Origin of the sequence: Rhodococcus sp. 14-1411-2a (genome assembly GCF_002259485.1) — a bacterium.
Classification (GTDB): Bacteria; Actinomycetota; Actinomycetes; order Mycobacteriales; family Mycobacteriaceae; genus Rhodococcoides.
In genome coordinates, this window is record NZ_NPGA01000011.1 from 1 (window position 1) to 57,671 (window position 57,671).

54 protein-coding genes and 1 tRNA gene (1 of these 55 running past the window's edge) are annotated in these 57,671 nt (G+C 65.3%); 27 read left to right on the forward strand and 28 right to left on the reverse strand.

Annotated features, from left to right (window positions below):
* Positions 1–26: 26 nt before the first annotated feature.
* On the reverse strand, positions 27–2,165 hold the full coding sequence (locus CH291_RS08345; protein WP_094687190.1) for an MFS transporter: 2,139 nt from the start codon (positions 2,163–2,165) through the stop codon (positions 27–29).
* 138 nt (positions 2,166–2,303) lie between these two features.
* Between CH291_RS08345 and CH291_RS08350 the strand changes: the two genes are divergently transcribed.
* Complete coding sequence (locus tag CH291_RS08350; RefSeq protein WP_179276481.1) at positions 2,304–2,966, forward strand: TetR/AcrR family transcriptional regulator; 663 nt, start codon at positions 2,304–2,306, stop codon at positions 2,964–2,966.
* 82 nt (positions 2,967–3,048) lie between these two features.
* Here the strand turns inward: CH291_RS08350 and CH291_RS08355 are convergent, their stop codons facing one another.
* Both CH291_RS08355 and CH291_RS08360 read right to left on the reverse strand, forming a co-directional pair.
* Entirely contained in the window at positions 3,049–3,705 is a 657-nt protein-coding gene (locus CH291_RS08355; RefSeq protein ID WP_037194795.1) for a hypothetical protein, read from the reverse strand.
* A 66-nt stretch (positions 3,706–3,771) separates the two neighbouring features.
* Positions 3,772–4,497: a DUF6319 family protein gene (locus CH291_RS08360; protein ID WP_068048706.1), complete on the reverse strand. Its 726-nt coding sequence runs from the start codon at positions 4,495–4,497 to the stop codon at positions 3,772–3,774.
* A gap of 397 nt (positions 4,498–4,894) precedes the next feature.
* On the opposite strand from CH291_RS08360, the gene CH291_RS08365 reads away from it, so the two are divergent.
* The 3 genes from CH291_RS08365 to CH291_RS08375 are packed head-to-tail and all read left to right on the forward strand — an operon-like array spanning position 4,895 to position 9,640.
* A complete protein-coding gene (locus CH291_RS08365; RefSeq protein WP_094640564.1) occupies positions 4,895–7,192 on the forward strand; it encodes a glycerol-3-phosphate 1-O-acyltransferase in 2,298 nt (765 codons plus the stop codon).
* Positions 7,189–8,616, forward strand: a complete 1,428-nt coding sequence (locus CH291_RS08370; RefSeq protein WP_094687192.1) for an HAD-IB family hydrolase — start codon at positions 7,189–7,191, stop codon at positions 8,614–8,616. Before CH291_RS08365 ends, CH291_RS08370 begins: the two co-directional genes overlap by 4 nt.
* Positions 8,609–9,640, forward strand: coding sequence for an adenylate/guanylate cyclase domain-containing protein (locus tag CH291_RS08375; RefSeq protein ID WP_068048696.1), 1,032 nt, complete (start codon positions 8,609–8,611; stop codon positions 9,638–9,640). The genes CH291_RS08370 and CH291_RS08375 overlap by 8 nt, the downstream gene beginning before the upstream one ends.
* Here CH291_RS08375 and CH291_RS08380 read toward each other — a convergent pair.
* From CH291_RS08380 to CH291_RS08415, 8 genes are read right to left on the reverse strand one after another with little or no spacing between them, the layout of a single operon-like run.
* The gene (locus CH291_RS08380; RefSeq protein WP_094687193.1) at positions 9,622–10,683 is read right to left on the reverse strand and encodes an MSMEG_0565 family glycosyltransferase; all 1,062 of its coding nucleotides are present in this window, start codon (positions 10,681–10,683) and stop codon (positions 9,622–9,624) included. The genes CH291_RS08375 and CH291_RS08380 overlap by 19 nt on opposite strands.
* Entirely contained in the window at positions 10,680–11,531 is an 852-nt protein-coding gene (locus CH291_RS08385; RefSeq protein ID WP_094687194.1) for a carbon-nitrogen hydrolase family protein, read from the reverse strand. The genes CH291_RS08380 and CH291_RS08385 overlap by 4 nt, the downstream gene beginning before the upstream one ends.
* A gap of 7 nt (positions 11,532–11,538) precedes the next feature.
* The gene (locus CH291_RS08390) at positions 11,539–12,849 is read right to left on the reverse strand and encodes an MSMEG_0569 family flavin-dependent oxidoreductase (RefSeq protein WP_094687195.1); all 1,311 of its coding nucleotides are present in this window, start codon (positions 12,847–12,849) and stop codon (positions 11,539–11,541) included.
* Positions 12,846–13,136 carry an MSMEG_0570 family nitrogen starvation response protein gene (locus CH291_RS08395; RefSeq protein WP_094687196.1) on the reverse strand — a complete coding sequence of 97 codons (291 nt, stop codon included), beginning with the start codon at positions 13,134–13,136 and terminating at the stop codon, positions 12,846–12,848. Before CH291_RS08395 ends, CH291_RS08390 begins: the two co-directional genes overlap by 4 nt.
* On the reverse strand, positions 13,129–14,022 hold the full coding sequence (locus CH291_RS08400) for a carbon-nitrogen hydrolase family protein (protein ID WP_094687197.1): 894 nt from the start codon (positions 14,020–14,022) through the stop codon (positions 13,129–13,131). The genes CH291_RS08395 and CH291_RS08400 overlap by 8 nt, the downstream gene beginning before the upstream one ends.
* Positions 14,019–15,434, reverse strand: coding sequence for an MSMEG_0567/sll0787 family protein (locus CH291_RS08405; RefSeq protein ID WP_094687299.1), 1,416 nt, complete (start codon positions 15,432–15,434; stop codon positions 14,019–14,021). Before CH291_RS08405 ends, CH291_RS08400 begins: the two co-directional genes overlap by 4 nt.
* Position 15,435: 1 nt before the next feature.
* A complete protein-coding gene (locus CH291_RS08410) occupies positions 15,436–16,491 on the reverse strand; it encodes an MSMEG_0568 family radical SAM protein (RefSeq protein ID WP_094669331.1) in 1,056 nt (351 codons plus the stop codon).
* Between the two features lie 8 nt (positions 16,492–16,499).
* A complete protein-coding gene (locus tag CH291_RS08415) occupies positions 16,500–17,024 on the reverse strand; it encodes an MSMEG_0572/Sll0783 family nitrogen starvation response protein (RefSeq protein WP_068048684.1) in 525 nt (174 codons plus the stop codon).
* A gap of 250 nt (positions 17,025–17,274) precedes the next feature.
* On the opposite strand from CH291_RS08415, the gene CH291_RS08420 reads away from it, so the two are divergent.
* Both CH291_RS08420 and CH291_RS08425 read left to right on the forward strand, forming a co-directional pair.
* Positions 17,275–17,655 carry a hypothetical protein gene (locus CH291_RS08420; protein WP_068048682.1) on the forward strand — a complete coding sequence of 127 codons (381 nt, stop codon included), beginning with the start codon at positions 17,275–17,277 and terminating at the stop codon, positions 17,653–17,655.
* Positions 17,648–18,052 (forward strand): hypothetical protein, encoded by a 405-nt coding sequence (locus CH291_RS08425; protein WP_094669329.1) that lies wholly within the window; start codon positions 17,648–17,650, stop codon positions 18,050–18,052. Before CH291_RS08420 ends, CH291_RS08425 begins: the two co-directional genes overlap by 8 nt.
* 159 nt (positions 18,053–18,211) lie before the next feature.
* On the opposite strand, the gene CH291_RS08430 is transcribed toward CH291_RS08425, so the two are convergent.
* Positions 18,212–18,640, reverse strand: coding sequence for a type II toxin-antitoxin system Rv0910 family toxin (locus CH291_RS08430; RefSeq protein ID WP_032396781.1), 429 nt, complete (start codon positions 18,638–18,640; stop codon positions 18,212–18,214).
* Between the two features lie 59 nt (positions 18,641–18,699).
* On the opposite strand from CH291_RS08430, the gene CH291_RS08435 reads away from it, so the two are divergent.
* From CH291_RS08435 to CH291_RS08445, 3 genes are all read left to right on the forward strand, one after another.
* Entirely contained in the window at positions 18,700–20,997 is a 2,298-nt protein-coding gene (locus CH291_RS08435) for an ATP-dependent DNA ligase (RefSeq protein ID WP_094687300.1), read from the forward strand.
* Positions 20,998–21,196: 199 nt separating this feature from the next.
* Positions 21,197–22,411, forward strand: coding sequence for a lipase family protein (locus tag CH291_RS08440; protein WP_068048673.1), 1,215 nt, complete (start codon positions 21,197–21,199; stop codon positions 22,409–22,411).
* Positions 22,412–22,496: 85 nt separating this feature from the next.
* Complete coding sequence (locus tag CH291_RS08445; protein ID WP_094640559.1) at positions 22,497–23,486, forward strand: iron-siderophore ABC transporter substrate-binding protein; 990 nt, start codon at positions 22,497–22,499, stop codon at positions 23,484–23,486.
* Here the strand turns inward: CH291_RS08445 and CH291_RS08450 are convergent.
* The 4 genes from CH291_RS08450 to CH291_RS08465 form a co-directional block, all read right to left on the reverse strand.
* Positions 23,483–25,348, reverse strand: coding sequence for an ABC transporter ATP-binding protein (locus CH291_RS08450; RefSeq protein ID WP_094669323.1), 1,866 nt, complete (start codon positions 25,346–25,348; stop codon positions 23,483–23,485). The genes CH291_RS08445 and CH291_RS08450 overlap by 4 nt on opposite strands.
* Positions 25,349–25,435: 87 nt before the next feature.
* Positions 25,436–27,751, reverse strand: a complete 2,316-nt coding sequence (gene lon, locus CH291_RS08455) for an endopeptidase La (RefSeq protein WP_094687198.1) — start codon at positions 27,749–27,751, stop codon at positions 25,436–25,438.
* Between the two features lie 108 nt (positions 27,752–27,859).
* Positions 27,860–28,561 carry a type 1 glutamine amidotransferase domain-containing protein gene (locus CH291_RS08460; RefSeq protein WP_094687199.1) on the reverse strand — a complete coding sequence of 234 codons (702 nt, stop codon included), beginning with the start codon at positions 28,559–28,561 and terminating at the stop codon, positions 27,860–27,862.
* Between the two features lie 46 nt (positions 28,562–28,607).
* Positions 28,608–29,390: a putative protein N(5)-glutamine methyltransferase gene (locus tag CH291_RS08465; protein ID WP_094687200.1), complete on the reverse strand. Its 783-nt coding sequence runs from the start codon at positions 29,388–29,390 to the stop codon at positions 28,608–28,610.
* A 63-nt stretch (positions 29,391–29,453) separates the two neighbouring features.
* Here CH291_RS08465 and CH291_RS08470 point away from each other — a divergent pair, with 63 nt between their 5' ends.
* Positions 29,454–29,855: an MmcQ/YjbR family DNA-binding protein gene (locus tag CH291_RS08470; protein ID WP_068048665.1), complete on the forward strand. Its 402-nt coding sequence runs from the start codon at positions 29,454–29,456 to the stop codon at positions 29,853–29,855.
* Between the two features lies 1 nt (position 29,856).
* Here the strand turns inward: CH291_RS08470 and CH291_RS27385 are convergent, their stop codons facing one another.
* Positions 29,857–29,985 carry an FCD domain-containing protein gene (locus tag CH291_RS27385; RefSeq protein WP_143536550.1) on the reverse strand — a complete coding sequence of 43 codons (129 nt, stop codon included), beginning with the start codon at positions 29,983–29,985 and terminating at the stop codon, positions 29,857–29,859.
* Between the two features lie 239 nt (positions 29,986–30,224).
* Between CH291_RS27385 and CH291_RS08480 the strand changes: the two genes are divergently transcribed.
* Entirely contained in the window at positions 30,225–30,551 is a 327-nt protein-coding gene (locus CH291_RS08480) for an alpha-isopropylmalate synthase regulatory domain-containing protein (protein WP_179276483.1), read from the forward strand.
* Between the two features lie 17 nt (positions 30,552–30,568).
* On the opposite strand, the gene CH291_RS08485 is transcribed toward CH291_RS08480, so the two are convergent.
* Positions 30,569–30,778 carry a DNA-binding protein gene (locus CH291_RS08485; protein ID WP_068048660.1) on the reverse strand — a complete coding sequence of 70 codons (210 nt, stop codon included), beginning with the start codon at positions 30,776–30,778 and terminating at the stop codon, positions 30,569–30,571.
* A gap of 35 nt (positions 30,779–30,813) precedes the next feature.
* Between CH291_RS08485 and CH291_RS08490 the strand changes: the two genes are divergently transcribed.
* Positions 30,814–31,701 carry an oxidoreductase gene (locus tag CH291_RS08490; protein WP_094687202.1) on the forward strand — a complete coding sequence of 296 codons (888 nt, stop codon included), beginning with the start codon at positions 30,814–30,816 and terminating at the stop codon, positions 31,699–31,701.
* Between the two features lie 10 nt (positions 31,702–31,711).
* Here the strand turns inward: CH291_RS08490 and CH291_RS08495 are convergent, their stop codons facing one another.
* Positions 31,712–32,755 carry a glycerophosphodiester phosphodiesterase family protein gene (locus CH291_RS08495; protein ID WP_094687203.1) on the reverse strand — a complete coding sequence of 348 codons (1,044 nt, stop codon included), beginning with the start codon at positions 32,753–32,755 and terminating at the stop codon, positions 31,712–31,714.
* 11 nt (positions 32,756–32,766) lie between these two features.
* The gene (locus CH291_RS08500) at positions 32,767–33,327 is read right to left on the reverse strand and encodes a TetR/AcrR family transcriptional regulator (protein ID WP_094687204.1); all 561 of its coding nucleotides are present in this window, start codon (positions 33,325–33,327) and stop codon (positions 32,767–32,769) included.
* Positions 33,328–33,386: 59 nt separating this feature from the next.
* On the opposite strand from CH291_RS08500, the gene zapE reads away from it, so the two are divergent.
* Positions 33,387–34,313: a cell division protein ZapE gene (gene zapE / locus CH291_RS08505; protein ID WP_094687301.1), complete on the forward strand. Its 927-nt coding sequence runs from the start codon at positions 33,387–33,389 to the stop codon at positions 34,311–34,313.
* Here zapE and CH291_RS08510 read toward each other — a convergent pair.
* The gene (locus CH291_RS08510; protein ID WP_176460336.1) at positions 34,258–35,232 is read right to left on the reverse strand and encodes a GGDEF domain-containing protein; all 975 of its coding nucleotides are present in this window, start codon (positions 35,230–35,232) and stop codon (positions 34,258–34,260) included. The genes zapE and CH291_RS08510 overlap by 56 nt on opposite strands.
* An 815-nt stretch (positions 35,233–36,047) precedes the next feature.
* Here CH291_RS08510 and CH291_RS08515 point away from each other — a divergent pair.
* Positions 36,048–36,935 (forward strand): pirin family protein, encoded by an 888-nt coding sequence (locus CH291_RS08515; RefSeq protein ID WP_094687205.1) that lies wholly within the window; start codon positions 36,048–36,050, stop codon positions 36,933–36,935.
* Here CH291_RS08515 and CH291_RS08520 read toward each other — a convergent pair.
* From CH291_RS08520 to CH291_RS08535, 4 genes are all read right to left on the reverse strand, one after another.
* Entirely contained in the window at positions 36,903–37,958 is a 1,056-nt protein-coding gene (locus CH291_RS08520; protein WP_094687206.1) for a CNNM domain-containing protein, read from the reverse strand. The genes CH291_RS08515 and CH291_RS08520 overlap by 33 nt on opposite strands.
* The gene (locus CH291_RS08525; protein WP_094687302.1) at positions 37,955–39,364 is read right to left on the reverse strand and encodes a hemolysin family protein; all 1,410 of its coding nucleotides are present in this window, start codon (positions 39,362–39,364) and stop codon (positions 37,955–37,957) included. The genes CH291_RS08520 and CH291_RS08525 overlap by 4 nt, the downstream gene beginning before the upstream one ends.
* Positions 39,365–39,538: 174 nt before the next feature.
* A complete protein-coding gene (locus tag CH291_RS08530; RefSeq protein WP_068048646.1) occupies positions 39,539–40,081 on the reverse strand; it encodes a ribonuclease H family protein in 543 nt (180 codons plus the stop codon).
* Positions 40,082–40,201: 120 nt separating this feature from the next.
* A complete protein-coding gene (locus CH291_RS08535) occupies positions 40,202–41,395 on the reverse strand; it encodes an MFS transporter (protein ID WP_094687303.1) in 1,194 nt (397 codons plus the stop codon).
* A 176-nt stretch (positions 41,396–41,571) separates the two neighbouring features.
* On the opposite strand from CH291_RS08535, the gene CH291_RS08540 reads away from it, so the two are divergent.
* From CH291_RS08540 to CH291_RS08560, 5 genes are all read left to right on the forward strand, one after another.
* A complete protein-coding gene (locus CH291_RS08540; protein WP_094687207.1) occupies positions 41,572–42,504 on the forward strand; it encodes a DNA-3-methyladenine glycosylase family protein in 933 nt (310 codons plus the stop codon).
* A 51-nt stretch (positions 42,505–42,555) separates the two neighbouring features.
* Positions 42,556–43,500, forward strand: a complete 945-nt coding sequence (locus CH291_RS08545; RefSeq protein WP_094687208.1) for an aldo/keto reductase — start codon at positions 42,556–42,558, stop codon at positions 43,498–43,500.
* A 60-nt stretch (positions 43,501–43,560) separates the two neighbouring features.
* On the forward strand, positions 43,561–44,826 hold the full coding sequence (locus CH291_RS08550) for a multidrug effflux MFS transporter (RefSeq protein ID WP_373455119.1): 1,266 nt from the start codon (positions 43,561–43,563) through the stop codon (positions 44,824–44,826).
* Between the two features lie 39 nt (positions 44,827–44,865).
* Positions 44,866–45,342, forward strand: a complete 477-nt coding sequence (locus CH291_RS08555) for a DUF309 domain-containing protein (RefSeq protein WP_094687209.1) — start codon at positions 44,866–44,868, stop codon at positions 45,340–45,342.
* Positions 45,343–45,448: 106 nt separating this feature from the next.
* The gene (locus CH291_RS08560; protein WP_143545903.1) at positions 45,449–46,144 is read left to right on the forward strand and encodes a hypothetical protein; all 696 of its coding nucleotides are present in this window, start codon (positions 45,449–45,451) and stop codon (positions 46,142–46,144) included.
* On the opposite strand, the gene CH291_RS08565 is transcribed toward CH291_RS08560, so the two are convergent.
* Positions 46,122–46,886 (reverse strand): deoxyribonuclease IV, encoded by a 765-nt coding sequence (locus CH291_RS08565; RefSeq protein WP_068048648.1) that lies wholly within the window; start codon positions 46,884–46,886, stop codon positions 46,122–46,124. The genes CH291_RS08560 and CH291_RS08565 overlap by 23 nt on opposite strands.
* A gap of 75 nt (positions 46,887–46,961) precedes the next feature.
* Here CH291_RS08565 and CH291_RS08570 point away from each other — a divergent pair, with 75 nt between their 5' ends.
* From CH291_RS08570 to CH291_RS08590, 5 genes are all read left to right on the forward strand, one after another.
* On the forward strand, positions 46,962–47,696 hold the full coding sequence (locus CH291_RS08570; RefSeq protein ID WP_068048639.1) for an ABC transporter ATP-binding protein: 735 nt from the start codon (positions 46,962–46,964) through the stop codon (positions 47,694–47,696).
* Between the two features lie 68 nt (positions 47,697–47,764).
* A complete protein-coding gene (locus tag CH291_RS08575) occupies positions 47,765–50,287 on the forward strand; it encodes an ABC transporter permease (protein WP_094687305.1) in 2,523 nt (840 codons plus the stop codon).
* A gap of 182 nt (positions 50,288–50,469) precedes the next feature.
* Complete coding sequence (locus CH291_RS08580; RefSeq protein WP_094687211.1) at positions 50,470–53,025, forward strand: alpha/beta fold hydrolase; 2,556 nt, start codon at positions 50,470–50,472, stop codon at positions 53,023–53,025.
* Positions 53,026–53,124: 99 nt separating this feature from the next.
* Entirely contained in the window at positions 53,125–54,039 is a 915-nt protein-coding gene (locus CH291_RS08585; RefSeq protein WP_068048623.1) for an alpha/beta fold hydrolase, read from the forward strand.
* Positions 54,036–54,674, forward strand: coding sequence for an LON peptidase substrate-binding domain-containing protein (locus CH291_RS08590; protein WP_068048615.1), 639 nt, complete (start codon positions 54,036–54,038; stop codon positions 54,672–54,674). The genes CH291_RS08585 and CH291_RS08590 overlap by 4 nt, the downstream gene beginning before the upstream one ends.
* A gap of 55 nt (positions 54,675–54,729) precedes the next feature.
* Here CH291_RS08590 and CH291_RS08595 read toward each other — a convergent pair.
* Positions 54,730–54,803, reverse strand: a tRNA-Met gene (locus tag CH291_RS08595).
* 77 nt (positions 54,804–54,880) lie between these two features.
* Between CH291_RS08595 and CH291_RS08600 the strand changes: the two genes are divergently transcribed.
* Complete coding sequence (locus CH291_RS08600; protein WP_179276485.1) at positions 54,881–55,660, forward strand: enoyl-CoA hydratase/isomerase family protein; 780 nt, start codon at positions 54,881–54,883, stop codon at positions 55,658–55,660.
* On the opposite strand, the gene CH291_RS08605 is transcribed toward CH291_RS08600, so the two are convergent.
* Positions 55,643–56,260, reverse strand: coding sequence for a DUF998 domain-containing protein (locus CH291_RS08605; protein ID WP_068048609.1), 618 nt, complete (start codon positions 56,258–56,260; stop codon positions 55,643–55,645). The genes CH291_RS08600 and CH291_RS08605 overlap by 18 nt on opposite strands.
* Before the next feature lie 101 nt (positions 56,261–56,361).
* On the opposite strand from CH291_RS08605, the gene CH291_RS08610 reads away from it, so the two are divergent.
* Both CH291_RS08610 and CH291_RS08615 read left to right on the forward strand, forming a co-directional pair.
* On the forward strand, positions 56,362–56,925 hold the full coding sequence (locus CH291_RS08610; protein WP_179276486.1) for a TetR/AcrR family transcriptional regulator: 564 nt from the start codon (positions 56,362–56,364) through the stop codon (positions 56,923–56,925).
* Positions 56,922–57,671 carry the 5' portion of an ABC1 kinase family protein gene (locus CH291_RS08615; RefSeq protein WP_094687213.1) on the forward strand. It continues 591 nt past the right edge of the window, so the window shows 750 of its 1,341 coding nt (coding positions 1–750); it begins with the start codon at positions 56,922–56,924; the stop codon falls past the right edge of the window. The genes CH291_RS08610 and CH291_RS08615 overlap by 4 nt, the downstream gene beginning before the upstream one ends.

Consider the following 57,671-nt stretch of genomic DNA (forward strand, 5'->3'; position numbering starts at 1 on the left):
GGCGGGGTTGGGCGGGCGGGGTGCGACTACAGCGGCATTGCCCACATGGAGCTCGAGCGTTCCTTGAATGCCGTGCAGTTGGCGTGTTGTTTACTGGCCCGCTGGTAGAAGGTCTGCAGCGGCTCGGTGGGTTCGGGCGGCTGCGGTGTGGGCGCAACCGGCAGGTCGCTGAGTTCGAGCGCTGCGTCGAGAGCTTCCTCGGCCTCGACGCGTCGGGTGCGCGCCAGGTTGGACAGGGCGAGCTGATGGATCGTCACGCGGTCGCCGGACTTGCTGTCCACCGTGGCCTGTCGGGCGACGGAGGCGTCGAACTCGTACACCTTCGAGGCCAGCTGATAGATGCTGGGACGCTCGAGCTCGGCGTCCACCAGAGCCGGCTCGGCCACGGTGCGCGCAGGTGTCGGTGCGGTCTCCTCCGCGGTTCGCAACGCGTGCCGTGCGCCGGAATTCTGGGGCTTCGCCGACGGCCGCTCCAGTAGTTGCTCGAGCTCTGCAACCTCACGATCGGCTACCGGGTCCTTTGCCGGCGGCGCGACGAAGGGCACGATCGGCTCGAACTCGATCTTCTCCGACGACGTCGCCGCAGTCGCATTCTTGGACGGAATGAGCAGCGCGACGATCACCGTGCCGACGCCGAACACGACGGCGGCAACAACACTCGTGTGCACCACTGCGTCACCGAACGCCGCGACGGCATTGGCCTCCAGATTGTCGGCGAACCCACTGAGAAATGCGTTCTGGTCACGGATGACGTCGGAGACGATCACCGCACCGGCCAACGAATCCTGCGATGCCGCAAGCCCTTCCGCCGCCTGCCCGGTGTACTGGCCGTTCGGTTGCTTGCCGGGGAAGGTCTGCAGGAATCCTTCGATGCCCTGGCGGTAGGACGCGGCGAGCACCGATCCGAGCACAGCGATACCGAGCGATCCGCCGAGTTCGAGGGCGGTGTCGTTGAGGCCGCCGCCCACTCCGAGCTTGCTGTCCGGGAACTCGCCCATGATGGAGTCGGTGCAGGGCGAGACGGACAGTCCGATTGCCAGACCGAGCAGCGTCAGCACCGGAAGGAAGTCGGAATACGTTGCGGTCGAGTCGATCCCAATGAGCGAGATGACCGACAGCGTTCCCACGATCATGCCCGCGGTGACGGTGACGCGCGGTCCCAGCTTCGGCGTGAGCCACATCGTGATTCCGGATCCGACGAAGACCGCACCGGCCAACGGCAAGAGGTGAACGCCGGTGGACACCGGACCGTAGCCGAGAGCGAACTGCAGATACTGGGCGACGAAGTAGATGGCGCCGAAGGTGACGAGGAAGAAGATCAGCACCGCGAGGGTGGCCCCGCTGAGGATGCGGGAAGAGAACATCCGGACGTCGAGCAACGGATTGGGATGCCGCAGTTCCCATCCCACGAAGCCGAGGACCGACAGCAACCCGACGAGCGCGAAGTACAGCGGCCCGACCGTCCAGCCGAAGTGCATCCCCTCGATGATGGCGTACACGATGGTCGACACGGCCAGCACCGACAGCAGTCCACCGATCCAGTCGATCGCACCCGGGTCGACGGCCCGTGACGGCGGGACCAGCACGACGGCACCGACGATGGCGGCCAGCGCGATCGGAACATTGATCAGGAACGTCGAGTGCCAGGTGAAGCTCTCGAGAAGCCAGCCCGCCAACAGCGGCCCGGCCGCGATCGCGAGTCCCGAGGTTGCCGCCCACACGGTGACAGCGGTGGCGCGCTCCCGCTTGGGGAAGGTGGCGACCAACAGCGACAGTGTGGCGGGCATGACGATGGCTGCGGCGACACCCATGACGATGCGGGCCAGGATCACCCCGAGGGTGGCATCGGTGAGTGCCCCGGCCACAGATCCGGCGACGAAGATGATCAGGCCGAGAATCAGAGCGCCGCGGCGGCTGTAGCGATCTCCGATCACCCCGCACAGCAACATCAACGACGCGTAGGGGACGGTGTAGCCGTCGATCACCCATTGCAGGTCGCTGCTCGTCAGACTCAGATCGAGTGTCATCGACGGTGCGGCGACCAACAGGGACGTATTGGCCATGACCACGATCAGCAGGCTCAGGCACAACACCACCAGCGCCGACCAGCGTCGTGGGTACGGTTTGTGCATATCTTGGACAGGCGTCATCGCAAGCAGTGTCATCGTGTGTTCCCCCCCGTTGGCAAAGTGCGAGACACACCTTGCACAGTGCTGTGCAGCTTAGGAAGCGTCGACTAGGATCGGCAATCTTTTGTGGCGGCAACCACACTCCCCGCCCGCGATCGTGCTAGATGTTGTCCTGTGCGTAAGACGACGGAGTCGAGTTCGATTGCACGGGACGCAGCTGCGCCGCCCGTGCAACGACGTGACGCCCGATCCAATCGAGCGCGAATTCTGCACGTTGCACAGGGGGTACTGGCGAACAATCCCGATGCGACGATCAACGACGTCGCCGCCGCTGCGGGAGTGGTCCGGCGAACCGTGTACGCCCACTTCGCCTCTCGCGAAGCGTTGATCGACGGTATCGCCGTGGAAGCAGCGGAACGAATTTCGGCTGCGTTGACCCGCGTTCCTGCCGCAGACGAATCGGCGGTGACGGTGTTCGTTCGGCAGACACTGGCCCTGGCACGCGTCGGAGATCAGTACCGGCTGTTACTCGCGGTCGCACGGTCCGATCTGGGACACAACAGCATTCACGATCTACTGACTCCGATGCGCGAGTCGGCCGCCGCGGTCATCCGACGGGGACAGCGCGAGGGTGTGTTCTCCTCGTACCTCGCCGCCGAAGTGCTGATTCTCAATATCGAGGCCATTGCGCTGTCGATCCTCGACGCCACCAACGCCGGATTGATCGGCGATCCGGCCGGAGCGGCGACGACGTCGAGCCTGGTGCTGCTGGGAATCGCGCCGGACGACGCGGAACGCATAGTCGCAGATGTTCGGTCGTCCGCCCGCGCCCGCTGAGAGCAGTACCGACCCCACGCACGACGAAGGCCCCGTCGCAGTGTGTTGTGCGAACGGGGCCTTCGGCCGAAAACGGGTGGATCTAGGGAGCCGGGACGAATCCTGCGCCGAGTCCGTTGCCCTGATCGACGTTGCGGAGTATCGCGTCGAAGTTGGTGCCGACCTCGGGTCCGAAGCACGCCACGCCGAGGTAGGCATTGACCATGCCGACGAGGGTGTTGCCGACGACGACCGGGCTGCCCGAGTCACCTTCGACGACACACAGCTGCGCCCAGGTCTCCTGCGACTGCAAGACGTCGCCGTACGCGAGTCCGCAGGTGTTGCCGGTGGTACGGCCTTCCTTGCAGACGATGTTCGGGAATGCCGTCGGCGGACCGACCTGCGAGATGGTCACGTTGCCGACGCGGTTGATCGGTGCGACCTTGTCACGCTGGAATTCGATGAGGGCGTAGTCGTATTCCGGGTTGGAGAACGCGATGCGGCCGACCTCACCGAGGGAGGTGTCGTACTCGGGGACGATGGAGGCGCCCGCTTGGCCACAGTGACCGGCGGTGAAGCCGACCAGGTTTCCGTTGCGGTCGTTACCGATCGTCGTCAGCGTGCACTCGGCCGCGCCTCCGACGATGATTCCCGAGCCGCCGCCGAGAGCAGCTGGAGTGGCCGCGGATGCGGACCCCACGCCGACGCTGGCTACGATTGCAGCCGCCCCCACGACGACGAGCATGAATTTCTTGAACATGTACTCCCTCTCAGCGGTGTCGGCAGAACCCTAGCAACAACAGGTGTACGAACACGAGCGAGTCGTTCATACGTCCTGCTCGAGGGCGGCAAGCGTCGTGCGCGCCTCCTCGAGTTGACGGCTCAGTTCTGCAACGCGTCGGGCGGCTTCCTCGCGCGCGTGGGAGATGACTGCCTCGACTGCGTCGCGTGCAGTGGGGTCGCCCAACTCCCGAACAGCGCGGCTCACCGACTCGGGGCTCACCGGTTGCGATTTGGTGGGCCGCTTCGCCCCCTGGGTGACCGTGACGGACCAATCGTTGTCGGCCCCCGCATGAATGGTGACGCTGACGCCGCCCGGTGCCTTCTTGGCTCGACGGGGAGCCGGACTCGGCGGTTGCACGGCCTTGGGGCGTTCCGCCACCGTCTTGGGCTGTGCCGGCTCCGCGTCGGGCCGAACCGCTACGGGTTTGGGCTGCAACGGCTCGGCGCTCCTTGCCGGCGTCGCCTGAGGCGGTGCCACCTTCTTCGCGGGCACGCGCTTGGCCGGCGCAGGCGGAGTTGCCGCGTTGCGAGTGATGCGCAGTTCCTCTGCCTCGTAGGGCAATTCGTCGTTGACACCCTTCGGGCTGATGGTGACCGTGGTGCCGTCGATCGACACGACCTTCGCCGACGTCCCCTCGGGCAGGCCCAGACTCGGGTTGGGTTCACGAAGATAGACGGTGGCCCGACGCCCCTCGGCGAGCGCCGCGGCCAGAGCCGTCAGATTCTCGGGAGTCAACGAATCGTTCACGGCGCGCCCACGGGGTGGCATCGACTACCGGCCTTTCTCGAAAGTGTTTGCGAATACTGTCGCACACTTGCAGGTGAGATGCGGCCGGGGCAGCACAGGGCGCGTCGGATCGGCGTATCGAGAGGAGGTTATCCGTTAATCCAAGTAACTGTAACCACAAGTAACTGTAACTTGGATTAACACTTAGAATTGGTTGGCCGAGAAGGCCGATGTCTCTCACTGTATACGACAGCCGCCCGGCGCACCGCGCGCGCACTCAGAGGTGCCATCGGCCCCACCAGGGTACCGGCGAGTAGCCGCGCGACTCCCGGGCGAGATCGGTGTCCCGGAACCACCTCACCGAACCGCCCTCGCACACGGTTTCTGCCGCGTAGCCTGGCGGCGTGCCTCCTTGCGAAGGTACGGAACAGGAGTCTCGATGTACCACCTCGACGCGGACGAACAGTCGCTCAGCGACGGTCCGCACGTGTATTTGCTCGACGCCAAATCCACCCTCGAGGTTCAGGCTCTGAATCAGTGGATCGACGCCACCACGCCGGACGGCGAACCGCGACCACCCTCGGTGGTGCTCTCCGGTGAGGCGAAAACGTCACTCTCGGACAGTGTTCGCGGCTACGCCGACGATCCGCTGCTGATCCCGCTGCGGGTGACTCTGTCCGATCGCAAGAGCGGCATTCTGCACCGAATCTTCGCGCCCCGTGGTCGGTCCAAGCCAACGCAGGTGTGGCAGCGATGGGTGGCAGGCGACGACCCGGACCACTCCGCGGTGTTGGTCGGCGAGCCCGCGACTCTCAGTGATCTGCAGGATCGGTTCGAGCGCGGCGGCGGCACGTCCCTGTCATCGTTCATTCTTCGTCAGGCCAGTCTGGCGCTGGACAAGGCCGAGCGCGGCGTCATCGGCTCCGAGTACAAGATCCCGCGATTCGTCGTCGAGGACATGACGGAACAGAAGAAGTTCCGGGACGGAATCACCGAACTCGCCGAGGAGGTCGGCCAGGATCGCGACGCCGTCGACACCCGCGTCCAGGAGATCCTCGGTGAGATGGTCGCAACCGAGACCCGCCGCGCGGTCGAGATGTGGGGAACCCTCGGGGCGTACTTCTCCCGGGCGTACAAGGTCGACGTGGACCGTGATCAGTTGCAGAAGGTACGCGAACTCAACAAGAACTATCCGCTGGTGTTCCTGCCCAACCACCGTTCCTATCTCGACCCGCTCGTACTGCGTCCTGCCCTGCTGGCCGAAGGCCTGCCGCTCAACCACGTCATGGGCGGCATCAACGTCGGCTTCTGGCCGCTGGGCCCGATCGCCAAACGCAGTGGCGTCGTGCTCATCCAGCGCAAGTTCTCCGACGCGATCTACAAGTGGACGCTGCGTCAGTACATGAGCTTCCTGCTGAGCAAGCGGTTCAACCTCGAGTGGTACATCGAGGGCGGCCGTAGCCGCACCGGGAAGCTCCGCCCGCCACGGTTCGGCCTGCTGACCTATCTGGTGGACGCACTCGAGACCAGCGATGCGGAGGACGTGTACCTGGTTCCGACGTCCATCACCTACGACCGGCTGCACGAGGTCGGTGCGATGGCCGAGGAATCGCACGGCGCGAAGAAGCAGGCCGAGGGCATTCGGATGGCCATCGGGTACATCCGCGCGCAGGGCACGTTGCGCGGCAACGTGTACCTGAACTTCGGCGAGCCGATGTCGGTGGCGTCGATCGTCGCCGAGAACTCCGACAAGCGGGTGGCGGTGCAGAAGATCGCGCTCGGTGTATCCCATGCGATCAACGACGCGACTCCGGTGACGCCCGCGGCGCTGGTCACCATGGCCCTGCTCGGCATCGAGGATCGCGCCCTCAACGTCAACGAGATGTGGGCCATCATCGCCCCGCTCGCCCGCTACATCAAGCGCCGCAACCTGCCCACCGCGGGCGGCGTGGACATCGCCGACGTCGACGTCGTGCGCTCGGCCGTCATCGCACAGGTCAACGCCAACGTCGTCAAGCGTTTCGACGACGGTCCCGAGCCCCTGTTCTACCTGGCTCAGGACAAGCATCTGGTCGCAGCGTTCTTCCGCAACAACGCAATCCACTTCTTCGTCATGCGCGCCATCGGCGAGTTGGTCGTGCTGCCGACCAGCGGCGATTCGACGCCACTGACCCAGGAGTCGCTGTGGCAGTCGGCACTGCAGTTACGCGATCTGCTCAAGTTCGAGTTCTTCTTCGGCGACAAGAAGGACTTCGGCGAGCGGCTCGAATCCGAGGTCGATCTCATCGACCCGGACTGGCGCGCCAACATCAGCGATCCAGATTATGCTGCGCGACAACTGCAGTCGCAGGATCTGCATCTGGCGCACCGCGTGCTGCAGCCGATCTTCGAGGCGTACCAGGTGGTTGCCGATCAGCTGATGTTGCTGCCGCAGAGCGGTGAGTTCGACAAGGCGAAGTTCATCACGGAATGCCTCGGTGCAGCTCAAGCCAGACGACTTCGTCAGCAGCTCGATCACAGCGAGTCGATCTCCGGCGAATTGTTCGATACAGCATTGCAATTGGCCGAGAATCGCGATCTGGTCGATTCCACGTCCGACGGTATCGCGCGCCGCAGGCGGGACTTCGCGCTCGAGATCGACGAGTGGGCACGCAAGGTGCGTACGATCCGCGACATGGCCCACCGCATGCTGCGCGAGGTAGAACCGATCTCGGCCCCCGAGGAGAACAATTCATGACCGAGTTCGACGATCGACTGATTGCGATCGCCGCCGCTCCACCCGGCCGGGACACCGTTGCGTTCTTCGATCTGGACGGCACGCTGATCAACGGATTCTCGGCCCGTGCAGTATTTCTCGAACGACTCAAGACTCTCGACGTGACGGTCAAGGAACTGTGGGAGATATCGAGTGCCGTCGTCGAGATGCGGATGCGCAACTCCCCGGTCGACAACCTGATGGGCAAGGCCGTCCGGGGCCTGGAGGGCCGTCGGGAAGACGATCTGATGGAACAGGCAGACACGCTGTTCCGCAACGAGATCGCGCCGATGATCTACCCACAAGCCCGCATCCTTGTCGAAGCACACCGTCACGCCGGTCATCGACTGGTGATGGCCACCTCGGCCACGCCGTACCAGGCGCTGCCCGTACAGCAGGACATGATGTTCGAGACACTGCTGTGCACCACCCCGGTGGTCACCGACGGCATCCTGACCGGGGAGCTGGTCGGCGATTCGCTGTGGGGCCCACGTAAGGCCAAGGCCGCGATCGGCTACGCCGAACGTGAGGGAATCGCTCTCGCCGGCTGCTTCGCCTACTCCAACGGCGGTGAGGACATTCCACTGCTCGAGGCCGTCGGCCGTCCCGTCGCCCTCAACCCGGATCCCGAACTGCAGCGCTACGCCGCCAAGAAGAAGTGGCCGTCGCTCACGTTGGAGAGCCCCAAGCGCGGCACCGATCTGACCTCGGCCGTGCGCAGCACCGCAGCTCTGGGGTCGGTGCTGGCCAGCGCATCGATCGGCCTCGGCCTCGGGTTACTGACGCGCAGCAGGCGCAACGGAGCGAACATCACCAGCACCATTGCGCCGGACATCGCTCTGACCATTGCCGGAGTCAAGCTCGACGTGACCGGCACCGAGAACGCGTGGTCGGCGCGACCTGCCGTGTTCATGTTCAACCATCAGAGCACTGCCGACTCGATCATCGTCACCTCCATTCTTCGACGCGACATCACCGCGGTCGCCAAACGAGAACTCGAACGCGACCCACGATTCGCACTGCTGGGCAGAATTTTCGACGTCGCCTACGTCGATCGTGGTGATCCCTCTCAGGCGCGCGAGGCGATGCGCCCGGCCATAGAGAAATTGCACAATGGCATTTCCGTCGCCATCGCGCCCGAGGGCACGCGGATGCCGACGTCGCGTCTCGGCCGATTCAAGAAGGGCGGCTTCCACCTGGCGATGCAGGCCGGAGTGCCCATCGTTCCCATCGTCATCCACAACGCGGGTGACGTGATGTGGAAAAAGGATTTCACCGTCCATTCCGGTACCGTCAAGGTCACCATCGGCGAGCCCATTCCCACCACGGACTGGGAGCCCGACAAGATCGACGCGTACGTGGACGATGTCCGTTCCTATTTCGACAGAACGTTGGGATATGCCTGAGAACCAGATCAACTCGGTGGTGCAAGCGGAGATCGAACGCAATCTTCTGGGGGGCACTCCGAAGTACACCCGGTCCGACATCGTCGACAGGTCGGGGTTGCCGCTCGAACGGGTCATCGCGCTGTGGATCGGCATGGGCTTTCCCATCCACACCGATACCGAGGCCGTCGTCTACACCGATGCGGACCTCGAGGCACTGAAGTTGATCACCGGGCTCACCGAGCAGAAAGTCATCAAGCCCGAGATGGAGGTGGCGATCGCACGCACTCTCGGCCAGTCGATGTCCAGACTCGCGGAATGGCAAGTGGGCGTGGTGAACTCTCACATCCTCGAGCGCATCACCAGCAGCGACGAGGACCAGAACGACATCGACACCATCCGGCACAACGCCAGGGATATCGCTGCCGAGACGGTCCCCACCCTCGAAGCGCTCCAGGCGTACACCTGGCGACGGCACTTGGCCGCGGCGGCCGGACGGTCCATCGCCGCTCCCGACGACGCCACCGACAGCCCCGTCATGGCCGTCGGCTTCGCGGACATGGTCGGCTACACCAGCCTGACGCGTCGACTCGACATCGGCGAACTGACCACGCTCCTCGAGGAGTTCGAGTCTCTCGCCACCAATATCATTGCGCGCGGGCGTGGTTCGGTGATCAAGAACGTCGGCGACGAGGTGATGTTCAGCGCCCAGACTCCCGAGGACGCCGCCCACATCGCTCTCGATCTGCAGGACGCCTTCGCCGAGCAGGAAGACATGCCGGACCTGCGGGTCGGGCTGGCCTGGGGTCCGGTTCTCGCCCGTTACGGTGATCTGTACGGGTCGGTGGTCAACATCGCTGCGCGCCTGACCAGTTCGGCCAATCCGGGAACGACTCTCGTCGACACCGTCATGACCGAGGAACTGCGTCACGACTCCGAGTTCTACCTCAAATCGATTCGCTCACTACGGGTCAAGGGTTTCCACAAGCTCAAGCCCCATCGGCTCAAGCGCAACAAGCGCAGCGGTCACCGGAGCGAGGAGTAGAACTCCAGATGTTTACGCGCGGCCTCGTCCCACGTGAGGCTGTGCGCCAGCGTCAGGCCCGGTAGCGGATCCTGCGGTTCCCGCACGGCACGTTCGAGCTCGGCTGCCATGGTCTGCGCCGAGGACGCGTAGGTGACGCTGTTGCCGAACACTTCTCGCAGTACCGGCAGATCTCGCGCGACGACGGGGGTCGACGCCGCGAGTGCTTCCATGGCGGCCAGTCCGAAGCCCTCCTTGGTCGAGAAGAACGGCAGCACAGCAGCCTGTGCCACGAGGTGCGGCAGCTCGTCGTCGTCGACGGTACCGAGTATCACCGGTTCGATACCGAGTTCGGCTGCGCGGCGGTCGAATTCGGCGCGATAGTCGCGATAGTCGAACAGCGTCTCGCCGCCGGCGAAGACCAATCGCAGGTCGTGCGCCCGCAGCCGGGCGAAGGCGTCGAGTAGATCCAGGCTGCCTTTGCGCGGTTCGATACCTCCCACGGCGAGCACGTATCGGCCGAGCTTCCCGCGCCAGTGCGATCGGTCCGATTGCGCCGCTGCGGTGAACCTCTCGGCGTCAACGCCGTTGGGGATGACCGTGGGCTCGAATCCCCATCCGCGGCGAACGTCGCTCGCCACCGCCGCCGACACGCAGATGCGCGCGTACGGGGCGGTGATCGCGCGTTCGTGGCACGCGGCCAGCTCGGGCGTGGTGAACTCGTCCAGATGATGGATGGTCCTGATGCAGCGGCCGACGGCATTGGCGGAGATGCAGTCCTGCGCATGGACGATTTCGTACTCCTCCGGTGTGAACGCCTGCCGCAGAACATCTATCGACCGCAGAATTCGTTCTCCGACGTTCTCCCCTTCCCGGTGCTCGAACGGGACCATTCTGATGTCGACGGCGGGGTCCACGTCACGAAAGAACGTACTGTCGCCACCGCGGCCGAGGGACCACACCGACACGTCCTGCCCGGCGCGCGCCAGCGCCTCGGCCAGCGCCAGTGTGTGCACCACTCCGCCGCGCGGCTTGGACGAGTAGGTCGACAAACTGATCTTCACTGACCCGGTTTCTCCTGCAACAGATTCGGATACGCATCCACCCGACGCTCGGCCAAGTGATGCAGCCCCCGGCGCGCTCGGTCGACCTCGGCGTCGACATCGATCTCGTGCACCGCAAGGCCTCCTTTGGACCAGGTCCGAGCCAATACGTCGCCACCGGGGCCGACGATCTTCGCCTGCCCGAGAAAGCGCAGCGAACCCATCACTCCGGTTTGATTGGACGAGACCAGCACCACCTGATTCTCGGCCGCGCGGGCAGCGTCGTACAGATCGAACAGACGGGACTGCCGATCGTTCGGAAGAGAAGACGCTCGATCCGTGACGCTGGCAGGCCACGCAGACAGGGCCGCAATGATTCTCGCGCCGTCGAGCGCCAACGTCCGCGCCGACTCCGGGAACGTCTTGTCGTAGTCGATCAACATGCCCATCCGCCCCACCGGGGTGTCGAAAGCCTCGAAGTGGTCACCGGCCGCATAGGCGAGCGACTCCCCGAGCGGCTGGTGCACCTTGCGGTGACTACCCAGGATGCCGTCTCCGGTCAGACAGGCGGCAGCGTTGTACCGCAGTCCTTTCGACAGCTCGGTGTACCCGATGCAGATCGTCATGCTACCGGCCGCCGCGATGATCGCCGCCAGTTCCGGACCGTCGGGATCGAGGGTGGGCGGCAGTTCCGCGGGATCCGGATTGCTCAGACTGTTGATGTAGCCCCCGAGGGACGCGTCGGGCAGCACCAGGAGATCGATGCCTTCTCGGGCCGCACTGGAGATGATCGTGGTGATCTTCAGTACGGCTCGGTCGACGTCTCTCCCGAAATGCGCTGCCAGCGCGCCGATCTTGATGGGGGCCACGAGAAGCTCAGACCATCTGACTCTGGGGCTGCGCCGAGCTCTGAGACTGCGTAGCGTTTCGAGACTGCGCGGCACTGATCTCGAGGCCGATCTGATCGGCGAGGAACTGCGCGTCCCGGGCCACCGAGGCGAAGCGTCCCGAACCCCAGGTGTGCTGCCACGGCAGACCCAGGAAGTACAGGCCGGACACCGAGGTGACGCCGCGGTTGTGCGTCGGGTGGCCCTCGCCGTCGAACGCGCCGACCTTCAGCCAGCGATAGTCGGTACGGAAGCCGACGGACCAGACGACGGCCTTGATATCGGCGGCGGCGAGGTCGAGTTCGGTGGTCTCGGTCTCCGGACGCCACACCGGAACGTAACGCTCCTCGGTCGGCGCGCTGATTCCCTCGCGCTCGATGTAGGCGTCGATGTTGTCCTTGATGCTCTCGGCCACGCGGTCCGCAGCGTCGAGGGAGGCCTCGAGGGTGGGCGCGAACTGCAGAACGCCGTCCTCGACTCCCAGTAGGCGGCCGTAGAGTTTCATGCCCTCGGTGGCGAATGCGCGCAGGTCGATGTCTCGACCACCGTCACGTCCGGTGACGTAGTGGTTCGTGTTCTCGCGTTTGCCGACGCCGCCGGGTTGATCTTCGATGGAGACATCGTAAACCCCCATGTCGTGCAACCAGGCGACACAGTCGCGGCCGCGATAGAAGCGCGCGACGCGGGGAGCGGTGCCCGCCACCAGATGGACGCGGCGGCCGTCGAGGTGCAGGTCCTCGGCAATCTGGGCACCGGACTGGCCGGTGCCGACGACCAGCACGTCGCCGTCCGGGAACTGTTGTGACCCGCGGTATTCGGAGGAGTGGATCTGGACGATGTCACGGGGCAGCTTCTCGGCGAACCTTGGGATGGTGGGGATGTGGTACCCACCGACGGCGACGACGATCTGATCGGCATGCATGGGGCCGGCGGAAGTCTGGAGGTCGAAGCCACCCGCCACCGACTGGAGTGCCTGATCGACCGAAACGTGCTCTCGGACCGGTGCATCGAAGCTTTCCGCGTAGCGGCGTACGAAGGCGTACACCTCGTCACGCTGCATGAATCCGTCGGGATCGTCACCGTCGTAGGAGTACCCGGGGAGCGCGCACTGCCAGTTCGGAGTCACGAGGGTGAAGTTGTCCCAGCGGGAGTCCTTCCACTCGTGCGCGATCGTCTCGCGCTCCAACACGACATGGTCGATGCCACGCTGCGTCAGATGCCAGCTGATGGACAGGCCGGCCTGCCCGCCGCCGATGACGATCACGGGGTAGTTTTCTATTGCACTGTGATTCTCCGTCATAGCAATTCAGCTCCCGACATGTTCAGTACGCGAACGGCACCGGCCTCGTACGCGGCACTGACACCGTGAATCTCCTCCATCTGCTGCGCGGCCGAGGTGCACCGCATGCCGAACTTGGCGAGCACTCGATCGCTGGCGATCGTCAGCGCCTCCGACGTCCGCTTCACGAACTCTGCCACCGGGTAGTCCTCGCCGGGCGTCAGGTAGTCGTGCATCACCAGAGACGGCGAATAGCAGGACTGTTCGCGTCCGTCGGGCCATCGAACGAGGAACGACATCTCAGGCATGGATCGGCTCCTTCGTGATGGTCCGGTACACGGACGGTCGGCGATCACGAAGGTTGTACATGCCGCCGCCACGTGCTGCGCCGATGAGGGCAGCGACGTCGACGGTGGCCGTGGCCAAGCCCGGTTCGACGCCCGTACCGGCGAGAACCTCCCCGCCGGGCCCGACGATCTTTGCGCTGCAGACGAATCGGAGAGATCCGAAGGTACCTGCCTGATTGGCCGCGACCCAGATGATCTGATTCTCGAGAGCGCGGGCTCTGTCGTAGATGTCGAACCGCTGCTTCCAGCGGTCCTCTTCCATGTTTTCGACAGTGGCGGTGCGGGCCGTCGGCCAGGCCGAGATGGACGCAACGATCTCGGCACCGTCGAGGGCGAGTTCCCGTGCTGCCTCTGGGAATCCCTTGTCGTAGCAGATCTGCATCCCCATGCGGCCGATCGGAGTGTCGAAGGCGGAGTAGCTGTCTCCCGCGTCGTAGCAGAGGTTTTCACCCAGCGGCTGGTGCACCTTGCGGTACGAGCCGAGGATTCCACTGCCGTCGACGGTCACGGCGGCGTTGTAGCGGGTGTCGCCATCCTTCTCACAGAAGCCGAACGTGATGACGGTGTCGCCGGCCATGTCGATGACGCGTCTGATCTCCGGGCCGTCGAGTTCGAGGGCGGGCGGCAGGGCCTTCAGCCGACGCTGACGCGATTCCTCGGTCTCGTCTCCTCCGCCGAGACTCGGCAGGTAGCCGCCCAGGCACGCCTCGGGCAGGACGAGCAGTTGACTGCCGCGATTGCGCGCTTCCTCGAGCAACGCGGCGATGGTGGCGTAGCCCTGTTCCATGTCGCGCCCGAATTCGGCGGCGGCAACGGATATGGTGACGGGCTTCGGGTGGGTAGTCATGCTTCTCCCAATCCGGTCACGGTGGACGTGACCGCGCGAGTGGTGATTCCGTCGGGCCATCGCAGCGCGACGCCCTGAATGTCGGTGAGCTCTCCGCAGACTGCGGACAGTGCAGGTCCGGACGGCGCAGTGGGTGCACCGGGACGGTCCGCGGTGATCATCGCGAACCCTGGAAAACACGTGATCCATTCGCCCATCGACGCTGTGTCGGGCTTCGGTATCGAGGCGACGTCGAGTACTGCACCCGTCCCGCTCGCCTCGGCCAACATTCCGGTGGTGCCGGCCAGGCCTGCCATCGAGACGTCCTTGGCGGCTTTGGGCGCGGTTCGGGAAACGAACGTCGCCATGGCCGTCAGTTCGTCGGAGTTCCGACGAGACGACGAATCCCATTGCTGGCCATGGTATCCGCGTCGCCACTCGCCTTCGATGTCTGCGGTGAGCGTCAACCGATCGCCGACGCCACCGCCACCGGCCGGCACCGGTCGCGAGGTCCGGCCGAGTGCGGTGACCGACAGCGACGACGGCACCCCGGCCTGGGTGTGGCCACCGAGCACCGGAACCTGCCACGCTGCAGAGGCGTTGGCGAGACCTCGGATGATGCGGGTCAGCCGACTCTGCGTGGGTGCGCCGACTGAATCGAGCATGCCGACGGCTCCTGCTCCCATCGCCGAGAGGTCGTTCAGATTGACCAGCGCAGCACACCAGCCGGCCCACTCCGGGTCGCGATCGACCATCGACGGGATGATGGCATCGCACGCTGCGATCATGTCGCTGCCCGGTACCGGCACGCCGTCGTCGCCGCGAAAACCTTTGGCACCGAGCCCGAGTGGCTGCGCACGAAGGGGAGCGAGTACCCCGGCGAGCATCGCCTTGGTCGAGGAGACGAGCCGTTCGATCCGGTCGATCGGCCAGTACATCGCCACGTGCGGCGTGTTGGCCACCTCGACGTCGCCGCGGCGAATCCACCCGAGGCGATTGAACAGTTGCTCGTTGCTCTTCTGTACGGTCGCGTCGAAGCGAAGAACACCTCTGCTCTCGGCGTGAGCGCAGGCAGCCCGAACGAGGGCAGGCCCGACGCCGGAGGTGCGCGCCGAAGCAGCGACCACGAGCCGGCTTCCTGCCCACCACCCCAGATCCGTTGCGGTGCAGGGTGCCAGCCGTACTCCGCCGAGAACAGTGCCGTCCCGGTCGGTGGCGACCAGAACGACTGCTCGCGGATCGTCGTCCACGTCGTCGTGATCGGTGCCGGCGAACAAGCCCTGTTCGGCAACGAATGTCGCTCTCCGGAGTGCACGATAGGCGTCGAGCTCCGCTGTACTTCCGCACGGCTGGACTATGAACCCGGGCTCGACGACAGTGGTTGCAGTACCTGACAATCCGGCGAGGTCGCCCAGTTCCACGACACCGAACATGTCAGCCTCCCGCGTTCTGCAGAACGCTGCACGCACCGCATGCCGCGCAGCCTGCCTTCTGTTCGGTTCCGAGCATCGCCGCGGCCTGAAGCTCCTTGGCGACGCGTCGGGTGACGTTTTCGAGAACGTCTCGGCTCGGTGCCGTCGCTCGGTCGATGTCCACTGCCAACGTTCCGGCGAGCGGCCGGAACGGAACCACGAAGGGGTAGACCCCCATCTCGATCAGTTCTGCTGCGCCTGCGACCAATTCGTCGGGATCCTCACCGAGTCCCACCAGGATGTACGTCGAGACCTGATTGCGTCCGAAGACACGAACCGCTTCTTTCCACGCCGCGCGGTACTCGTCCATCGAGACCGAGGCCTTGCCCGGCATCCACCGGCGCCGAACGTCGTCGTCGAGAGATTCGACGTGGATGCCGATGGATTCGGCTCCGGCGTCGTACAGATCTTGGATCGTCTGCAGGTCGCCGGGAGGTTCGCACTGCACCTGGATCGGGAGCTGTGGAACCACCGCCTTGATGGCGCGCACGCATCGGGCCAAGTGGCGAGCACCGCGGTCCTTCGCGGCCGAGGTTCCCGTCGTCATGACCATCTGTGTGACGCCGTCGAGTCGCACCGCCGCCTCGGCCACCTCGGCCAACTGCGCCGGGGTCTTGACCGCGATGGTGTCGCCGGCCTCGAGCGAGGCCTCGATGGAGCAGAAGCGACACCGCTGGTCGGCGTCGTAGCGGATGCACGTCTGCACCACGGTCGTAGCGAGGACGCTGGAGCCGTGGAGCTTGGCGATCTTCTCGTAGGCGACGCCGTCGGCGGTGGCGAGGTCGTAGAACTTCGGGCGATCGACGGCCTGAACATCGAGTCCGATGTCGTTGCCGTCGAACAACACTCGACCCTCTTCGAGAACGTACGGGCTGAGCGGATTGCGGGGGATGGCTGCGCCGAGACCATCGATGCGGACATGTCCATCGTCACTCGGGCCTGCACCGGCAGTTCTGGACACCGGCGTTGCTCCTCGAATTCCGAGCAACGCCAGATCCACGCGTGTAGAGATGGACATGGGTGCCCCTAGACCATGTAGGTCGAATTGATGATGGCACCCTTGCGCGCGTAGTGGATCAACGCGTCCTGCACGTCCAGGGGATGGGCCGGGATGACGCCCTCGATGAGGTCCTCTTCGCGGCCACCGTGCAGTGCGAGCCCGAAGCGGCAGCAGAACACGGTGCCACCCTCGGCGATGAATGTCGCGAGCGAATCGTTGATGTTCTGCTCGCCCGGGAAGCCGGAGTCACCGGTCGTCGGAAAGCCCCGAGTGGCAAGGCAATTGATAGCGCCGGGGCCGTAGAAGTACATGGCCGACTCGAAGCCCTTGCGCAGAGCGCGGGTTGCCTGGAGCACAGCGACGAAGGAGACCGACGACTCGTGTGCGATGCCGTGCACCAGCGTGAAGTAGCTCTCGCCGTTCTCGGCCTTGTAGTCGGGGAAGATCTTGGTGGAGCCGTAGATGTTGCTGCCCTTGGGGAGTGAAGGGTGCGGGATCTCTTCGAGCGACTTCTTGATGTTCTCGGCGATGGCCTGGTCGATGTCTGACACGGGTGTCTCCTGAAGTTCGCAGAGCTGGCTGGATGGGGTGGACGCCTGTGGCCACCGTGGGAAGAAAGGTCATGTCCGGCGAGAGAGCAGATCCTCTGCGGGCATGGAACAAGTACAAGCCCCATCCATTTCCGATTGGTCACACCCGGAACAACGCCGTGTTTCGAGGGCCTCACAGTGTTGACGTGGCGTTACGCGGATAGTGTGGAGGTCGAACCACCCATCCACTCCGAACTTGACGAGGAACTCGATGATCGGCGCCGTCACCGGCTTGTTGTACGCGTTGTCCCTGGTCGTAGGCATCTGGGTGCTCGTGAAGCTCGCCATGAACCGACCGGTCCTGCTGAAGAACAAGTCCGATCGAGCCCTGTTCTGGACCATCGCTGCCACCGAGGCCGTCGTCGCGCTGCAGGCCGTCATCGGATTCGTCATGATGTTCACCTCGGATCGAGACATACACCGACTGACGTTCGGGTCCTACCTCGTCGGACTGCTGTTTCTGCTTCCGCTCGGGACGTGGTGGTCCCTGGGCGACCGCTCCCGCGGCGGCACCGCTGTCCTGCTCGTTGCCGTCCTCACCCTCGCGGCCATGGTGCTGCGCCTGAGCCAGATCTGGGCCGGATATGCCTGACAACCTCCAGCAAGCAACGCGCACCGGATTCGGGCGCTTCCTCATCGCCGTCTACGCCGTGTTCGCCGTCGCGGCGACAGCACGCTCGATCGTGCAGCTCACCACTCGATTCGACGACGCCCCGATCGCGTATCTGCTGTCGGCTTTCGCGGCGGTCGTCTACATCGTGGCCACGGTAGGACTGGCCCGAGCAACCGAGGCATCCCGACGCGTGGTGACGGTGTCCTGCATCATCGAACTCGTCGGAGTCATCGGCATCGGCACCCTGAGCTACATCCAGCCCCAGGACTTCCCGGAGCCGACGGTGTGGTCGCACTTCGGATCCGGTTACGTCTTCATCCCGGTGATACTTCCCATCGCGGGACTGTGGTGGTTGCGAAAGACTCGGCAGCGGTAGGGGTCTTCCGCAATTTTTGCTCCACTCGGACGGGTCGCACGCGGGGAACCTCTCGATCGAGGCCTTGAGTGGAGCATCCCATGCAGTCTCCAGCCCCGCACCGAAACATCGATGCGGGGCTGGAAGAGGTTGTCGTGCAGCTACTTCAGCAGAGACGTGTCAGCTCAACGCCGCCAGGTTCGCAACGGATTTCTTGACATCGGTGTCCAGTGCCCGCGCCACCACCGATCCCACCGGACCGAACAGCACACCCCCGCCGAACTTCGCATCGAGTGTCAGCTCCGAACCGCCCTCGGCCTCACGCACATGGACGGTCAGCGAGATCCGCACCCCGCCCTTGCCGCGGCCGGACATCTCGATCAGCTTCGGCTCGTCATACTCCGTGAAGGTCCAGTTGATCGTGTTCTTGAAGCCCTTCACCTTCACCAACGACTCCACCTCGGTGCCCTTGCCGACCTTCTTCGGCGGCGGGCTGCACCACCCACCGTGAATGGTCATCCACTCGTCGAACCGATCGAGCGCGGAAGCTTTGTCCCACGCGCCCTGCGGATTTTCGGGCATCTGTACCGAGACACTGATCGTCGCCATGTATTCGAGCCTGTCACAACTCCCCCGCATCTTCAGACGGCGGCCGTTAACCTATGACGATGGCCACGCTCGAGATCGAGGGTCGGAAGGTCTCCGTCACCAACCTCGACAAAGTGCTGTTCCCCGAAACCGGCACCACCAAGGGCAACATCATCGAGTACTACGTTGCCATCGCACCCGCCATGCTCCCGCACCTCGTCGGCCGCGCCGTGACCCGTAAGCGCTGGCCCAACGGCGTTGACCAATCGTCGTTCTTCGAGAAGAACCTGGCCGCGTCTGCCCCCGACTGGCTCGATCGTCGTTCGATGCAGCATTCCGACCGCGTCGTCACCTACCCACTGTTCTCCACCGCAGCCGATCTCGCATGGCTCGGTCAGCAGGCAGCCATCGAAGCGCATGTGCCACAGTGGCGATTCGACGGCAACGATCCCGGCCCCGCCACCCGCATGGTCTTCGACCTCGATCCCGGTGACGACGTGGATCTTGCCCGGTGCGCCGAAGTAGCCTGCGAGATAAGGGATCTGATCGGCGATATCGGGATGACCGCGTATCCGGTCACCAGCGGCAGCAAGGGAATTCACCTGTACGTGCCGCTGGAGAAGCCACTGTCGACCTCCGGCGCCTCCACCGTCGCCAAACGTGTGGCCACCCTGCTGGAAGAGCGTTCACCGGACCGGGTGACGGCAACGATGGCGAAGGCTAAGCGAACCGGTCGAGTGTTCGTCGACTGGAGCCAGAACAACGGCAAGAAGACGACGGTCGCCCCGTACTCGCTCCGCGGGCGAACCCTACCCACCGTCGCAGCACCACGCACGTGGGACGAGCTGGAAGCGACGGGCCTGCAACAGCTTCGGTTCGAGGAGGTGTTGGAGCGATTCCACGACCTCGGCGATCTACTGGCAGAACTGGATCCCACCATGGACTCGGCACCCGAAAGTAGCTTTACCACCGACAAACTCGTCAAGTACCGCAGCATGCGCAGCGCCGACAAGACTCCCGAGCCGATACCGACCACCACCGAGCCGCAGGGCAACAACGACACCTTCGTCATCCAAGAGCATCATGCCCGACGACTGCACTACGACTTCCGACTCGAACACGACGGCGTCCTGGTGTCGTGGGCCGTCCCGAAGAACATCCCGGTCGACCCGAAGCAGAATCGACTGGCGGTACACACCGAGGACCACCCGCTCGAATACGCGACATTCTCCGGACGAATACCCAAGGGCGAGTACGGCGGCGGCGACGTCACGATCTGGGACAGCGGAACCTACGAACTCGAGAAGTGGCGAGACGACGAAGTCATCGTCGTCCTGCACGGACAGAAGGCGCGCGGGCGGTTCGCACTGATCCGCACCAAGGGCAGCCAGTGGTTGATGCACCTGATGAAAGACGCACCCGACAAGCCCGAGCCCAAGAACATCTCACCGATGCTCGCCACCGCAGGCGACATCCGCGATCTTCCGAACGACGAGTGGTCGTTCGAAGGCAAGTGGGACGGGTTCCGCATCGTCGCCGAACTGACGCACGGTTCGATGACGCTACGCACGCGAAGCGGCAACGACTACACCGAGAAATTCGGCGCACTCCAATCGTTCGCAGACGACCTTGCCGAGCACGACGCCGTCGTCGACGGGGAAGTCGTCGTGTTCGACGACAGCGGTGTCAGCAGCTTCGAGAAACTGCAGAACGCGACCCGTGACGAGATCCGGTTCATCGCGTTCGATCTGCTTCACCTCGACGGCACGTCACTGCTGCGCAAGAAGTACTCGGATCGACGACGGTTGCTCGAACTTCTCACCACCGGACTCGACTCCGTGCTGGTGCCACCGCGACTGACGGGGACCGCTGCGGATGCCATCGCCGAAAGCAGAGAGCGGGGCTGGGAAGGTGTCGTCGCCAAACGCACCGACTCCGTCTACCAACCCGGCAAGCGCGCCCACACCTGGATCAAGTTCAAGAACTGGCGAACACAGGAGATCGTCATCGGTGGGTGGCGTCGGGGACAGGGTCGCCGTTCCGGCGGGTTCGGCTCGTTACTGATGGGCATTCCCGACGGGGAGCGACTGCGCTACGTGGGACGCGTCGGAACCGGGTTCGACGACCGTGCGCTCGATACGCTCGGTGCCCTCCTGGCCCCTCTCGAGGCGTCGGACAGTCCCTTCTCCTCGGTGTTGCCCCCGGCCGATCGGAACGGAGCGGTGTGGGTCGAGCCTGTACTCGTCGGCGAGGTCCGGTTCTACGAGGCCACCGGATCCGGCCATCTGCGGCATCCGAGCTGGCGCGGTCTGCGCCCGGACAAGGAACCGAAGGCAGTGCGTCAGGAATCACGAGAATGCCCCCGGTCGAATACTTGATTTCTACCGAAGAAACGAGCATAGGTAACGTTCGGTTGCCATAAAATGAGCGGATGCGTACCGTGGCGCACATCGTTTCCGGGGGAGCGTAACAAGTCACGAGTCGTCAGCTATAACGGTTTGCGGGCCGGCTCTATGGGGGCTTGCCAGATCACTGCAGCGCTCGTCGCTTCGGTTCAGGCACGGAGGGGTTTACCACATGCGGGTTCTCAAGTTGGCAGGCGCTGTCAGCATGACGGCAGTTGCAGTCCTGTGTTCGTCACTCGTCGGCGCAGGTCAGGCAGTTGCAGCGCCGTTGTATCCGACGCCTATCGCCGATGGTTTCTACTCTCCGCCTGTGGATCTCGATGCGCTCGCACCGGGCGACGTGATCTCGAGCCGCCCGATGCCCCCGCCCCCAGGATTCTTCGGCGTCGACGTGTGGCAGCTGAATTTCCGCTCCACAAATTCGGCCGGCGATCCCATCGCCGCAATAAATACCGTGTTGGTTCCGCAAAACAAAGCACCCAACGGGCCGGTGCTTTCCTACCAACACATCATCAATGCTCTCGGTCTCGAATGTGCACCTTCACAAGCGCTGTGGACGAACGACCCCAATCTCCAGATTCGTGAAGCACCCGCACTGAATGCAGTACTGCAGCGCGGCTGGACCGTCGTCATCGCCGATCACCTCGGACCCAACAGCGCCTACGGCGCCGCCAGGCTCGGCGGACAAATCGTGCTGGACAGCATTCGCGCCACTCAGCGCTTCGATCCCATCCAGGTTCAGCAGAGCCCGGTCGCGTTGGCCGGCTACTCCGGTGGTGGAATGGCCACCGCATGGGCAGCTGCGCTTCAGAACGACTACGCACCCGAGCTGAACATCGTCGGCAGCGCGAACGGTGGTGCTCCGATGAACCTCGAGCGCATGGCCCGCGATCTCGGTTTCGCCCCGCACCCCATGTTCGGTCTGGCGTTCGCTGCCGCGCTCGGAATCGAGCGCGAGTACCCCACCCGCATCCCGATCAGCTCTCAACTCAACCCGCTCGGCAAGCAGATCGAGAGCCAGATCCAGAACGGGTGCACCAACGACATCATCGCGGCAGGCGCAGGCAAGAGCGCCATGGAGGTCGCTGGCACGCTGGATCTGATCAGCAGCCCGGAAGCGATCGCCGCCGTCAACGACAACAGCGTCGAGCTGTACCCCGGCGTACCGAAGGCACCGTATTTCGAGTGGCACAGCCCCTCCGATGCGTTGATCCCGGTCAGCGCCATCGACAACACGATTGCCCGGTACTGCCGCGCCGGAGTACTGGTGACCGAGGTGAAGGTGCCCAGCAACGATCACCTGACTGCTGCAGTGCTCGGTCTTCCGCAGGCACTCGAATGGATCGACCAGCGATTCGCAGGTGTACCGGCGACGTCCACCTGCTGATCGGGACGTCCGACCCCGGCACGTGATCGACGCTTCGATGAGTCGGTTAGGCTAACCTCGCTAAGTTCCGTTGCGAGGAGACCCCATGAAGAAGTCTGTCCAGCTCGTCGTCGCCGGTGCCTCGGTTCTGGCGCTGGCCGTCGGCTGCTCGTCCACCGACGAGCCCGAACCCACCGGTAACTCCGGGAGCGCCGACGGATTCCCGGTCACCGTCGATCACCGGTTCGGTGAGACGGTCATCGACACCGAGCCCACCCGCGTCGTGACGATCGGGTTCAACGAGCAGGACTTCGCCCTCGCGCTGGGCGTCAAGCCCGTCGCGACCCGCGGCAACCTCAGCTACGACTACCGGCAGCGCCCATGGGCCCAGGAAGCGTTGGGCGGTACCGAGATTCCCGAGGTCGGCAGCACCGATCTCAACCTCGAGCAGATCGCCGCGCAGGCACCCGACCTGATCCTCGGCCCGTACTCCTTCATCGACCAGGGCCAGTACGACCAGCTCTCCGGGATGGCCCCGACGATCGCCGACATCGGCGGCTACGAGAACGTGCCCGCCGCGACGTGGCAGCAGGAGTTCGCCGTCGTCGGCGAAGCACTCGGCAAGCAGCAGGAAGCACAGGACCAGACGGCTACGCTCGAGCAGAAGTTCGCCGACACCGAGGCCGAGAATCCTCAGTTCACCGGCAAGTCACTGTCTCTCGCGTTCGTCATGGACGACGGCAGCTACCTGCTGCTCGGCAGGGACGACATCCGCGCCCTGTTCTTCACCGACCTCGGCTTCGAGATTCCCGACGCCTCCGAGACCATCAGTCCCGAAAATCTCGACCGACTCGACACCGACGTCCTCGTCATCGCCGGCCAGAGCCGCGAGCAACTGCAGGCCAACCCGATCATCGCCGCACTCGACGTCGTCGAGCAGGATCGAACCGTCTACATCGGCTCGTTCAGCACCGATCTGCCCTCGGCCCTGGGATATTCGAGTCCGCTCTCCCTGGACTACGCCATCGACGGATTCACCCCGATGCTCGCAGCGGCGACCGACGACGACCCGTCCACGGTGGTCCCGGACGCTTAGCCGGTTTGTGCGAACTGCGTCCGATGCAGCTCCTCGTAACGGCCTCCCGCTGCGAGGAGCTCGTCGTGCGTGCCCCGCTCGGCGACTCGCCCGTCCTCGATCACCAGGATCACATCGGCTGCCCTGATGGTCGAGAGCCGGTGCGCGATGACCACCGACGTCTTTCCTTCCAAGGCCTCGGCCAACGCAGCCTGCACGGCGGCCTCGGACGTCGAATCCAGTGAAGCCGTTGCCTCGTCGAGAATGACGACTCGTGGCTGCGCGATCAGCAACCGGGCGATCGTCAGGCGCTGACGCTCACCACCGGAGAGTCGGTACCCTCGCTCGCCGACAACGGTGTCCAGGCCGTCGGGCAGCGATCGCACGAGGTCGGCCAGCCGCGCCCTCGACAGCGCATCCCACAGTTCGACGTCGGTTGCCTCGGGCCGAGGCAACAACAGATTCGACCGGATGCTCTCGTGGAACAGGTGACCGTCCTGGGTCACCATTCCCACTGTGCCGCGGACGGATTCGGCCGTCAGGTCTCGCACGTCGACTCCTCCGAGTCGAACCGCACCGCCGTCGACGTCGTACAGCCGTGCGATCAATTGCGCGATCGTGGACTTGCCCGCACCGGACGTACCGACCAGCGCGACCATCTGGCCGGGTTCGGCTCGGAACGAGACGCCGTGCAGCACTTCCTCTCCCCCTCGCGAATCCAGGGTCGCGACCTCCTCGAGTGAGGCGAGCGAGACCTTGTCCGCCGACGGGTACGCGAACCGAACGTCGTCGAGCTCGACGGCCACCGGCCCCGGCGGCAGAGTCCGTGCGTCCGGCTTGTCTGCGATGAGTGGAACCAGATCGAGAACCTCGAAGACCCGCTCGAAGCTGACCAGTGCGCTCATGATCTCCACCCGAGCACTTGCCAGCGCAGTCAGCGGGGAATACAGGCGAGCCAGCAGAAGAGACAGCGCAACAACCGAACCCGGGTCGAGCGTCCCCCGCAGGGCGTAGAAGCCGCCCAGTCCGTACACCACAGCCAGGGCCAGTGCCGAGACGAGAGTCAGCGCCGTCACGAACACCGTCTGCACCATGGCGCTGCGTACACCGATGTCTCGGACGCGCTTGGCGCGCACCGCGAACTCGACCGATTCCTGTTCGGGATGACCGAACAGTTTCACCAGTGTTGCTCCCGGTGCCGAGAATCGTTCGGTCATCTGCGTACTCATCGCCGAATTGTGCGCTGCCGCTTCACGTTGCAACCGCGCGAGGCGTCGACCCATCCGGCGAGCGGGAAGCACGAACACCGGAAGCAGAATCAATGCCAGAAGCGTGATCTGCCAGGAGATCCCGATCATCACCACCAGGGTCAGCGCCAGCGTCACCAGGTTGCTGACGACCCCGGACAGCGTGGTGCTGAATGCGCGTTGCGCTCCGATGACGTCGTTGTTGAGTCGACTCACCAGCGCACCGGTGCGGGTTCGGGTGAAGAACGCGATCGGCATGCGCTGCACGTGATCGAACACCGCGGTCCGCAGATCCAGGATCAAGCTCTCACCGATGTTCGACGAGAGCCACCGATTGATCAGACCGACCACGGCGTCCACCAGAGCGATGGCCGCGATCGCCACGGCGAGCCACACCACCACTCGCAGCTCGCGCCCGTCGACGATGGCGTTGACCACCCGGCCGGCCAACACCGGCGTGGCCACGGCAAGAACGGCCAGGGCCACGCTGAGCACCAGGAACCCACCGAGGGCACGGCGATGCGGCGCAGCGAACGTCAGGATCCTGCGGGCCGTCACCTTAGAGAACGACGACTGAGTGTCCGGCCTGTTCATCGTGCGATACATCTGGTTCCAGGCGGTCATCTCCATGCTCATGTCATCAACCTCATGTCACCAACGTAGAACCTCGACATAGGTCGAGGTCAAGTGCGGATCCCCTTACCGACCTCGACTGCACCGAACTCACGCCGCCACGGTTGCGGCCGTCGGCTCCAGGGCGAGCGCGATGATGTCGGCGACGTCGGTCATCGGGCGAACATCCAACGCCTCCAACACCTCTGCGGGCACATCGTCCAGATCCGGTTCGTTGCGCGCCGGTATGAACACCGTCGTCAGGCCCGCACGCTGCGCAGCCAGCAACTTCTGCTTCACCCCGCCGATCGGCAGCACCCGACCGTTCAGCGTGACCTCACCGGTCATGCCGACATCCGAGCGCACCGGCCGTCCGGTGGCCATCGACACCAGGGCCGTCACCATCGTCACACCCGCCGACGGACCGTCCTTCGGCACCGCGCCCGCCGGAACGTGCACGTGGATGCTGCGGTCGAGAGATTCCTGCGTGACGCCGAATCGTGCTGCGTGCGAGCGCACGTAGGACAGTGCGATCTGCGCGGACTCCTTCATCACGTCGCCGAGTTGACCGGTGAGCTTGAGACCCGGATCGCCTTCGGTCGACGCAGCCTCGATGAACAGCACATCGCCGCCGAGTCCGGTGACCGCCAGACCCGTTGCCACACCCGGCACTTCGGTGCGCTCGTGCGCCTCGGGAGTGAAGCGCGGACGACCGAGGTAGGTCACCAGGTCCGGCTCGTCGATGGACAGAACCTCGGTGGTGCCCACCAACTTCGTCGCGACCTTGCGCAGCGCCTTGGCCAGCAGGCGTTCGAGCTGGCGCACTCCCGGCTCGCGGGTGTACTCGGCCGCGATCGTGCGCAGCGCGGCGTCGGTGACCGTCACCTCCTCGGATGTGATTGCCGCCCTGTCCATCTGACGAGGGAGCAGGTAGTTGCGGGCGATGACGACCTTGTCGTCCTCGGTGTAGCCGTCGATGGTCACCAGTTCCATCCGGTCGAGCAACGGGCCGGGAATCTGGTCGATCACGTTGGCGGTGGCGAGGAACACCACGTCGGACAGGTCGAGATCCAGATCGAGGTAGTGATCACGAAACGTGTGATTCTGCGCCGGGTCCAGCACCTCGAGCAGAGCGGCGCTGGGGTCGCCGCGATAGTCCGAGCCGACCTTATCGATCTCGTCCAGCAGGACAACGGGATTCATCGATCCCGCCTCACCGATGGCCCGCACGATCCGGCCCGGCAACGCACCGACGTACGTACGACGGTGCCCGCGGATCTCGGCCTCGTCGCGGACGCCACCGAGGGCGACGCGCACGAACTTCCGACCGAGCGCACGGGCCACCGACTCACCGAGCGAGGTCTTGCCGACTCCGGGCGGGCCCGCGAGCACCATGACGGCACCGGACCCACGCCCACCGACCGACTGCAGACCACGTTCGGAGCGACGCGCCCGAACGGCCAGGTACTCGACGATCCGATCCTTCACGTCGTCGAGTCCGTGGTGGTCGGCGTCGAGAACCGCACGTGCAGAATCGATGTCGTTGTTGTCGGTGGTGGTGTTGTTCCACGGCAGATCGAGCACGGTGTCGAGCCACGTGCGGATCCAGCCCGACTCCGGGCTCTGATCGCTGGCCCGTTCCAGTTTGCCGACCTCACGCAACGCCTGTTCGCGCACCTTCTCGGGCAGGTCCGCAGCCTCGACGCGGCCGCGGTAGTCGTCGGCACCGTCGGGCTCGTCCTCGCCGAGCTCCTTGCGGATGGCTGCCAACTGCTGCCGAAGCAGGAATTCTTTCTGGGTCTTCTCCATGCCCTCGCGGACATCACCGGAGATCTTGTCGTTGACCTCGACCTCGGCGAGATGGGCCCTGGTCCACTCGATGAGCGAGGTCAGACGCGTTGCCACGTCCGGTGTTTCGAGAAGGTCCCGCTTCTGCACGTCGGTGAGATACGACGCGTAGCCGGCGGTATCGGCGATCGCGGCCGGATCGGTGAGCTTGTTGACCGAGTCGATCACCTGCCATGCGTCGCGGCGTTGCAACATCGCCACGACTAGCTGCTTGTATTCGGCAGCAAGGGCTTTGAGGTCATCGCCTGCGGCCTCGTCCGGTACGGGGTCGGCTTCCACCCAGAGGGCAGCGCCCGGCCCGCTGACGCCGTGGCCTATGTGGGCGCGGCGGCCGGCCTTGATGACCGCGGCCGGACGGCCGTCGGCCAGGCGTCCCATCTGCACGATCGTGGCGAGGACGCCGTACGCGGCATAGCGATCTTCGAGACGCGGCGCGACGAGCAACGTGTCATCGTTGCTCGCCTTCGCCGCGTCGACGGCGGCGCGCGCAGCCTCGTCGAGCTCGACGGGCACCACCATTCCGGGCAGGACGATCGGGTCGGTCAGAAAAAGCACGGGGACACGAACGGTTTCGGTCACTTCTCCTCCAAAAGATTGAGCTATTGGGGCTCAACTTCGAAAGCAGTAGTGCTGTTCCCGTCGGTGTCCGCTGTTCTCCGTGGGCTGAACGCCGACCGTCCAGACCTGCTACTTCAGCGCGCTGACCAGCTTCTCGGCGAGAGGACGCGTCGACGCCGGGTTCTGACCCGTGTAGAGGTTGCGGTCGACGACGACGTTGGGTGCCCAGGCATCGGCGGAATCGAACTTCGCGCCGTTCTCGCGCAGCCGGGTCTCGAGCAGCCACGGGGCCTTCTCGGCGAGACCGGCCTGGGTCTCTTCCTCGTCGGTGAATCCGGTGAGCTCGTATCCGTCGAACGCCCAGGTCCCGTCACTGCGGACGGCAGGGAGGAGAGCGGCCGGTGCGTGGCACACCGCGGACACCACCTTGTTCGAGTCGAGGAAGTCGACAACCAGGGCACCGAAGCTCTCGGAGACGGCGAGGTCCTCCATCGGGCCGTGACCGCCGGGAACGAAGACGACGTCGAAGTCCGACGCCTTCTGCTCCTCCAGCTTTGCGGGCGAGGACAGGATCGACTCGATAGAGGCGAGGTAGCTCTTCTGGTCCGCTACCTTCTCTTCGTCGCCGCCGTTGGCGTCGACCGCGAGGCTGCCCTGGTCGACGACCGGAGCCCTACCGCCAGGCGTGGCGACCGTGATGTCCCAGCCGGCATCGACGAACGTGCGATGGGACTCGACGAGCTCCTCGGCCCAGTATCCGGTGGGGTGCTTGCTTCCGTCGTTCAAGGTCCAGTGATCGGCAGCGGTTACCGCAAACAGCAAAGTAGTCATGCCCCGGGGAATGCCACGAAGACCCACGATCGAAACACCCGGTCGATCACTGCTGGCCGATCGAACCGATCACCACGACGGCGTCGAACATCTCGGACTCGCTGATACTGGCTGCGAATCCTGCCTCGACCACGGTCTGCAGCGTCGAATGCATCAGTGCTGCACTGGTTTCGACGAGGAGATGCCCGCCTGGGGCCAGCCATTCCGGCGCGCCGACGGCGACGCGACGATGAATCCCGGCACCGTCCGTACCGCCGTCGAGCGCGATGTGCGGCTCGTGGATCCGCGCCTCTCGTGGCATCAGCCCGATGTCGCCGGTCGGGACGTAGGGAGCGTTGACAACGATCGCGTCGAATCTGCCGTGCAGTTCCGGCGGCAGTGCGTCGTACAGGTCGCCGCGGTGCACGTGACCGACCGGCACCGCGCCCCCGTCGGCATCGAGGTTGCGCCTGGCACACGCGACCGCCGCGGCGTCGATATCGGCGGCGTGCAATTCGGTGAGACCCTCGACCGACAGACCTATCGCTCCGGAACCGCAGCACAGGTCGAGCAGCACCGAAGGGCGCAACGCTGCAGCACATTCGACGAGAAATTCGGTGCGGCGTCGCGGAACGAACACGCCCGGTTCGACGGCGATGCGTCGACCACAGAACGACACCCACCCGACAACGTGCTCGAGCGGTTCGCCGGCGACGCGGCGTGTGAGCATCTCTTGCAGCTTGGCCGGAGTGGACGCGGACTCGACGAGGATGCCGGCTTCCTCCTCGGCGAATACACACCCGGCAGCACGCAGCGAGGTCACCACCTCGTCGTACTCGAGTTCCGACATCGACCGTGCCTTCCGGAGTGCTTTTCGCCCGCCTGCCCGCTCGCTGAAATACTGTAGCGCGGTATGTCGCACGAGAGGACGAACTGGGAAGCCGCAGTCCGACGGATATGCCTGGCCCTGCCCGAGACCTACGAGGAGCAGGCATGGGTCGGGACGCGCTGGCGGATTCGCGGGCGCACCTTCGCCCACGTTCTCGAAATTCTCGACGGCACCCCACCTGCATTCGCCAAGGCCGTCGGCACCGACGGCCCGGCGCACGTCCTTGTCTTCCGTTCCAGCGGAATCGAACTCGACGCACTCTCCGCCCGCGCCGGGTTCTTCGCGCCCCGATGGGGTCCCCAGATCATCGGCATGCTGCTCGACGAGTCCGTGGACCGGGCGGAACTCGGCGAGCTGATCACCGAGAGTTACTGCGATCGAGCCCCGAAAAAGCTCATCGCGCTTCTCGATCGACCGCAGCAGTAGCTCACCCCAGGTGCTCGCGCGCCACCGAGACCGCAGCGACCCGGTCTCCCGCCGCGATGGCGTCGAACAGGGCTTCGTGCAGGTCCACGTCAGGCTCGGTGCCGCGTGGGGCAGTGCCGTACCTGCCGATCGATCCTGCCGACGTGGGACGCGACTACGACGCAGTCATCCGAGTGAACAGCCAATCCGGAAAGGGCGGGATCGCGTATCTGCTGTCGGTGGACCACGGCCTGGAGCTCGCCCGCAGGTTGCAGATCGACTTCGCCCGGGTGGTCCAGCACGACACCGACTCGACGGGCACCGAGATCAGCTCGAAGGAGATCTGGACTCTGTTCGAGGACAACTACATTCGCACCGGCCGTCGCACTGGTGGCGTGGTCGATAGATGCGGACTCCACCCTGTCGGTCACCCTCGCCGACGACGACGGCGAGCATCACCACAGCGCCGTCGGAACCTGGCCGGTCGACGCATTGGCGCAGATTCTGGGAGTCGAGGTACTCGGTCTGTCTCAGCACTCCATCGGGGACAGTAATGGAGCCTGCGGAACGACCCGAGAACACGGCTCGAACAGTGGGGCAGCGACGTACGTCGAGGTTCGTCGGGGCGGGAAGTCGGCGTGGGGAGTGGGGATCGACGGGTCCGTGGTCGCCTCGTCACTGAATGCGGTTGTCGCTGCGGCGAACAATCTCGGGTAACGGCCCAGGCCTGGGTGTCAACCCAGCGATCGACCGGTCTGCTCCAGTGCTGCCTGGATGACTGCCAGCGATTTCGGACCGACACCGTGCAGTGTCTTCAGCTCGGCCGCGGGGACCCCGGCGAGATCGTCCAGGCACCGGTATCCCGCCGCGCGGAATGCCCGAGACGCGGGATTTCCGGTGCCCTTAGGAAACTCCGCATGTTCGTCGGCTTCTGCTCTACTCACGGGCAAAGTCTAAAACAGACCGGTAGCCTGGCGGCGTGCCCGAAACCAAGCAGAGACGCGTTGTCATCACCGGTGCGAACACCGGTATCGGCTACTACACCGCCTTGGAGTTGGCGAAGCGAGGCGACCACGTGACGCTCGCGTGCCGCAACAAGGACAAGGCCGATGCCGCTGCGGCCAAAATTTCGGCGGAGGCACCCAACGGAACCGTCGACACCGCCACCCTGAATCTCGCCGACCTGGCCTCGGTTCGTGAGTACGCCGCGTCGGCACCGGAGTCGATCGACGTGCTGATCAACAACGCCGGCGTCATGATGCCTGCGTTGCGGACCGAGACGGCGGACGGGTTCGAGCTCCAGCTCGGCACCAATCATCTCGGCCACTTCGCCCTGACCGGCCTGCTGTTCCCCAAGCTCGCTGCGGACGCCAAGATCACCACCATCGCTTCCGTCGCGCACCGGCAGGGCCCCAAGCTCGATTTCGACAATCTTCAGCTCGAACGCGGGTACAACCCCCAGCGTGGGTACGCGAACTCCAAGCTTGCGAACATCCTGTTCGCGCTCGAACTCCAGCGCCGGATCGACAAGGCCGGGCTGAAGATCACCAGCAATGCCGCGCACCCAGGAATCTCGGCCACCGAGCTGTACTCGAGCCCAGACGGTCTGGGCAGCAACAAGATACTGTCCACTCTGGCTCCGATCGGACTGAAGTTCTTTTCGCAATCTGCCAGTGCCGGAGCACGTCCCACGCTCTACGCGATCGATGTTGCGGGTGGCGGCACGTACAGCGGCCCCAAGTCCTTGTTCGAGACGCGCGGTAAGCCGGGCCCGGCGAGCATGACCAAGACCGCACAGGACCCCGCTCTTGCTGCGAAGCTGTGGGACGCCAGCGAGAAGTTGACCGGAGTCGGCTACCCGTTCTGACGGGGAATCGTCACAGGGCGGGCGCGGGCAATGCCAGTCCGCGTTCGCTCATGACGGTGCGCAATCGGTCCGGGTAATCGGTGATCAGTCCGTCGACGCCCATATCCATCAGCGCGCGCATGGTGTCGGGATCGTCGACGGTCCACGGGATCACTCGTATTCCGCGCTCGTGCGCGGAGTCCACCATGTCCTGGGTGACGTAGAGCTCGAAGTCGGGGTCGCCGACCTTCCCGCTCTGCGGGGTCCCCTGCACGGGCGAGTACGCCGACGCTCCGAACGAATCGATCGCGGCAATCGCATCTCCACCGAAATCGTCGACGTCGATTCCGCCCAGCCAGGGAGACGCACCATCCTGGCCCACCTGCAGGAAGTCGCCGTTGGTCAGCGCCACCACCGGCACCTCAGGCGCGGTGTAACGGACCAGTTTCAGTGCGCCCCAGTCGAAGCTCTGCACTGTGACCCGGTCCAGCATGTCTGTGTCGCGGATGGTCGCCAGAACCGTGTCGACGAACTGCTCGCGCGGAGCGGTTTCGGTGGGGCTGCCGGCCTCGACCTTGGTTTCGACGTTCAGCTTCACATCCGGTGCTTCGGCCGACTTCACCAGATCCAACACCTCGGTGAGGGTCGGCATTCGAGCACCGGCCACGCGTCGTTGCTCCGGGTAGTCCGCGAAAGGTAGGGCTCCGCAGTCGAGGGTGCGAATCTGCGCGAGTGTCAGCGTGTTCACGAACTTCCCGACGTACGGAAACTCGGGGTCCCCCGGTGTGAGCGCACCGGTATCGACGCACTTGCTGTCCGAGACCTTGCGGTCGTGGGTGACGATCGCGATGCCGTCCTCGGTGATCTGAGTATCCAATTCTAGGGTGCTCACCCCGAGTTGCAGTGCGTTGGTGAACGATTCGATGGTGCTCTCGGTGACCAAGCCGAGTCCGCCGCGGTGCGCTTGCAGATCGAACGAGCCGAGCGGGGTCGGGTCCGCTGCCGTGTCCGTTCCGCACCCCGTCAACACCGCGAGAGGAACGCACACCAGGGGCAAGAACCGACAGAATCGCATGCTGGCCGAGGCTACGGAGGGTCGGTGTCCACCCGGGTCCCTCGCAGTGAACTCCCGGTACCCTGCAGGTAGACGGAGATCGGTATTCGCAGCGTTGCAACATCTTTCGAAGTGCGACGGCCGAACACCACGTCGGCGATCAAGCCCTCACAGAGCGAGACCAGGCCACCTCCATGAGCCGGGTCGTCGAACAGCTCCCGCGCCCTGTCGAGCGAGAAGAACGATCCAGCCAGCACATCCCGAACATCCTGCGCAACAGCAGGATCGAGCATCAAAGCGTAGCGGGCCCGAAGCTCGATCATTCGATGAGTGAGCGCATCGTGGAGATAGCGCGCGACGACCGTGGCGACATCACTCTCGTCGCCGGCTGTTTCCATGAACGACGCGTGCGAACGCTCGACGAGGCGTGCGGCCACTGCAGCCAACAGATCGGACTTGGTGCGAAAGTAGTAGGACGTCGACCCTGCCGGGTAGTCCAGCGCCGAATCGATCGCCCGATGCGTCAGTGCACGCAGGCCGTCGCGGGCGATGACTTCGAGCGCCGCATCTGCGATGGCGGTTCGGCGATCCATGATCGTGACCCTACACACCCGCTCTACAAAAGTAGAGGATGGCGGCGTACGGTTCGGTCATGAGGCCGAGCGCACCGCGAGACAACTTCGAGACCCACTTCACCCTCGACGACGCCCAAGCCGCAGCCGCCGACGCGCTCTCGACCCCCGGTGCCGTCGGCGTCTACCTGTGGGGTCCGGTCGGCCGCGGCAAGACCTGGCTGCTCGACGCCTACTTCGCCGGAGCCGAGACCACGGCGAAGAAGCGCGTCCACTTTCACAGCTTCTTTCGCGACCTGCACGCCGCGTACTTTCGCCACGGCTTCTCGATCGACGGTGCCATCGACGACGTCCTCTCGACGGACGACACCGGACTGCAAGCCGAACTGCTGTGCTTCGACGAGTTCCACGTCCACGACATCGGCGACGCCCGGCTCATCACGCGCTTGCTCGACGCCCTCTTCGCCCGCGGGGTCGCTCTGGTCGTCACCTCCAACTACGCCCCCGACGACCTGCTGCCCAATCCGCTGTACCACCCGACCTTCGTTCCGACGATCGAGAAGATGAAGAGGAATCTCGAAGTGATCTGTGTCGACGGTCCCGTCGATTACCGCGCAGCCGGCACCAGTGGGTCGCGATTCGCGTCGGGAAGTTGGATCCTCGAGTCTGGCATCGAAGGTCGGACGTTTGCCGATCTCTGCTGCGCCGCTCGCTCGACGGGCGACTACCTTCGGCTGTTCGAGGAGACAGCCAGCCTGACCGTCACCGAGGTGCCCCCGCTGTCGACTGTCGACGAGTTCGCCGCGCAACGGTTCGCGAATCTCGTGGACGTCGCCTACGACCGTGATGTGCGGGTCGACTTCCACGCCCTCGTCCCGCTGGATGAATTCGCCGTCGGATGTTCGGGTCTTGACACCGATCGATTGGTCAGCAGGCTCAGTGAGTTGGGCCCTACATCGTCTCGAGCACCGTTCGATTTCCGCCGTCCGCCTTCGCCCGGTACATGAGAGAGTCCGCCGCGCGCGTGACGTCGTTGACCACGTCGACCCCTGATGTCCACGCGTCGGAATCAGGAGCGATCACGACTGCGCCTGCGCTCACTGTCACCGGTATCGGATCCGAGCAATCCGTCAGAGTGCCACTCACCTCGAGTACCAGTTCACACAGTTGTTCTGCCTCGCCGACGAGGACGGCCACGAACTCCTCGCCCCCGGTTCTCGCCACCACGCCCGACTTCCCGAGGTGACCGTGGAGACGGTCGGCAACGAGCACGATGACGGCATCACCCTGATCGTGACCGTAGCGATCGTTGACGCTCTTGAACCGATCGATGTCGACCAGAACGAGAACGAATGCCAACCGCTCACCGCGAGCGACCGACCACAGATCCTCGACGGCGTTCTGCAGTCCGCGCCTGTTCTTCATCCGTGTCAGCGGATCGATCTCGGACTGCCGTGCATCCTCGCACACCAACGACCAGGCGATCTGGGCGAAGATCGGGACACCCGACGTCGCACCTCCGGCGACGAGGACTGCGGCGATCGCATCCCACGGACCCCACAAACCCTGTACGTACGCGGCCGCCCCGATGTAGCCGATCACCAGATTGGCGAACACCAGGTGTGCGACGAGCAGCCTCGGTCCGAGAAAGAAGGTGCACATCGACCCTGTCAGCGCGAAGAGGAACGTGCCGATCAGCGCCGACGTGGGTACATCGAGAAGAATCACCGACGTGAGCCCGACGTCACCGAACACCAGGAACGCGACCACCTGCCACTTACGATCCGGCAGCGGCCCGACCAGCAACCACACGATCACAGCGAATTGCAGAACCAGGATGAAAAGTACGTAGGCAACAGGCCCCGATCCCGTCGGCCCGTTCGGCGACGCCAACATCAGGATCGACACGGCCGCGTACAAAGCCACGCAGCTCGCGAACACGACTCGGATCAATCTGTGCAGCGGACGAGTCGACTTGTGCACGAAAATCCAGTCGAAATCGTGTGGAGCAGCGAACCAATGGCGGATGACCTGAGCCGCACTGGGTTGCGGACCGAGCGGTGGAACGGTGACGCTCGAGTTCGACCTCGGTGACGAGATGGTGGTCGACCGTTTGCGGTGGCGACTCCTGGTCGCGCTGTGCACCTGCCTCGAACGTGGTCGTAGGGACGCATTCGATCGCTCGCCGTGCCGCGATACGGGCGATCGAGAGTCTTCTTGCATGGGGCTCCCTTGTGAAACGAACTGCCCAGGCCCGAAAGCGTACCGATCATAGTTTCGGCTCGCCCGAAATTTCCTGATCCGGTCTCGCCCAGCCTGCGCAGCGCTCCACGGTCACCTGCCCAACCGATGTGGACACCTGCGCTCCACAAAAAAAGGGAGACACCCACTACTGACGGCGGTCGGGGGCGACAGCAGTAGCGGGTGTCTCATTGGGCATTCGCAGCACCTCGCAAGGTGGATGGGTTCCGGATGAGAAATTCTTTCGAAGTTTTTCGTCGACCCGAGGAATAGCCTGTGACCATGCCTTTCACAGCAGCGAATCACTACGATTTCAACGGCGACGACATCACCGGGACCCTCGATGCCCATCGATCCGACCTGGGTTCCGTGGTTCGCACCGTCGTCGAAAATCGCGTGTAGCGACGGATCCAGCATGTCCGGAACAGCCCGCGTCCACATCCGGTTGTACGAGGTGAACGCGTGAAGCAGCGAGCTCCGAGAACACAGGCAGGCATCGAATGACCATCGAGATTCTCACCCCACGCGAGGTTCCCCTCGGCGGTCCTCGCGCACTGAAGGTCCGGCGCACGCTCCCCCAGCGACAGCGTTCACTGATCGGCGCGTGGTGCTTCGCCGACCACTACGGCCCCGACACGTCGTCGATGGACGTACCGCCGCATCCGCACACCGGACTCCAGACCGTCAGCTGGCTGTTCTCCGGGGAGATCGAGCATCGCGACAGCGTCGGATCGCATGCCATGGTGCGTCCCGGAGAGCTCAATCTGATGACGGCCGGCTACGGCATCAGTCACTCCGAGACATCCACCCCGGAGACCGAAATTCTGCACGGCATGCAACTGTGGGTGGCACTTCCGGCTCGCTCCCGCTTCACCGCACCGACTTTCGAGCACTACGTGCCGCGGACTCACACGAGCCAGGGGCTGACCGCGCGAGTATTTCTCGGCTCACTGCTAGGAGAGACCTCGCCGGTGGCCACGTTCACCCCACTCCTCGGAGTCGAGATCGTGCTCGACGCCGGGGCCCGCGTCACCCTCGACGTCGACCCGACGTTCGAGCACGGCGTCATCGTCGATCAGGGCACCGTGACGATGGACGAGACCGTCCTCGCCGCAGCCGAACTCGGCTATCGCGAACCGGGCGATTCGACGCTCGATCTGCACAATCCGACCCGAGAGCCGGTGCGGATGCTGCTGCTCGGTGGACCGCCGTTCGGGGAGCAGATCGTCATGTGGTGGAACTTCGTCGGTCGCAGCCACGAGGACGTCGTCGAGTATCGAGCCGCCTACGAGCGGGGCAGCGAGCAGTTCGGCACCGTCGAGGGGTATCCGGGATCTCGACTGCACGCACCTGCGCTACCCAACAGTCGGATGCAACCGCGCGGCTGAATTGTCCTGCTGTGCAGCACGAGCCGTGGGCAGTACCCGTTTGATGACGTCGGTGAGCGTGACGATGCCGAGGAACTGTCCCTCGGTCTCGACAACCGCGAGCTGAACGCTGCGGTTGCGCATCTGCCGTAACAACTCGTACACCGGTGTCGCTCCGTCGACCGAGTAGGCCTCCCGTGCGTAGTCGGCGGCGGGTTCTTCGGCGGCTGCCAGCAGCGTGTCACGCACGTGCACGACACCGGGCGTCGCGCCTGCGCTGTCGGTGAGCAGTACCCGCAGGTGACCGGACCGCAGCGCCGCGGCCTGCACGTCGGACACCGTGGCACCGTGCGGAACCGACGTCGCCTTGGAGTCGGGCACCGTGATCTTCTCGACGGTCAGCGTCTCGAGTTCGATCACCCGGGTGATCTGGGTTTGCAGTTCCGGTTCCAATACGCCGACCTGCGACGAGTACTCGACGAGGTTGCGGATGGTCTCGGCGTCGCGGCCGCCGACCGCAGCATTCTCGACCGGCTCCACTCCCGACCGTTGGACGAGCGTGTTGGCGATCTTGTTGACCCACACCAGGAACAGCCGAAAGGGTCGGATGAACGCCCGAGACGGCAACCCGATGATGGTGGCAGCGAGTTCGGGGTGCGCGATGGCCCAGGATTTCGGGGCCATCTCGCCGATCACCAGATGCAGGAACGTCACGAGCAACAGCGACAGTGCGAACGCGGCGGTTCCGGCCAACCATTCCGGAACCCCCCACGAGGTGAACACCGGGCCCAGCCAGGAATCGACGGCAGGCTTGGTGACGGCACCGAGGGCGAAGGTGCAGGCAGTGATGCCGAGCTGCGCGCCTGCCAGCATGATCGTCAACTCGTTCATTCCGCGCAGCGCGGCCCGCACCGATCGGCTCGTGCCTGCCTTCTCCTCCAGTCGATGCCTACGGGCACCGAGCAGCGCGAACTCGATGACGACGAAGAACGCACTCAGCGCGATGAGCAGTACCGTCACCGCAACGACGACCCACGCGTTCATCGGTCCGTGTCCTCGTCCGACTCCGACGACGGCTCGCTGCCGTCCGGCGAGTTCTCGTGCAGTCTGATTCTCAGCTCACTCGGCACGTGCCGGTCCACCTCGAGCACCTCGACTTCCAGGGACGGACGCGGCGGTTCGTCTTCCATCAGATCGGCTCCGAACACCGCGAGATCGATACGAACGGTGTCCCCGACCTCGGGCAGATTCCCGCCCTCCGCGATGAGCAGGCCTGCGAGCGTCTCGTAGTCCCCTCGCGGCAACAGCATGTCGCGACCGATGGTGCGTTCGACCTCGTCGACGTGGACGTCGCCGTCCATGAGCCACACTCCGTCTTCCTGATCGTGCACGCCGGCGATGTCCTCGTCGTCGTCGTGCTCATCGGTGATCTCGCCGACCAATTCCTCGGCGAGATCCTCGATGGTGAGCACCCCGGCGAATCCGCCGTACTCGTCGATGACGCATGCCAACTCGTTCTTGGTGCTGGACAACAACTCCAGGGCATCCTCTAGTGGCATGAGCTCCGGCACGATCAGCGGTGCCCGCATGATCTCGGTGACCGGCCGTGTGTCGTCGGGCGCAGCGGCCATCACCTCGGCCAGCTGCACCACACCGATCGGCTCCTCACGGTCGCCGATCACCGGGTACCGGGTGTGCGCACGCACCATCCGCGCCCGCATCTCACCGATGGCAGTGGTGGGCGTGACCGCATCCACCCGAGTACGGGGAATCATCGCGTGTGCGACATCGCGCTCGGGAAAGTCCAGGATGCGATCGAGCAGCAACGACAGGTCCTCGGTCAGATCCCCGCTCGCGCGGGAATCCTCGATGATGCTCTCGAGATCCTTCGCGGTGGCGCTGCTGTCCACGTCGTGCACCGGCTCGACTCGCAGCAGCCGCAGCATCGCGTTGGAGGACTTGTCGAAGAAGGTGATCAGCCAACCGAAGGCGGCCAGGTAGATGAGCGTCGAGCGGGCAAGGCGTCGGGACAGCGGATCGGGACTGGCGATGGCGAGATTCTTCGGATACAGCTCGCCGAAGATCATCTGCACGACGGTAGCGAGCACGAGAGCGCCAACCGTGCCGATGGAAATACCCACCGCGATGGGCACTCCGGCACTGCTGAGCAGCTCGCCCAGCGATTCTCCGATGAACGGCTCGGCCACGTATCCGACCATCAGACCGGTGACAGTGATGCCCAACTGCGCGCCCGACAGCATGAACGACGTGCGCTTGGTGACCCTCAGTGCCCGCTCGGCCGACGCGTCGCCCTTCTCGGCACCGGTACGCAGCGTCGCCCGGTCGACGGACATGTAAGCGAACTCCTGGGCCACGAAGTATCCGTTGGCCGCGATGATCGCGGCGGTGAGCACGAAGCCGAGGAGCAAGGAAAGCAGCGCGGTGATCACCATGCGATCACGCGAGAACGAGCGGCCGGAGCAGCGGCCACGGGTGGCCGAAAGAAAGCTATGGAGTGCACAGTGCGCTCGACGCCTCCGGTGTCAGAGAATCCGATTCGAGTGGAATGTCCAGATTCTACCGGCTGCCGTTGTCCAATTCTCACGTCCGGGCCGGATGCCCGATCAGAACAGCGTCGGGACCGCGTCGTCGGACGTGGGCCGTGTCACCGGTGCCGGAGCGGAAGGAGCAGCAGCTACCGGAGCCGGTGTTGTCGCTACCGGTGCCGACGTACCGGCGGCGGCCACGGCGCGCGCGGCTTCACCTGCCAAGGCGTCGGCCGCTTCGTTGAAGTGATTGCCGACGTGTCCGCGGACCCACCGGAACCGGACCGGACCCTCACGTTCGGTGATGGCTCGCTCGATGCTCTGCACCAGCTCCAGGTTGCGCACCGGAGTACCGCCCGCTGTTTTCCAGCCCTTGCGCTTCCAGCCCGCGAGCCATTCCGACGCGCACTTGATGGCGTACTGCGAGTCGGATTCGATCAACAGCGGCTCGGGGCCCGGGTGCGCCAGAACCGCCTCGAGCAGGGCCCTGAGCTCGGCGACCTGGTTGGTGCCCGAGGGCTCACCGCCGGAGTTGCTCGGCCCCGTGTGGTTGACCCACGCCCACCCGATTGCTCCGCCGGGGTTACGCAGACACGAGCCGTCCGTACTCACGATGATCACGGTCTCAGACCCTACGTCGGGGCACCGACAAACTCCGGGTGACTCGCGCACGAACACCGAGGTACTTGGCACTCGACTGCGCGGCAGTGCGAATTCGATTCCGGCGCACTGCCAACCGGGTCAGGCGTAGTGGGACTCCCTCGCCTTCCTGCCGTCGAGGGTGAGCAGCACGAACGCCACCGCCGCGAGCGCTGCGACGAGCGCGGAGAACACCAGTCCCGCAGTCACCAATCCCCATTCGTTCGCCGCAGCCCCGGCCCCGATGACCGGCAACGAGATGGCGACGTACAGCACCACGAAGAACGTCGAGGTCACTTCTGCTCGACGTTCCGGCGGAAGCCCAGCGGCGATGGCCGCCATACCGTTGCTGAACGTCACACCCTGCCCGACGCCGCACAGCAGCGCCGCGATCACCAGGACCGGCAGCGACGTCAGGAGCAGCGACAGCGCCAGGACCACCAGCCCGACCGTCAGAACGAAGCAACCCCAGCGCTGCGCCGACGTCGGATCGGCCCGGCCCAGCAGGATCTGCGCGGTCGCGGATGCCGCGAAGACCGCGAACACCACGACCCCGGTGACGGCATGATTGTCGATCTGCAGCACCCCCGCGATGAATCCCGGTGACACCGCGGTGAACAGGCCGAGCACCGCGAAGCCGGCGAAACCACCGATCGACGCGCGCAGAAAAGCGCCACGAACGTCCGCCGGTACGGACAGTCGTTGCATCTGCGGGCGCGCCCCTGCTGCGACCCGAACGGTTTCGGGAGCGAGAAACACCGCCAGAGCGGCCACGGCGAGCAGGCCGATGTCGACGAAGAAGGTCAGGCGTAGCGGTTGCGGAAGGTATTCGGCCAGCAACCCGGCCACCAGCGGACCCAGGCCGAGGCCGCCGATATTGGCCGCCGTGGCGATGGCCGGGGCACGATCCCGCCACTTGTCCGGCACCAGTTCGATCAGGGTCACCGTCGCGGTTCCGACGAAGATTCCCGCCGACAGTCCGGACAGCACCCGCCCGATCACCAGCGCCGTGAGCGAACCCGCAGTCACGAACACCACGGCACTGATCAGGCCGAAACCGATGGCCGCCAACAGCATCGGACGACGACCGAGCGAATCCGACCACCGCCCGAAGGCCAGCAGGGCAGCGAGTACACCGACCGCGTACGCCGCGAACACCAGCGTGACGACGAATACGGAGAACCCGAACTCGACCTCGTACAACGCGTAGAGCGGCGTCGGCATGGTCGTACCCATCATCGCCACGACGAACGCGTAGGCGACTCCGACGAACGATGCGGCACTCGATCGAGCCACGAAAATCCTCCTGACGCTGTAGACCTGGCCAGAGGCGGCGAGAGAGTCCGTGCGGTACTCCTGCGCTCCGAGAGGCACTATGTATCTTGCCGTCGGTGTTGCAACAGTGCCGACCGACGCCCTGAAGGGGACCTTCTCGGTCCGCATGGCCACGACCGTTCGGAGGTGACGAACCGATGCCCGACGACGCCGGTACCGACGGGCTGGCCCGCGTGGTCACGTCCGAGCAACGCATCGACGTCCGGATGTCGGTGTCGCCGCTGCGCCGTGGCCGCGGCGACCCCACCTACGAGTCGACGCCGGACGGCGGCATCTGGCGCACGTCGCGAATGAGCTCGGGCCCGGTGACCTACCGCCTGACGCAGGTGTCGCCGACGAGCGCGCAGGTTCGAGCCTGGGGCCCCGGCGCACCCGAGCTGTTGGACGCGGCACCCGCTCTGCTGGGGCTGGACGACGACGCCGGCACCTTCGCACCGGAGCATCCGATTCTCCGGGAAGCCCATCGGCAGCTACCGCACCTGCGCCTGGGCCGTACCGGACTGGTACTCGAGGCCCTGATTCCGGCGATCATCGAACAACGCGTACACGGAATTTCGGCGTTCGGTTCGTGGCGGTACCTGGTGAGCAAGTTCGGCGAGAGCGCACCCGGACCCACTCCCAAGCCGATGTTCGTCTTCCCGACACCCGACGTGTGGCGTCGCATTCCGTCCTGGGACTACCACCGCGCCAACGTCGACCCGGCCCGGTCGAAGACCATCGTCCGCGCTGCCTGCGCGGCCGGACGCCTGGAGGAGGCGTCGGGAATGACGCCCGAGGACGCTGCGCGCAGGCTGCGGGCAATCCCGGGCGTCGGTGTCTGGACGGCGGCCGAGACCGCGCAACGCGCCCTCGGGGATCCCGACGCATTGTCGGTGGGCGATTACCACCTGGCGTCGGTGGTGGGCTGGTCTCTGCTGGGTAGATCGATCGACGACGCGGAGATGGTCGAGTATCTGCAGCCTCTGGCCCCGCATCGGCATCGCGCGATTCGGCTGCTGTACTTGAGCGGCAAGGCCACCAAGCCCAAGTTCGGTCCGCGAACCGCTCTGGTGGACCACACCTGGCATTGAGCCCCGGACTGCTCGTACAGTCGAGTTGTACGCCAACGTAAGGGGTTTTTCGTGGTTGCTATCGGCCGTTCCGATCTCGACATCTTTCCGCTCGCCCTCGGCGGGAACACCTTCGGCTGGACCAGCGACGAGGCTGCGTCCTTCGAGATTCTCGATGCGTTCACCGCGGGCGGAGGCAACTTCGTCGACACCGCAGACTCGTACTCGGCATTCGCCGACGGCAACTCCGGCGGCGAATCCGAAACCGTCATCGGCAACTGGACCAGAGCCCGCGGAAACCGGGACGACGTCGTCATCGCCACCAAGGTCAGCCAGCATCCCGAGTTCCGCGGACTGGCCCCGGACAACATCCGGGCCGCCGCCGACGCGTCGCTGAGCCGGCTGCAGACCGACCACATCGACATCTACTACGCGCACTACGACGACGAGAAGACCCCGCTCGTGGAGTCCCTCGCCGCATTCGACGGGTTGGTCGAAGCAGGCAAGGTCCGGCACGTCGCCATCTCGAACTACTCGCCTGCACGCGTTCGCGAGTGGCTGGAACTGACGAACGAGAACGGTTTCGCGCCACCGATCGCACTGCAGCCGCACTACAACCTGGTGGCCCGCCGCGATTACGAGGGTGAACTGCAGCATCTGGCCGTCGAGAACGACCTCGGTGTGTTCCCGTACTTCTCTCTCGCCGCCGGGTTCCTGACGGGCAAGTACCGCACCCGCGAGGACCTGGCCGGGAAGCAGCGCGAACGTCTGACCACGGGGTACTTCTCCGATGCCGGTCTGGATGTGGTGCAGGGCCTGCGCGAGATCGCCGAATCCCGTTCGGCAGAGATCTCGAGCGTCGCGCTGGCCTGGCTGCTGGCCCGACCGGGAGTCACCGCGCCGATCGCGAGTGCAAGCAAGCTATCTCAGCTACCGGCCCTGCTCGATGCGCCGGCGTTGGCTCTGACCAGCCAGGAAGTCGAGAAGCTGACCGTACTGTCCGAGGCCGTGGCCTAGAACACGAAAGTTGTAGTCAGCAACGGGAACAGAACGAGTACCCCGGTTGCTGAACCTCGGGTGGCCCAAGCACCGAACACGTCAGCAACCGAGACAGCCGTAGCCGAAGCACCGGTAACGAACACGTCCCCCGAGCCGACCTCCAAGGAACGCCTGCGGGTGATCCTGGTGCTCGGCGCGCTCATCGCGCTCGGCCCCTTGACCATCGACATGTATCTGCCGGCTCTTCCGGCGATCGCCGACGACCTGAACACGTCCTCGTCCGCCGTGCAGCTCACCCTCGCAGGCACCCTGGTCGGTCTTGCCCTCGGTCAGCTGATCATCGGCCCGCTATCGGACATCGTCGGTCGACGGCTGCCCCTCATCGTCGGCACCGGAGTGCACATCCTGGCCTCCGTGGCGTGCATCGTGGCTCCCAACATCGCTGTTCTCGGCGGCCTTCGCGTCGTACAGGGTCTGGGTGCTGCGGCCGCAGCCGTGGTCGCGATGGCCATCGTGCGCGACCTGTTCAGTGGCCGTGCCGCCGCGACCGTCCTGTCCCGCCTGATGCTGGTCATGGGCGTCGCTCCCGTGCTGGCTCCGTCGCTGGGCGGTGCCGTGCTGCTGGTCGGATCATGGCGTCTCGTGTTCGCGGCGCTGGCGATCATGGGTGTTGCTCTGATGACTCTTGCCATCGTCTCGCTCCGCGAGACGCTGCCACCCGAGCGTCGCCGCGCCAGCGGCGTCATGCCGGTACTGCGCACCTACCGTTCACTGCTGCGGGACGCCCAGTTCGTCGTTCTCGTCCTCGTCGCCGCACTGGCGATGGCCTCGCTGTTCGCCTACATCGCCGGGTCGTCGTTCGTCCTGCAGGAGGAGTTCGGCCTCGACGAGCAGCAGTTCGCCATCGTCTTCGCCGCCGGTGCCATCTCCCTCATCGGCGCTTCCCAGCTCAACGTCCTTCTGCTCGGACGCTTCGCACCGGTGCAGATCGTGCTGACAGCGCTGTCCTTCGCCGTGTTCGCGGGTGCCGTCATGACGGTCCTCGCGATCACCGGGGTCGGCGGCATGGCCGGCTTCGTCGTCCCACTGTGGTTCGTGCTCGGGGCCGTCGGATTCGTGATGCCCAACGCGCCCGCGCTCGCTCTGTCCAGGCACGGTGAGGCCGCAGGCGGTGCCGCTGCCCTGCTCGGAGCAGCTCAGTTCGGACTCGGTGCCATCGTCGCGCCGATCGTCGGCGTGCTCGGAAACGACGCGATCGCCGTGGCCACCACGATGGTCGTGACCTCTGCTGCAGCGCTGATCGCGCTGGGCGTCATCACCGCGCGCTCGACTTCCCACCGATGAGCACGGTGGTGCGGGCCGCCACACACTAGGGTTTCCGCCATGGCCGAACGCGAACGTGATGCGCACGGTAAACCCCTCAATGCCAGGCCTCGTGACGGTCTTGGGCGTCCCATGGCCCGCGGTGGAAACGGAACCCCGCGGGTGCCGGACGACCTTCGGCTTCCGCCCACCGCCGCTCTCGTCGAAGCGCAGAAATTCCTGGACGCGAACATGCCGTTCCATGCGCACGAGGTACTGGAAGGCACCTGGAAGAGCTGCCCGTCCGACGAGCGTCCGCTGTGGCAGGGCCTCGCCCAACTCGCCGTCGGGTTGACCCATCTGATGCGCGGGAACCGCGTCGGTGCCGCCTCGCTGCTTCGGCAGGGACACGACCGGCTCGTCGGCTTCGAGTCCAACCCACCACATCACCTCGACGTCACCGGGCTGCTGACCTGGTCGGAGGGCCTACTCGGCGAGCTCGAGACAGGAAGATTGCCGGTCGTTCCCGGCATTCCAGCGCTGCGCGTCACCGACTGAACCGATCCCGACAGGGGGCGTCCTGGCGTCCGATCACGGCTCGAGCTAGCCTGGCGAGGGTTAGGTAAGGCTAGGACAATCTGCACCGAAAGTGGGGTTCGTCGCCGTGACCGTGTTCGCACCGCTCAGACTCGTGCACCGCGAGAAGATCAGTCCGGCTCAGCTCGGACGCACTCTCTGCACCGAGGTGGCCGAACAGGTTCCGTACTGGGTGGCCGTCCTGACTCCGGCGGAGCGTCCGTTGCTCACCGAACACACCGCAGTCCTCGAGCAGACGTCGATGACGTTCACTCTGCCCGACGGCCGACACCACCGCCGCATTCTGCTGCTCGCCGCTCTGGGCTCGGCCGTGTCCACGTGGCAGAGAAACAACCGACGCGGCTCCTCGGCCGGCGTGCTGGTGGACCTCGACCTCGAGAGCACCGGCGCAGTTCACCCGGTCCGGCTGCCCACGCTTCCCGTCGACGCTCTCGCCGTCCCTTCGCACCGCGAGCACCTCGTCGACGAGGTCTCGAGGCGACTGGGCTCGGTGCCGAACGGCGGCTGCGACTACGCGCTGGCTCGCAACTATCCCGCGCTGGCCTCACGCGCGGGAGCACAGATCATCGTGCACGAGGATGCACTGGCAGAGCCCAGCCGAGAGCACGCCATCGACATCGGGATCACCGTGACGAGTGCGGGTACCGCACTCGCGCGCATCACCTGGGCTGCGAATCTGCCGGGCATCGACGAACTGATCCGGCTGTGGGCGTCGGCCGTGAACGACCTCGCCCTCAGCACTACAGGCTCTTCAGCAGCCTGACGTCGTCTTCGATACCTTCGGGCGGGGTCTCCAGGATCACCGGCGCGTCGGCCGCCAGGGCGACGGCGGTCAGGATCTCCGCGTCGATCGTTCCGGTGCCGAGGTTCGCGTGCCGGTCCCTGGCCGAGTCGAACTCGTCGCGTGAGTTGTTCAGGTGCACCAGATCGATGCGTCCGGTGATGGCCTTGATTCGGTCGACGACGTCGACGAGATCCTCTCCGCCGGCCCAGGCATGGCAGGTGTCCAGGCAGAAGCCGGCACCGAACTCGCCGATGGCATCCCACAGGCGGGCGATGTCGTCGAAGTGGCGTGCCATCGCGGAGTCTCCGCCCGCGGTGTTCTCGACGAAGATCGGTACCCCGAAGCCGCCCTGCTCCGCTTGGCGCTCGAACAGCTTGCGCCAGTTGTCGATTCCCTTGGCGGTGTCCTCACCCTCACGGACGTGGCCGCCGTGGACGACCAGCCCGATGGCCCCGATCTCGGCCGCAGCAGCAGCCTGCTCGACGACGGCCTTGCGCGACGGAATGCGGATCCGATTGTTCAAGCTCGCCACATTGAGGACATAGGACGAGTGCACCACCACGTCGACCGAGCCGTTCAGCAACGCCTCGCCCTGCGGGTGTGGTTCGAGCTTGTTCCACTTCTGCGGATCGGTGAGGAACATCTGGACGAGGTCGACGCCGAGCGCCTCGGCCGTTCCGAGAGGGTCGCTGCTGTCGCGGACGTGGGCTCCGATGCGCATGACGCCCATCATAGGGGTGGTGTTCAGGGTCTCCCCTGATAGCGACGGGCGCGGAACGCTGGAACACTGGCACCCATGAGCGACATTGCCGCACGTGCGGTCGACGTATCGAAGGTCTACGGATCAGGGGACACCCAGGTCCACGCACTGTCCGGGGTGAGCGTCGAATTCGCTCGCGGAGAATTCACCGCCATCATGGGCCCCTCGGGTTCGGGCAAGTCCACGCTCATGCACTGCCTGGCCGGCTTGGACAACGCATCCTCGGGAACGGTGACCATCGGCGACACCGAGCTGACGGCGCTCTCCGACAAGGAGATGACCGGATTGCGAAGGGACCGAATCGGATTCGTGTTCCAGGCCTTCAACCTGGTGCCGACGCTCACCGCGCTGGAGAACATCACCCTGCCCCTCGACATCGCCGGCCGCACGCCGGACAAAGAATGGCTCGACACCGTGGTCGACCGACTCGGCCTGCGCGACCGCCTCGATCACCGCCCCAGCGAACTCTCGGGCGGACAGCAGCAGCGAGTGGCGTGCGCCCGCGCTCTGGCAGGCCGACCCGACATCGTGTTCGGCGACGAGCCCACCGGTAACCTGGACTCCCGCTCGTCCGGCGAGGTGCTGTCGATTCTGCGCACTGCCGCAGACGAATTCGATCAGACCGTCGTCATCGTCACGCACGATCCACGCGCGGCCAGTTACGCCGACCGCGTCGTGTTCCTCGCCGACGGCGCAGTCATCGATCAGCTGAACTCGCCCACCGCCGACGCCGTACTCGAGCGGATGAAGAAGCTCGAGACGGTCCGATAATGGCGCACTCCATCTCCAAGAAATCCGTCTCCGACAAACCTCCTCGACAAAAGCCGTCGGGCAATCCCATGCGCAAGGTGTCACTGAGAAACCTTGCCGCACACAAAGTCCGACTGGCCCTGACGGTACTGTCGGTCGTGCTCGGCACGGCATTCGTCGCGGGCTCGTTCGTGTTCACCGACACCCTTCAGCGCACTTTCTCCTCACTGTTCGCCGATACCGCGCAGGGCGCGGATGTTCGAGTGAGCCCCGAGGACGCACGCTCGTCCGGCGTGCCGAACGAGGACATCGCGGCGATCTCGGCGTTGCCGAACGTGCGCGCCGTATCGCCGTACGTCGGCGGACAGTTGGTACTGCTGGGGTCCGACGGTGCCGCCGTACAGTCCGGTGGCGCACCGACCATCGGCGAGTCGTATCTCCCCGACGACCAACGACTCGGTGATCCGACCACCTTCGTCGACGGTTCGGCTCCCACCGCCCCCGGCCAGGTCGCGATCAACGCCGGTGGTGCCGAGCGCGCCGGACTCGAGGTGGGCGACGCCACCCGGGTACTCGTGCCGTCCAAGGGCATCACCGACATCACGATCACCGGAATCTATTCGACAGCAACAGAATCCGGTGGCTACATCGGAATCCAGTTCGTGCAGAGCCAGGCGAACGAGCTGTTCACCGACGGTGCCCACGTGCAGTACATCGACGTCGCAGGCACCGATCTCGCCGCGCAAGGGCTGACTCAGAGCGATCTCCGCGACGAGATCGCCGCGGCGTTCCCCGACCTGAAGGTCCAGACCGCCGCGGACGTACAGGCCGAGACTCAGGCCGAGGTCGAGTCGGCACTGTCGTTCATCAACTACTTCCTGCTGGCCTTCGGTGGGATCGCCCTGCTGGTCGGCACCTTCATCATCTACAACACGTTCTCGATGATCGTCGCTCAGCGCGTCCGCGAATTGGCACTGCTGCGCGCCGTCGGAGCCAGCCGCGGGCAGGTCAGCCGCTCGGTCGTTCTCGAAGCTCTCGTTGTCGGCATCATCGGCAGCATCCTCGGCTTCGTCGGCGGGGTAGGGCTGGCCTACGGGCTACGGGCACTGCTCAACGCCTTCGATCTGGGTCTGCCGTCGGGACCGTTGGCACTCGAGCCGCGCACCGTTGTCGTCGCGTTCGCCGTCGGCATCGTCGTCACCGTGCTGAGCGCGTACGCGCCGGCCCGGCGGGCAGCCAAGATTCCACCGGTCGCCGCGATGCGCGAGGAATTCGCCTCTGCGGGTGACACCCTGCGTACCCGAACGTTCGTGGGCGTCGGCCTCGGAATCGCGGGCGCGGCCGCGCTGATCATCGGCGCGCAGTCGACCGGCGGGGCGGCCGCTGCCACGGTCGGCGCGGGAGCCGTCGCGCTGATCGTCGCCACCGCACTGGCCGCGCCGTCGCTGTCACGGCCGGTCGTCGGCGCACTGGGGGCCGTCATCACCCGTCCGTTCGGAGCGATCGGACGCCTGGCCAGGACCAATTCGGTTCGCAACCCCAGACGCACCGCGGCCACCGCCTTCGCCCTCATGCTCGGACTCATGCTCGTCACCGTCATCGGCGTGCTCGGATCCACCGCCAAGGCCAGCGTCGACTCACTCGTCGACACCGGGGTCGAGGCGGACTACATCCTCTCCGGCCCGCAGTCGATCGGCGTTCCGACCGGTGCCACCACGGCCGCACAGCAGGTGACCGGCGTGGACCGTACTGCGGTGCTGCACCCGGTGTTCGTGACGATCGCAGACCAGGAGGAGTTCGGCGCCGCGATCGACGGCTCCCCCGAGGGACTGCTCGAGCTGTCGATGGTCCAGGGCACGGCAGATCTGAACAGCAACGGGTTCTCGGTGTCGGAAACCGAAGCGGCGAGCCGCGGCTGGACCGTCGGAACCGAGGTCACCTTCGACACCGTCGACGGTGCGTCCGTCCCGGTGACGGTCACCGGGGTCTTCACCGACAATCCTCTGATCGGGAACTGGATCGTCTCGGGCGACATCTACCAGGAGGTGACGCCGTCGATCACCCGCTCGGACCTTCTGGTTCTCGTCAAGGCCGCACCCGGCACCGACCTCGACACACTGCGCACCGACCTCGAAGCCGCGACCAAACCGTTCGTCGTCGTCCAGGTTCAAGACGTGGAGGAGTTCAAGGGCAGCCAGGGACAGCAGATCGACACGCTGCTCGCGGTGTTGTACGGCTTGCTGGCATTGGCCGTCGTCATCGCTGTGCTCGGCATCGTCAACACGCTGGCCTTGTCGGTGGTGGAGCGGCGTCGGGAGATCGGCATGCTGCGCGCGATAGGCATGCAGCGGCCGCAGGTCCGTCGCATCATCTATCTCGAGTCGCTGCTCATCGCGCTGTTCGGCGCGATCGTGGGCGTGGTCCTCGGAATCGCGTTCGGGTGGGGATTCGTGCAGACCCTGCGCGACGAGGGCCTGGGCACCATGACCGTGCCGTGGGGCCAGGTGGTGGCCATGCTGCTCGGATCGGCCGTTGTCGGTGTGTTGGCGGCACTGTGGCCTGCTGTGCGAGCCGCGCGTACGAAGCCGTTGGAGGCCATCGCGGACCTGTAGGGCCGAGCCCGAAACAGACCGGGCATTCCGCAACGTCACCCGATTGTTGTGGAATGTCCGGTTTTCCGCTTGCGCGAAAAGGTTCTGCACGTTTACCTTTGAGTCGGTAAAAAGTCTTCGAGCCGGTTTGTACGTTTCAAACCGACTCCGACATCACGGGTCGGGCTCGTGCAAGGAGAATCATGTCGATTCAGGACATCGATGCGCCGACCCGTCTTTCACTGGCCCCACTGTGCCGGCCGGAACGCCGCGACACCCTGATGGCCCGCTACCGCGAGGTGGCTCACGCGCTGCCCGACGCCGTCGCGCTCGACGTCGACGGCTCGTCCCTGACCTTCGACGAGCTCCTCCATCGCGCCTACTCTCTGGCTCGTAAGATCGCCACGCTCTTTCCTGCCGATTCTCGGCCGCTCGCCGTGGACACCGACGCGACGACGGACTCGATCGTGCTGATGCTGGCCGTCGTCGCTGCAGGCCATCCCCTGGTGCCGCTCGACCCCATGCTTCCCGCCGAGCGCCGCGCCACGATCATCGACCAAGCAGGTGCGACGGCGATCGACTCCACCACCGTCGCCGCCGCCATGGACTCGTGTGTGCCGCTGCCGACGCTGTCGGGCGACCACACCGCGGTGATCAACTACACCTCGGGATCCACCGGCACCGCCAAGGGCGTGATCCTCAGCCACCGCATGTGTCTGACCAAGGCATACGAAGTCGCCAACGCGTTGGCGCTGGGCCCACACGACCGCGTCGGAAACTCGCTTCCGGTCAGCTTCGGGGCCGGCTTGAACACGTTGTTCGCGGGGTTGCTCAGCGGTGCCGCCGTGCACTGCCGCGACCCGAGGGCAGGTGTCCCCAGCAGCACCGTCGAGTGGACAGCCGCGCATTCCCTGACCACGCTGCACTGCTCGTCGTCGCTGCTGCGCGCAGTCTCCGCCGCCGATCACGGACCCACCGGTCGGGCCGTACCCACGCTGCGGGTGGTCATCACATACGGGGAATCCCTGCACGCCGACGATGCCGACGGTTTTCGGCGGCGATTCGACAGCCGCGCCACGGTGGTCAACTGGTACGCGACCACCGAGGCCGGGGCCGTCGCCTACAGCGAATACCCGCTCGAACGAGCGCTGCCGTCGGGCTTTCTCCCTGCGGGCAGACCCATCGCAGGCAAGCTGGTCGAAGTCGTCACCTCCGACGGTTCGTCGTGTGCACCGGACGTGATCGGCGAGATACGGGTGACGTCGAACTGTTTGGCCGACGGCTACCTCGGCGGTGCCGGTCGGGATTCCCAGCGATTCGCCGCGCTCGGCGACGGTCTGTTCCGGTACCGCACCGGCGATCTGGGACGACTCGACGAACACGGGACGCTGCACCTGGCCGGCCGCATCGACGACGCCGTCAAGGTGCGCGGATACCTGGTGGAGCCGGCCGAGGTCGAGGCAGCACTGCGCGCCATGCCGGAGATCGGCGACGCAGCGGTGATCGGCAGGACTTCCGGCACCGATACCGACCTGGTCGCCTACGTGTGCTCGGCGCGTTCCGGTCGTCGACCCTCCGTGGGCGAGATCAGAGCGTCGCTGCGCCGGACGCTGCCGGAGTGGATGGTGCCCACCCACATCGTCGCGCTCGACGCGATGCCGCGCAACGAACGCGGCAAGCTCGACCGCGGCGCACTGCCCGAGCCGGCCGATCGACGCGTCGAGCGCACCGCGGTCGGCCCGACCGAGTACATCGTGGCCGAGGCTGCGCGCACCGCGATCGGGCTGGACACCATCGGACGGGACGAGGATTTCCTGGCTCTGGGCGGAAACTCGCTGACCACCACGGCCATGCTGGCCCAACTCCGCGAGAACCTGAAGATCGATCTGACACCGGAGGACGTGTTCGCGGCGACCACTGTTCGAGAGTTGGCCGTGACAGTCGACGCCCGCCTCGAAGACGCGGCAACTGCGCGTCGACGCACGGCAGGCGAACACGACGTGCTCGTGCCGCTGCGCACAGAGGGAAGCAAGGCACCGATCTTCCTGATCGGCGGTGCAGGCGTCGGCGCGATGGCATTTCTGAATCTCGTCAAGCACATCGACGCCGACCGGCCGGTGTATGCCCTGCAGGCGCACGGCCGCGGCAAGCGAGGACGGCCGGACCGGACGATTCGGCGAACCGCGAAACGCTACGTCGACGCTGTTCGCACAGTCCAGCCCGAGGGCCCGTTCCATCTGGTCGGCCACTCGCTCGGCGGCTGGATTGCCATCGCGATGGCAGAGGAGATCCGAGACTCCGGCCTCGGGTCTCCCCACCTGTTGCTCCTCGACACACGGCTGTTTCGGCATCTGCTGGACAGGTTGCCCGGCGGTACCGAGGTTCCGGCTGCGCCGCCGGCGCAGACGCGTGAAGAGGCGGGCTTCCACCTAGGCCGCGTCGGCACCGCTGCCCTCTGGTTACGGATGCAATTCGCCGGGCTGCTGCGGTACCCGACGACGATGGAATGGTTGGTTTTCGCAAGCATCGGGTACGTGGCGTTGAACAAGCACGTGCCGACACCGTGGTCGGGTTCGATGACCGTGGTTCGCACAGCGGAGAACGTGAAAGATCTCAGGTCGTGGCAGACGGTCGGCCGTGGTGAGCTGACCTTCGTCGACATCTCCGGAGATCACGTCGACATGCTGCGTGAACCGATGGCCGAGCACTTGGCCGAGACGATCGCGAACACCTTCGACGATGCGGGCCTCGCACACTGATCGACGGTCTGTCGTTGGGTGGGCTCAGCTTGTACGTTTGTGCCAACGGCTCACCGAGCCACGCACCGATCCGGGCATCACACGACGAGGAGGTCGACCATGAGTTCATCGTACGAATTGCAGTCGGTGGAACTACACAAGGACGTCCTGCGATACGTGGACATGGGCGAGGGCCCACCCGTGATTCTGGTGCACGGACTGCTCGGATCGCATCAGTCCTGGGGCCCGCAACTCGAGCGTCTGTCGCAGAAGTATCGCGTCATCGCTCCCGACCTGTTCGGGCACGGAGACTCCGACAAGCCGTCCGGCGACTACTCGCTCAGTTCGCACTCGGCCACCATTCGCGATCTCATGGATCACCTGAACATCGACTCCGCCCCGATGGTCGGTCACTCGCTCGGCGGGGGCATCGTCATGCAGCTGACGTACCTCTTTCCCGAACGCGTCGATCGCCTGGCGTTGGTCAGCAGCGGCGGACTCGGTCCCGAGGTGAGCCTGCTCCTCAAGGCTGCGACGCTGCCCGGCAGTGAGCTGGTTCTGCCGCTGCTCGCATCGGACTGGTTCCGCAAGAACGCAGAGGGCGCGCTGGCGCAGTTGGGCAAATGGGGTCTGCCGGTCAAGCCAGGTCCCAGCATGGCCGAGACCTGGCGGTCGTTCCGGTCGGTTGCCGACCGCTCTACCCGCGGGGCCTTTCTGGCGTCGACGCGAGCCGTGGTGGGCCCGCGTGGGCAGACCGTGAGCGCGAAGCAACATTTCGAGAAGTTCGAGTCCATTCCGTCGCTGCTCGTCTGGGGCGGCAAGGACCGGATGATTCCCGCCAAGCACGCCGACAACATTCGACGTGAGGTTCCCAACAGTCGCGTCGAGATCTTTCCCGACGCCGGCCATTTCCCCCAGCTCGACGAGCCGGACTTCTTCTTCCGCTTGCTCGACGAGTTCCTCGACGCAAACGAGTCCGACAAGAGCGCGCCCGCGGCCATCACCCCGGCGGCTGTTCCGTTGCAGCACCCGTGAGCGTGACCCCGATGTTCCCGCTCGGCAGCGTGCTGCTCCCCGGTGAACGCCTACCACTGCACATCTTCGAGCCGCGCTACCGAGCTCTGGTCCACGACTGCCTGAAGCAGGACGATCCGAGCTTCGGCGTGGTCCTCATCGCACGTGGGCACGAGGCCGGTGGCGGCGACGTCCGGCACGATGTGGCCACGACCGCACACATCATCGGTCACGAGTCCATCGGCGACGGCCGATATCTGCTCGACTGCGTCGGCGGCGAACGGATCAGGATCGACGCCTGGCTGCCGGACGATCCGTACCCACAGGCCGACGTTCGAGCATGGCCGGACGAAGAGACCGATGCGGTGATCGCCGACACCGAGTTCGACGCCACTTGGGCGCGGATCGAGGATCTCTACGAGCTGATCGGTCGACTCGAATCGACGGAAGTCGTTTCCACACCCGGTGTTCCGGACTTCCTGGGCCTGCCGATCTCGGCCGCCGAGAAGATCTGGTCGCTGACAGCTCTGATTCCGATGGGTCAGTCCGATCGACTCGACATCCTGTCTGCACCCAACGCCAGAGCGCGCAAGACCGCACTCGACGACGCCATCGAGAATGTCACGGCGGTGGTGCAGTTCAGACTGCAACCCTGATACCTACGAAACACGTCAGGCCCGACATCATCGATGTCGGGCCTGACGTGTGTAGTAGCGGGGACAGGATTTGAACCTGCGACCTCTGGGTTATGAGCCCAGCGAGCTACCGAGCTGCTCCACCCCGCGTCGGGTGTTCACCACGCTACATGCCATCTCGGCAGTCTCCCAATCGCCAGGTCAGCCGCACGCTCTACCGTTCAGGTATGCCCATTGCGCTGTCTCCAGTCCTGACCTTCCCGCACGCCGCCGTCGCGCAGATCACGCTGAGCAACCCGCCGGTCAACGCGCTGACCCGTCCGGCGACGCGGCGACTGCGCGCCGTGCTTCTCGAATTGGCCGACGACGCCGCGATTCGGGCGGTCGTTCTCACCGGCGACCGGGTGTTCAGCGCCGGCTCGGACATTTCCGAGATGCCCGAGATGCAGGACCGCGGTGACGTGCTCGCCCGCAAGAGCATTCTCGAGAACGCCACCCTCGAGATGCTCGACGATCTGCCGCTGCCGACGGTCGCGGCAATAGACGGATTCGCGTTGGGCGGCGGCCTCGAGCTGGCGCTGTGCTGCGACCTCGTCGTCGCCGACGCAGGGGCTCGACTCGGACTCCCGGAAATCGACCTCGGTGTGATCCCCAGCAGCGGCGGATCGATGCGCGCGCTGCGGCGGGTGGGTCAGGCGCGCGCCGCCGAACTGGTGTTACTCGGCGAGCCGATCTCGGCCGAGACTGCACTGGAGTGGGGTCTGATCAATCGGGTCGCTCCACGCGGACAGTCGTTGTCGGTGGCACTGGGCGTGGCGCAGGCGCTGGCGCACAAGTCCCGCTCTGCCGTTCGAGCGAACAAGCGTGCCCTCGCTCTCACGTTCGGCGAGTCCCCCGGCCTACCGGCGCAACGGGCATTGCCGGTGTTCGAGGAGGCGTTCGAGTCGGCGGACGGCAGGGAGGGCGTGCGCGCCTTTCTCGCCAAGGAGTCACCCGAGTTCGGGTAGGCGGCGCTTGACCAGAATCGTTGCGCCGGTGACGATCTCCCATCCGATGATGGTGTAGACCGAGATGCGCTCGAAGGTTCCGCCGCCGAGGATTCCGGTGTCGGCGAGAAACAGGGTCAGCCCCACCAGACCGGCCACGCCGGCAGTCGCACTGCCCACGGTGTACCAGCGCGGCGCGCCGACGCGGCCGCCGTACCGTCCTGCCGCCAGCAACACCAGGTTGCCGCCGACGATCGCCATGCCTGCACCCACCGCATGGGGCGTCGAAGCCCCGTCCACCGAGGCGTGGGCGAGCCCGACGACGATGCTGCCGACACCGTGCACAACGGAGGTGCCGGCGACGATCCACCGCGCCCGGCCTTCGAAGAGCACCGACAGTCCCAGCCCGGCCAGGACGAACAACGTGCCGTCGACAACGAAGCCGGTGTTCATCACCGCGTGCAGCGGCGAGATGTCGGGGATGCCGAGATCGCTGATGTTGTTGCGGGCGTAGCTGTACGGCCGGTCCGTCCAACCGAGTGCGGCGACGGCTTCGGCGGCCAGATAGGTCACCCCACCGACGAGGAAAGCCCCGGCGGCCAGGACGGTCGTTCTCTTCACAGCTGCACGTCCACTCCCGGAGCCCCGATGGGTCATTTCGCAGGCTCCACTCCCGGAGCCCCGATACACCTGGCGTGTACCGATTGGTACAGTACCGGCTCATGAGCGATCGCCACGACGTGGTGCCGATACTCGCAGGGGTGTTCCGCGACCATGGGTTCGACGGTTCCTCCCTCGCGGTCATCAGCAAACAGACCGGCCTGGGGAAAGGCAGTCTCTACCACTACTTTCCGCGCGGAAAGCAGGAGATGGCCGAAGCCGTCCTCGACGACGTGGAGCTGTGGTTCCACCACAACGTGTTCGAGCCGTTGCGACAGGGCACCGATCCCGCGTCGACGACGCATGAGATGTTCGAGCAGACCGCGCGATACTTCCGGTCCAATCGTCTGGTGTGCCTGTTCGGCGCATTCACACTCGGTCTCGAACGTGCTGTGTTCTCTGGACGCGTCGCAGCCCATTTCACCCACTGGATCGACGCGCTCACCCCGGTACTGAGTCGCCTGGGACACGGCGAATCGGCAGCCGAACTGGCCGAGGAGATCGTGGCCGGAATTCAGGGCGCACTGGTGCTCTCACGCGCCTCGGACGATGCGACGCGGTTCGATCGATTGTTGGCGCGCCTGGAAGCCTCGGCGGCGCGCGTGCCGGTGGGGGTGCACGTATGAATCCCAAGCCCGCACCCCAGCTGAAGACGTTCGGAATACGAGAACTGCTGCGACTCATCGTCATCGGCACGGTATTGGCGTACTTCCAGATCGTCGCGGTCGGCCGCTGGGTGCGCGCGCCACGGCGCGGGTGGCCGCTGCACGCCTCGGAGGCCGTCGTCGACGCCTTCTTCGTTCTCGGCCCCACCTTCGTCAAGGTCGGGCAGCTGATGGGATCCTCGCCCGGGCTGTTCCCCAAGGTCCTCGCCGACACCTGCCTGCGCTGCCTCGACGAGGTGCCACCGTTTCCCGGGTCGCAGGCGCGAGCGGTGATCGAGGCCGATCTGGGCCGCGGAATCGACGACCTGTTCTCCTCGTTCGACGACGTGCCGCTCTCGTCCGCCTCGGTCGCTCAGGTGCATCTGTGCGTGCGCCGTGACGACGGCCGTGAAGTGGTCATGAAGGTACAGCGGCGAGGCATCTATCACCGCATGAAGATCGACCTGCGTATCGCGTACCTCATCGCCCGCGGACTCGAGAAGTTCATTCCGTTCTTCGCCACGGCCAACGCGTCGGCGATCATCGTCGACCTGCACGCCGCCACCTTCGCCGAACTCGACAGCGCCGTGGAAGCCAAGCGACAGGCCAGCTTTCGCGCGGCCATCGGCGCGTTCGGCGACAACGCCCACGTCACCGCGCCCGAGGTGTTCCTGGACTACTGCGGCGGCCGCGTCATCTGCATGGAACGCATGCACGGTTCTCCCCTC

Bases quoted from the DNA above. Each gene is read 5' to 3' on its own strand.
- CH291_RS08345 (WP_094687190.1), bottom strand. From the start codon at position 2,165: ATGACACTGCTTGCGATGACGCCTGTCCAAGATATGCACAAACCGTAC.
- CH291_RS08355 (WP_037194795.1), bottom strand. From the start codon at position 3,705: ATGTTCAAGAAATTCATGCTCGTCGTCGTGGGGGCGGCTGCAATCGTA.
- CH291_RS08360 (WP_068048706.1), bottom strand. From the start codon at position 4,497: ATGCCACCCCGTGGGCGCGCCGTGAACGATTCGTTGACTCCCGAGAAT.
- CH291_RS08365 (WP_094640564.1), top strand. From the start codon at position 4,895: ATGTACCACCTCGACGCGGACGAACAGTCGCTCAGCGACGGTCCGCAC.
- CH291_RS08370 (WP_094687192.1), top strand. From the start codon at position 7,189: ATGACCGAGTTCGACGATCGACTGATTGCGATCGCCGCCGCTCCACCC.
- CH291_RS08375 (WP_068048696.1), top strand. From the start codon at position 8,609: ATGCCTGAGAACCAGATCAACTCGGTGGTGCAAGCGGAGATCGAACGC.
- CH291_RS08390 (WP_094687195.1), bottom strand. From the start codon at position 12,849: ATGACGGAGAATCACAGTGCAATAGAAAACTACCCCGTGATCGTCATC.
- CH291_RS08395 (WP_094687196.1), bottom strand. From the start codon at position 13,136: ATGCCTGAGATGTCGTTCCTCGTTCGATGGCCCGACGGACGCGAACAG.
- CH291_RS08400 (WP_094687197.1), bottom strand. From the start codon at position 14,022: ATGACTACCCACCCGAAGCCCGTCACCATATCCGTTGCCGCCGCCGAA.
- CH291_RS08405 (WP_094687299.1), bottom strand. From the start codon at position 15,434: ATGTTCGGTGTCGTGGAACTGGGCGACCTCGCCGGATTGTCAGGTACT.
- CH291_RS08410 (WP_094669331.1), bottom strand. From the start codon at position 16,491: ATGTCCATCTCTACACGCGTGGATCTGGCGTTGCTCGGAATTCGAGGA.
- CH291_RS08420 (WP_068048682.1), top strand. From the start codon at position 17,275: ATGATCGGCGCCGTCACCGGCTTGTTGTACGCGTTGTCCCTGGTCGTA.
- CH291_RS08425 (WP_094669329.1), top strand. From the start codon at position 17,648: ATGCCTGACAACCTCCAGCAAGCAACGCGCACCGGATTCGGGCGCTTC.
- CH291_RS08430 (WP_032396781.1), bottom strand. From the start codon at position 18,640: ATGGCGACGATCAGTGTCTCGGTACAGATGCCCGAAAATCCGCAGGGC.
- CH291_RS08435 (WP_094687300.1), top strand. From the start codon at position 18,700: ATGGCCACGCTCGAGATCGAGGGTCGGAAGGTCTCCGTCACCAACCTC.
- CH291_RS08440 (WP_068048673.1), top strand. From the start codon at position 21,197: ATGCGGGTTCTCAAGTTGGCAGGCGCTGTCAGCATGACGGCAGTTGCA.
- CH291_RS08445 (WP_094640559.1), top strand. From the start codon at position 22,497: ATGAAGAAGTCTGTCCAGCTCGTCGTCGCCGGTGCCTCGGTTCTGGCG.
- CH291_RS08450 (WP_094669323.1), bottom strand. From the start codon at position 25,348: ATGAGCATGGAGATGACCGCCTGGAACCAGATGTATCGCACGATGAAC.
- CH291_RS08460 (WP_094687199.1), bottom strand. From the start codon at position 28,561: ATGACTACTTTGCTGTTTGCGGTAACCGCTGCCGATCACTGGACCTTG.
- CH291_RS08465 (WP_094687200.1), bottom strand. From the start codon at position 29,390: ATGTCGGAACTCGAGTACGACGAGGTGGTGACCTCGCTGCGTGCTGCC.
- CH291_RS08470 (WP_068048665.1), top strand. From the start codon at position 29,454: ATGTCGCACGAGAGGACGAACTGGGAAGCCGCAGTCCGACGGATATGC.
- CH291_RS08495 (WP_094687203.1), bottom strand. From the start codon at position 32,755: ATGCGATTCTGTCGGTTCTTGCCCCTGGTGTGCGTTCCTCTCGCGGTG.
- CH291_RS08500 (WP_094687204.1), bottom strand. From the start codon at position 33,327: ATGGATCGCCGAACCGCCATCGCAGATGCGGCGCTCGAAGTCATCGCC.
- zapE (WP_094687301.1), top strand. From the start codon at position 33,387: ATGAGGCCGAGCGCACCGCGAGACAACTTCGAGACCCACTTCACCCTC.
- CH291_RS08515 (WP_094687205.1), top strand. From the start codon at position 36,048: ATGACCATCGAGATTCTCACCCCACGCGAGGTTCCCCTCGGCGGTCCT.
- CH291_RS08520 (WP_094687206.1), bottom strand. From the start codon at position 37,958: ATGAACGCGTGGGTCGTCGTTGCGGTGACGGTACTGCTCATCGCGCTG.
- CH291_RS08540 (WP_094687207.1), top strand. From the start codon at position 41,572: ATGCCCGACGACGCCGGTACCGACGGGCTGGCCCGCGTGGTCACGTCC.
- CH291_RS08555 (WP_094687209.1), top strand. From the start codon at position 44,866: ATGGCCGAACGCGAACGTGATGCGCACGGTAAACCCCTCAATGCCAGG.
- CH291_RS08565 (WP_068048648.1), bottom strand. From the start codon at position 46,886: ATGCGCATCGGAGCCCACGTCCGCGACAGCAGCGACCCTCTCGGAACG.
- CH291_RS08570 (WP_068048639.1), top strand. From the start codon at position 46,962: ATGAGCGACATTGCCGCACGTGCGGTCGACGTATCGAAGGTCTACGGA.
- CH291_RS08575 (WP_094687305.1), top strand. From the start codon at position 47,765: ATGCGCAAGGTGTCACTGAGAAACCTTGCCGCACACAAAGTCCGACTG.
- CH291_RS08580 (WP_094687211.1), top strand. From the start codon at position 50,470: ATGTCGATTCAGGACATCGATGCGCCGACCCGTCTTTCACTGGCCCCA.
- CH291_RS08585 (WP_068048623.1), top strand. From the start codon at position 53,125: ATGAGTTCATCGTACGAATTGCAGTCGGTGGAACTACACAAGGACGTC.
- CH291_RS08600 (WP_179276485.1), top strand. From the start codon at position 54,881: ATGCCCATTGCGCTGTCTCCAGTCCTGACCTTCCCGCACGCCGCCGTC.
- CH291_RS08610 (WP_179276486.1), top strand. From the start codon at position 56,362: ATGAGCGATCGCCACGACGTGGTGCCGATACTCGCAGGGGTGTTCCGC.